The following is a 57671-nucleotide window of genomic DNA, read 5'->3' as shown; positions in this document are numbered from 1 at the left end:
CCGCGACGTCGCGCACCTCGAACAGTTGGCCACGCACAGTGCGATCGAGCGTGATCCGCGGGCCCGGGTGCTGGCGACGGGCTATCTGGGCCTTGTTCCGTCCGACGTCCAGCCGAAGCTTCCGTCCGACACGCAGTGGCACCCGGTCGACGAGCTGCCGCGGACCGCGTTCGATCATCACTACTTCATCGATGCCGCGGTCGCGCGGCTGCGCGCGAAACTGTCGTACACGAACATCGGTTTCGCGCTGGCTCCGCTGGAGTTCACCATCGCGGAGCTCCGGGACCTGTTCGGTGCCGCCCTCGGCTACGAGCTCGGCGCCACCAATCTCACCCGCGTCCTGACCCGCCGGCACGTGATCGACCCGACCGAACGGCGAGCCAGCCCCGGCCAGAGCGGCGGCCGCCCTGCGACCGTCTACAAGTTCGTGGCCCGCGAGCTGACCGTCACCGATCCGTTCGCAGTACTCCGCCCGCCCCGTTGACGCCGCCAGTGACATAACGTCACGTCAGTTTCGACACCGGTCAGGCGTCGGTCAGGGCCGTTGCCGAGTCGCGGACGACGAGCTCGGGCTCGGGGTCGGCGATGATGCCGCCGGTGCAGGGGCGTCCCGCCATCAGCTCGTACAGCCCGTGGACGCCGGCCCGGCCGAGCTCGTACATGGGCATCCGGACCGCGGTGACGGCTGGGCGCAGGTGTTCCATCAGCCCGACGTCGTGGATCCCGACGACGGACAGCTGGTCGGGTACGGCGATGCCGAGGTCCCGGGCGGCGGCCAGGACGCCGACGGCGCTCATGACGTTGTTCACCACGACCGCGGTCGGCGCGGCCGGCAGTTGCAGCGCCTGGCGCAACCCGTCGGCACCGGCCTGCTCACCGAACCCGGTGGCCAGGTGCGGCGCCGGTTCCAGCCCGGCCTGCTGCATCTCCTGCTGATATCCGAGGTAGCGCTGCCGGAACGCGTGCCCGGTCGCCCCACCGATGAAGACGATCCGGCGATGGCGCAGGTTGAGCAGGAATCGGGTCGCGATCTCGCCCGCGCGGCAGTCGTCGATGCCGACCCAAGGGTGGTCCTGGGCGTAGTCCAGGCTGAGGATCGGCTTGGGATGCGAGCGAAGCTCGGCCACCACGTCGTCGTCGAACAGTGAGTCGTCCCGGATCAGGATGCCGTCGACGGTGCCGTGGCTGAGCAGCCGGGTGACGAACTGGCTACCCGAGCGCATCGTCTCGGCGTCGCCGAGCAGGACTGTCCCGCCGCGCTCGGCCGCGGCCCCGTAGACGCCGCGCAGCAGGTGGGTGTAGACGGGATTGTCGAGCTTGTGGAGGATCAACGCGATCATGCCGGTGCGGTTGAGCCGCAGGGACCGGGCCGCTTGGTTGGGCTGATAGTCGAGGTTCTCCATGGCCTGGATGACCCGGGCACGGGTGGCCTCGCTCATCCGGGTGTGGGTCGTGCCGTTGAGCACGGCCGACACCACCGCGACCGATACCCCCGCCATGCGGGCGATGTCCCGTTGCGTTGTCACGCTTGCGCGCCCCCTCGAACCGTTGACGTAACGTCTCAACCAAGTCTACGGTGAATTAACGATACGTCACCTAGGAGCGCGCATGACGTCAGCACACCGCTCCGTGCTACCGCCGAACTTTCTCGACGACGACGTCAGGCACCGGCTCGACGGCGGCACGTTCGCGTTCGACCGCACCGGCATCGGCGCGGCCACCCGCCGGCTGGACAGTCCCGACCTGGTGTCGAAGGACGCAGCGAACACTCTCACCTGTCATGAGGAGATGGGATGCATCGAAGACTTCTTCGGCGGAGTACCCGCCGCCGTGCCCGTGCGTGGGCTGCGACGACCGTCGCGGTGGCTCTGATGGTGACGGGTCTGTCACCCGCCCGGGCCGCCACGAGCGACATGTCGGATCTCGGCGAGTTGCTCGACCTGACGCGTCCGGGGCTCGCCGGCGTGGCGGCGGAGCTTGCCGCCGGCGACGAGGCGGGGGCCGCGGCCGAGCTCAAGGCGTACTACGCGGGCCGCACGGGCATCGAGTACCCGGGTGTGGGCGGGGCAGGAGGCGGTGACGCGACCGCCGACGAACTGGCGGCGGGGATCTTCCGGTTCGGCACCGTGACCCGCGACTTCTACGACGATGCCGCGCAGCGGATCGACGTGGACTGGGCGGACCTCTGGGGCGGGACAGAGACCATCCCGGGGAGCGCACAGGTTCTGATGAGTGACTTCGCGTTCATGTCGACGCTGACGAGCGCCTACGTGAAGGAGAGCGACCCGCAGAAGCGCGCGGCGTACGCGTCGGCGTGGATGGACATCTCACTGGACTTCTTCGCCGACAATCCGAGCTGGCCGCAGAACCGCAACCTCTCGGGCGGCAAGCGGCTGGCCCAGCTCGTCAGCTCGTTCTCCGTGTTCCGGACGGAGCCGAGCCTCGACGCGAACGACCTGGTGGCGTACCTGTCCGGCGTGCACGCGACGACGGATCTCCTCACGACCGTGCTGCAGATCCACGTCGGGAACAACTGGTACGTCTCGATGGCTCGCTCGATCTACCTCTCGGCCGTCTATCTGCCCGAGTTCTCGTCGTCGTTCGTCTGGGAGCCGTTCGCGGTGCGCTCGGTCGAGCGGTTCCTGCGCGCCTGGGTGAAGGGCGACGGCGTGTACCGCGAGCCGACGTTCAACTATCAGGCCTACGTGGCGGATCTGATCAACACGATGACCCAAGTAGCGGATGCGAACGGGCGAACCCTTCCCGAGGGGATCGTTCAGTCGGCGGACTGGATCGCGGATGCGCTGTTCGCGACCCGTCAGCCGAATCTCGAGACCGCGCTCGTCGGTGATTCTCCGAACACGGACGCGGGCGAGAGCGCGATTCGGAAGACCGGTGAGCGGAACTCCTGGTCCGACTTCACCTGGGTCGCGTCCGGGCGCACCGAGGGGACCGTCCCGACGCTGTCGTCCACGGTGTTCCCGATCAGCTATGCGGTCCAGCGGTCCGGGTGGGACGCCGACGCCCAGTACATGCTGATCAACAACCAGAACTCCAGCTATACGGCCTCGCATCGGCATCCCGACGACCTCAGCCTGGTGATGGCGGCGTACGGGCGTCCGTTGATCGTCGACCCTGGTGCGGGCGACTACAGCGCCACCCCGACCAACGACTGGATGCGCCGCACGACCGAGGCGCACAACACCGTCGAGATCGACGGAAAGCCGCAGCCCGCCGGCCTGCCCCGCTCGACGTCGCTGTGGCGCTCGAACGGTGGCCTCGACATCTATCGCGGGAAGACAGAGGCCTACCGGCCGATCGCGCACGATCGGGTTGTCTACTTCGTCAAGCCCGGCTTCTGGATCGTTTCTGACGACCTCAAGGGTGACGCCGGCGCGCACGACTACCGGCAGCTCTGGCACTTCCCTGGTGATCCGGTCACCGTCGACCCGAAGACGAACGTCGCCACGGTCGGGTTCGACACCGTGCGCGGCGCCAAGCCGGTTGCCGGCGTGCAGCTCGTCCCCGTGGCCCAACCCGGCGCCGATCTCACCTCGAACGTCCACAAGAACGGCGCCGTCCGCGTGGGCGAGCAGGTTCTCACCGACGTCGACTACCTGTCGTACGACTGGTCCGCCACCGGCGCCACCGGCGTGGACACGGTCGTGGTTCCCGGCAAGGCCGGCAAGGCGCCCTCGGTCAAGGCGTCGCGTATCGATCTGCCCCAGGTGGATCACTCCGTGGCCAGCGCGATGGAGATCGACCTGCCGAAGGCGACCGGCCGCTTCTACCTGTCGCGCGAGGCGGTTCCCTCGTCGAGGCAGTTCGGGGTCGCCGCGACCAACGCCGAGACCGCCTACCTCGAGCGTGCCGACAAGGGCGGCGGGCTGACGCGGTACGCGCTGACCCAGGGATCGTCGCTGGTCGATGCCGGGAAGACCGTGGTCAAAGCCTCCGGGGTTGTGTCCGACATCAGTGTGGAACTGCAGGGCGCTACCGCCCAGATCTCGCTCGGGGACCCCTTCACCGGCACCCTCACGATCAACGCGCCGAAGGCACGCGCGGTGAAGATCAACGGCACCCCGATCGCGTTCACCCGCACCGGCGACCTCGTCACCGTCTCGGCCAAGGCGGCCTTCGCCCCGAAGCCGTTGCTCAACGAGAAGTTCACCGACGCGAGCCTGGACCGCACCGTCTACGACTTCAACGGCTCCCTTGACGGCTGGACGCCGGTGCAGGGCACCTGGACGCTCGGCGGCGCGCAGCCGGACACGCAGCTGGTGCAGAGCTCGAGTGCGGACACGCAGTCGTTGGCGGTGCAGCAGGACGTGCCGGATGACGTGGTCGTGACTGCCGACGTCGTGCCAGGGACACGAAACCAGACGACGGCCACGACCGGTCTCGCGTTCCGCTATCACGATTCCCGCAACTACTACCGGGCCGATGTCGTCAACACATCGGGCGTCGCGAAGCTGCAGCTCGTGAAGGTCTACAACGGGACGACTACGCTTCTCGCGGAGAAGGAGCTGCCCATCAACGCGGACAGCGCCCACACGCTGACCGTCTCCGCGGTCGGGAAGCATCTGACCGCCACAGTGGGCAACACGTCGATCTCCGCAGACGACTCGCAACTGCCGACGGGTGGTGCCGCCGCCTTCACGAACGGCCGGGCCGCGGCCTTCGACAACATCACGATCAAGGAAGGGCTCGACCAGGCCAACTGGCGGGGTATCGCAGGCAAGGCGTCGGTCGACGCGGGTAGGTTGAAGCTCACGCCTACCGATGGCAGGGCGCACGTACTGGCCGACTCGACGCTGCCGTCGCGCTTCTCCGATGCGTGCGACTACTCGACGAAGGCCACGGTCACGATCAACGGATCCGTCGGCACCGCGGGCATCTCGCTGCGGGACACCTCGGACACCTACGGGTACCGGATCCACCTCGGCAAGACGAGCAACAGAACGCAGTACGCGAGTATCGTCCGCGAAGCTCACGCGTCGGGTCCGGTCACAGTGGGCACGGTGTCCCTCAGCAATCCGTTGACAGGTCCCGTCGAACTTGGTGCGGCGATCAACGGCGATCGCATCACCGTGACGTTGAACGGCGTTCAGATCCTGGAGGCTCGTGACACCGTGGTCCGGAACGGCGGCGTCGGGCTCTACTCGTCCACGGAGAGCACGTTCGAGGACGTCACTGTCGCACGCTCCTGCGAGCCACAGCGGGTCCGTCCGAGTGTTCCCGGCGCGGGCCAGGGCCCAGGTCCGCAGTGAACATTTCCAGGTGATTCGGTGGTGACGATGTGATCAGGTGGGGCCTCGGGAGAGGGAGCTTGATCTCCGGCGGAGATCTGCCTCATCCCGGGGCCTCGCCCCTGTCCGGTACGGCCGCCGCCGCGGCTACGCTGGCGGCATGACCACGATCAAGGACGTTGCGAAGCGGGCCGGGGTGTCCACGGCCGTGGTTTCCGCGGTGATCTCCGGGGCTCGCGGCAACGTCCGGATGAGCGAGGCGACCCGGCTCCGCGTCGAGCAGGCGATCCAGGACACGGGCTATCGCGTCAACCACGCCGCGAAGTCGCTGAGGCTGTCCAGATCGGGAGTGATCGCGGCGGTCGTGCCGAAGATCGCGAACCCGGTCTTCGAGCTGGCGATTCGTGGCATGCATGCGGCCGCCGAGGAACACGGTGACGTGCTGTTGCTGGCCGACGCACTGTGGATCGAGCCGGGCAGCCACCTGATGAGCCGGATCGTCGGCACGGGCATGGTCGACGGGGTGTTGTTGCGGTCCACCCAATGGGGGACCGAGACCGCCGAGGAACTCACCAAGCGGTCGATCCCGTACGTGATCCTGCAGAACCCGCGACCGGACGACTCCGTGTCGGTGTGGATCGACGACGCGGCCGGCATCGGTCTGGCTACGACGCACCTGCTGGGTCTCGGACACCGGCGCATCGCCTTGGTCGGCGGCCCCCTCGTCCCGACCGCCAGTACCGCCCGGGTCGACGGCTACCGCTCGGCGTTGCGGGCAGCGGGTGTGCGCTTCGACCGGTCGCTGATCAAGCAGGTCGGCTACGAGCCGGCGGATCTGGCGACCGCGACGCGCGAGGTCCTCGGCTCCGCCCGGCCGCCGTCCGCGCTGATCATCGACAACATCATCGCCGCGCAGGGAGCGATCGCGGCGATCATCGATCTCGGACTGCGGATTCCCGCCGATCTGTCGATCGTCGTGTACCAGGACCTGCCCATCGCCGACGCCCTTCGGCCGGCACCGAGCACGGTCCGGATGCCTGTGCAGCAAGCCGGAATGCGGGCCTACACGACCCTGCGCCGGATGATCGACGGCCGCCGCGTCCAGTCGGCCCAGGTGACGCGGCCGGCGCCGAAACTGATCGATCGAGGATCGACGGCACCGTACGCCGGCTGAGCGTCCAGCTGCTGAGAAGTCACCGTCGACACCCTCGTCAGATCTTGATTAACCGATGAATCACCGGCATGATGCTCGCCGTAGCTCCATATCGAACGTAAGCCCACCGCTGCTCAGGATGGGCTGGACAGGGAATTCCTCATGGTTCACGTCGTTCTCGTCTCCGGCTGGCAAACCGTCAACATCGGGGACGTCGCCCATACGCCAGGCGCGCTCCGGGCCTTTCAGCGCTACGCACCGGACGTGAAGCTGACGCTGTGGGCTCGCAGCATCGACGAGAACGTACGGCAGATGCTCCGCCGCTACTTTCCGGACGTCGAGATCGTCGAGGACCGGGTCGTGGCCGGCGAGCCGCTCAGCCCGGCGCTGGAGCGGTTGTTTGCCGAGGGCGACCTTCTGGTCCACGGGTCGGGGCCGTCGCTCGTCGGCCAGGTGGAGGTCGCCGAATGGCACCGGCGGACCGGAAAGCCGCATGGCATCTTCGGGGTGACAGTGGATCCGCTCCGGCCGTACGTCTCGACGCTGGCCCGGGCGGCGAGCATGGTCAGCGCGATCGACGGTGACCTGCTCACCGAGCTCCAGCGCGAGGTGCTCGACACGGCCGCGTTCGTCTACTGCCGGGACTCGTTGACCGAGCGGTTCCTGGCCGGCCAGAACCTCGCGGCGCCCACGATCGCGTTCGGCCCGGACGCCACGGTGATGTTCGACGTGGTCGACGACGGCGACGGCCAGGCGGTCCTCGCCGAGTACGGTTTGCAGCCCGGACAGTTCCTCTGCGCCGTACCGCGGCTGCGGTTCACGCCGTACCACCAGATCCGGAACTACCCGCCCGCGGCCGAGGACGTTCGCCGGACGGCCTACAACGCGGGTTATGTGAAATCCGACCTGGACGTTCTCAGGCAGGCCGTGATCGGCTGGGTGCGAGCCACTGGCCAGCCGGCCCTCGTTGTGCCGGAGATGAGCTACGCGATGCAGGTCGCCGAGGCCGAGTTCGCGGGGACCTTCCCTGCCGACGTGGCCGACCTAGTCCACATCCTGCCGCGGTTCTGGGACCTGACCGAGGCGGCCGCGGTGTACCGGCGGGCCGGCGCGGTCGTGAGCATGGAGTGCCACTCACCGCTGATCGCGTTGGCGGAAGGCATCCCGTCGATCTACCTGCGTCAGCCGACCGACACGATCAAGGGCGAGATGTACAACGATCTGGGCCTGCCGTTCGTCGAGCTGGGACCTGGGGCCGACGCTGCGGCCGGGCAACTCCTGCAGAAGATCGTCGACGACCGGCCGGCGGCGGCCGAACGCGTCCAGGAGACGCGGGACGGCGCGCAGGAGCGCGTACGGGGGATGGTCGAGACCGCCATGGCAGCGGTCGGCAGCAGGATCCGCTGATGTCGTCGGGAATCAAGGTGCGGCCGAGGAGCGGCGCAGATCCTGGTGCCCCGGCCGCCCGCGAGACTCGCGTCCGCGGGCAGCTCGCGACCCGCTGGCACCGGGACCGGGTGTTGCTCCTGCTCGCGATACCGGGAGTCGTCGTCCTGGTGGTGTTCCACTACCTGCCGCTGCTGGGCAACGTGATCGCCTTCCAGGACTACCAGCCGTTCCTCGGCATCAGCGGATCGGATTTCGTTGGCCTGAGCAACTTCTCGGTCATCTTCAACGGTGACCCGGAATTTCTGAACGCGCTCGTCAACACGTTGATCATCACGATGGTCCAGGTGCTGTTCGTGTTCCCGTTGCCGATCGCGCTGGCCCTGGTCCTCAACACGATGCTGAACGAACGGGCCAAGCGGCTGACGCAGTCGATCCTCTACCTGCCGCACTTCCTGTCCTGGGTCATCGTCGTGGCGTTGTTCCAGCAGATGTTCGGCAACGGCGGAATGCTGAACGAGTGGCTGCGTTCCGCGGACCTGGGAACCTTCCAGATCATCGGCGTACCGGAGCTGTTCAAACTGCTGATCACGTCGCAGGTGATCTGGAAGGACACCGGCTGGTCGACCATCATCTTCCTGGCCGCGCTGTCCAAGGTCGACCTGAACCTGTACGAGGCGGCGGCGATCGACCGGGCCGGCCCGCTTCGGCAACTGTGGCACGTCACGCTGCCCGCGATCCGGCCCGTGATCGTCCTGCTGCTGATCCTGCGGCTGGGTGATTCGCTCACGGTCGGCTTCGAGCAGATCCTCCTGCAGCAGGGTCCGGTCGGCGCGCAGGCTTCCGAAGTGCTCGACACCTACGTGTACAACAACGGGATCATCGGCGGGAACTGGGGTGTCTCGGCCGCGGTCGGCTTGGTGAAGGGCGTCGTCGGCGTGGTTCTCGTCCTCGGGGCGAACCGGCTCGCCCACGCGATGGGGGAGCGGGGGGTGTACTCGAAATGACCGGACTACTGGAGACCACCGCCGAACGCCGGGCTCGGCGCAACCGTCAACCGGCGCCGAACGATCGGCCTGCCTGGATGGGACGGCAGCCGCGCTGGGCGACCGCGGCGCGCGGTGTCCTGCTGACCGCCGCCTGCCTCGCGGTGATCGTCCCGTTCGTCGCCGTCGTGATGACGAGTCTGGCGCCGCAACGCGACATCAGCGCGCGCGGTGGACTCGTCCTCTTCACCAGCGAGCCGTCGCTCGCGGCGTACCGGGCCGTCCTGTCGGGCGGAGTGGTGACACGGGCCCTCACCGTGTCGGTCGCGGTCACCGCCATCGGCACTCTCCTGTCGCTGGCCTGCACCATCATGCTCGCGTACGCCCTGTCGCGGCCGGGATCGCTGATGCACAAGCCGATCCTGCTGATGACACTGTTCACCCTCTTGTTCAATCCGGGCATGATCCCGATGTACCTGATCGTCAAACAGCTCGGCCTGATCGACAACCTGGCGGCGTTGATCCTGCCGGTGGTGGTCAACGCCTTCAACGTGATCGTGATGCGGTCCTTCTTCCTCGAGCTGCCCGATGAGCTGACCGAGTCGGCGAAGCTCGACGGGGCCGGCGAACTCCGGATCCTCACCTTCATCGTCCTGCCGCTCTCGAAGGCCGTCGTCGCGGTGGTCGGCCTGTTCTACGCGGTCGCCTACTGGAACGCGTTCTTCTCGGCCCTGCTCTACCTGCCGTCGCCGGAGAAGTGGCCGTTGCAGCTGGTGCTGCGAACGTTCGTCGTGAACCAGACGCCGCTCGGTACCGACGAGCTCTCGGCGTCGACCGAGTCACTGCCACCCCAGGCATCGATCCAGATGGCGATTCTGGTGATGTCCGTCATCCCGATCCTGATCATCTACCCGTTCATCCAGAAGCACTTCAGCAAGGGACTTCTGATCGGCGCCGTCAAAGGCTGATCGACCGGACGCCCACCATGAGGAGGGAACCGTAACCATGGACGCGTTTTCGCGCCGTACATTGCTCAAAGGGCTGTCCGCGGCAGCCGTCGCCGGAGCTGCCGGATCGGCTCTCGGCTGCTCCGCCAAGACGACGACGGGGACCTCCGGCCGCATCGGAGCGGAGATTCTCCCGACGTACGCCCAGGCCGGGAGCGTCGAACCCGCGCTGAAGAGCGCGAGCCCGCTCGGCATGAGCGGGTACTTCGAGTACCCGCCGAATCCAGTCGCGTCGGTCAGCAAGCCTCCGCTGTCGGGTGGCCAGATCTCCGCCCTCACCTACACCTTCGACCCGGTGGCGCCCGGCAAGTCCGACAATCCGCTGTGGCAGGAGGTCGACAAGCGACTCGGTGGAAAGCTCGACATCACCTACGCTCCGGCGGCCGACTACGCTCAACGGTTCGCGACGACCGTGGCCGGCGGAGACCTGCCCGACCTGGTGTCGATCTACGGCTCGGTGCAGCAGTTGCCCGCGTTGCTGAAGGCAAAGTTCACCGACTTGACCGAGTACTTGTCGGGCGATGCCGTCAAGGACTATCCGAACCTGGCGGGTCTGTCCACGGACTCGTGGCGCAAGACCGTGTACGGCAACGCCCTGTGGGGCGTACCGATCGCCCGGGTACCGATCCCGTCGGTCGCCTGGATCCGCGCCGACCTCATCGCCGGTACCGGACTGCCCGCGCAGCCCAAGAACATCGGCGAGTTCAAGGCACTGCTGAAGGGGCTGACCAACGAGCGCAAGTCCCGCTGGGCCTGCGGCGATCCGGGCAGCACCCTGACCATGATCGCAGCGTCCATGGGCATCCCCGGCAGCTGGCGCGAGGACGGCGGGAAGTTCACCTCCAACATCGAGCTCGAGGAGTACGAGAAGGCGCTGGCCGACACCCGCGAGCTGGCCGACGCCGGCGTCTTCCATCCGGACGGCCTGGTGGCGTCCAACAACCAGCGCAACGACTGGTTCACCAACGGAACCACGCCGATCGTCTTCGGCGGGTACGCCGGCTGGAGCAAGTACGAGATGTGGGGAGCCGAGGTGCCGGGCTTCAAGCTCGGGTCGCTGCCGATGTTCGGCTACGACGCGGCGAGCAAGCCCGTCCATCCTCGGGGGAGTGCGGCGCAGGCGTTCACCGCTGTCACCCAGGCCGAACCGGACCGGGTCCGCGAGGTGCTCCGGGTCCTCGATTGGCTCGCCGCGCCGTTCGGATCTTCCGAGTACCTCCTGCGCAACTTCGGGATCGAGGGCCAGACGTTCACCTTCGAGGGCAAGGACCCGATCCTGAACTCGCGTGGCCAGAATCTGCGGCTGGTGCCGTTCGGGTACGTCTCCGGACCGACCCTGGCCATCTACGACCCGGGCCGGCGCGATGTCGCCCAGGCGCGCTTCGACTACCAGGAGGCCGCGCTGCCGATTCTCGCCCCTGATCCGACCCAGGGCCTGTACTCCGAGACCGACGCGGCCAAGGGTCTGCAGCTGGGCAAGGACCTGACCGATACCCGGAACGGCATCCTGGCCGGCCGCGCACCCGTCTCGAGCTGGAAGGCGGCCGTGACCAAGTGGCGCAACGGCGGCGGCGACAAGATCCGGGCCGAGTTCGAGCAGGCCTTCTCGGAGGCGGGACCCAAGTGAGCCGGCAGCTGGTGAGCCGGGCCGACGAGTTCCTGGCCGAGCGGTCGTATTCCATCCTCGACCGGGAGCCGTCGGACTGGGCCGGAGGCGCCCACGACTACTACTCGGTCGGCAACTACTCCTGGCCGAATCCGGAGACGGCCGACGGTCTGCCGTACATCAGGGTCGACGGCCAACGGAACCCGGACGCGTGGAGCGACCGCTACGACAAACGGCGGTTCCGGCACACGGCCGCGGCCGTCACCACCCTGGTGCAGGCCCACGTCCTGACCGGCGAGGCCCGCTACGCCGACGCCGCGGAGGCACGTCTCGAACGCTGGTTCCTGGACCCGGCGACCGCGATGCGCCCCAACCTCGCTCACGCTGCCGCGCTGCCCGGTCAGCACGACGGTGCGGCGATCGGGCAGATCGAGACGACGTTCCTGACCGACCTCCTGGATCACGTCGACCTGCTGGTGAAGGCCGGACGATTCACCGAGGGCCTCCCGCTCCTGCAGAACTGGTTCGCCGAGTTGACCGACTGGATGCGGTCGAGCGAACTCGGTCGGCAGGAAGAACGGATGACCAACAACCACGGCGTCTGGTGGGACGCGCAGGTACTGCGCTATCTGCAGTTCGTGGGCGATCGGACCGCGCTCACCGAGATTCTCGATCGGTTCGGCATCCGGCTGCGCCACATCGCGGCCGGCGGCTCGCTCCCGAGGGAACTGGCTCGTCCCGACTCGTTGCTCTACACCATCTACTGTCTACGAGCCTTCGCCGTCTGCTGCCGAGTCGCAGCCGCTGAAGGCCGAGACCTCTGGAACGCGCCCGCCGAACCCGGCTTCGGCAGTCTCCGCGACGCGTTCCACTTCTGGGCCGGCCACGCCACCGACGACCGTCGTTGGATCTGGCCCCGGCAGCCCTCGGACCTCGACCGAACCGCTCTCTGGCTCGCCGACGAAGCCGCCGCCGTCTATCAGACCCCGAGCCTCAAAGCCTTGGCGGAAACCCTGCGAAGGCAAGACCTGCCCGCCCCCGAGATCCCGTCGACCGCAGCCATGGAACACATCCCGACCTGAGCGGTTCTCGTGGGCTCGACCATCGGAAGGAACCCCGCGATGTTCACGAGATGTCGCGGGCGAACGAAGCATTTCCCCTCAAAGCATGGGAGGACACAGATGCAGATCTCGGCCCCGAGTCGACGTGCTAGACAGACGATGGCTCTCACTGTGGCGGCGACCCTGAGCGCTTCGCTGGGTTTCGCCGCAGTGACGAACGCACGAACCGCTGACGCGGCAACAACCGCGGTGCCCAACTACTCGGTGGGTATCGCCGGTTCGAGCTGGACGATCGAGAACCCCATTGGCTGCAGTCCGGAGATCGGCCAGGGCGGCAACTACAGGGACAGCGACGACTTTCTTCAAGGCAAGTGTCAGGGAGCGGGGCAGGCACCCCAGACCACCGGGACCGACCCGCGGGCGTTGACGTTCCGCACGGACAAGGACTTCGAGTACGACGGCGCCATCGTCGAGGACCCCGCCAAGAACACCTGGAAGGACGCTGCTGGAAATACCCTCCGGGACCGCACGGAGCTGGCGACGGGGTGGAACCTGCCGTTCCACACCAACGTGTGGGTCGGGTTCGACGTTCGCATCCCCTTGGGCGTCGACGACGTGACGGGCAGCGGGGCGTACGTGCTGCAGCTGTGGCAATGCACCGCGAACCCGTTCGGCGGCGTGCGTATCCAGTCCGGTGCCGGCAACGGGCACAACCTCCAGTTCGTGCGCCGGGGCGAGGACCCCGACACGAACTACGACGTATCCATGGCGACCCAGCCACTCGTCCCCAACGAGTGGCACTCCTTCGTCATCAAGTACAACGTGGAGCCCTACCACCCCGGCGGGCCCAAGGGCCGTATCGCGGTCTGGCACAAGACGGCGACAGGCGTCGAGCAGAAGCTCTTCGAGCGGGAGGAGTACTTCGGCTACGCGACGCGTTCCATCTGCCAGAACGACTCCTTCAAGAACGAGTTCAAGGTCAAGTTCGGCATGTACAAGGACTACCAGCCGGGCGCGACGTTCCGTTCCGACTTCCGTAACCTGAGGGTCGCCGGCAGCAAGGAGGCGGCGCAGCCCTACAACCGCGGTTGATACCGCTTCGGTTCCTGAGCATCGGCTCCCTGGCGGGGGAGCCGATGCTCAGGTCGTCGCCTGAGTCAGGAGTTATCCGGCGTCGGCGCCGATGTTGGGTGGGTTGGGGATCGGGGAGCCGTAGTAGTCCACGCCGCTGTTGCCGGAGACCGGTGTGCCTGCTCCGATCGCGGGGGAGCCTGGCTTGAGGGTGTAGGCCTGCGGACAGGGCTGCGGCCCGGTACCGGACGGCGGCGACCAGGTGCAGGTGCCGCCACCACCTGGCGAGGTGAACAGCGGGTCGCCCCACACGGCGGCGGTCTCCACTCCGGCGGCCTGCCAGGCCGCGAAGGTGGCGTACGTCGTGCCGCCCCAGCGCCAGCCGCCGGTGTTCGTCCCGTAGTACAGGTTGTTCGCCAGTGTCATCCCGGTCTGGTTGTACGGGTTGTAGTACAGCTGGCCGGTCTTGCCGAAGCTGTTCCGGTTCGCCAAGTAGCAGATGTTGTCCTTGATCTGCGAGCCGGCCGCCCAGACCCCGGTGCTGTAGCCGAAGTTGAAGCAGGCACTGGCGCCCTGCTTCTTGTTCGCGCTCTGGTCCTTGTTGCTGAAGAACGTGTTGCCGTAGATCGACAGCGCGTTCTTCGGCGCGGCCGGTACGACGTCCATCAGGCCGCCCTGTGCGAGCGCCCAGTCGTCGTTCTGCGAGATGTTGTACCGGTAGGTGTTCGGTCCCCACACGCGCGATCCGACGGTCGACGTATAGGCGAGCAGCCCGCTGCCCGCGTTGTCGTGGGTGTAGTTGTACTCGACGAGCGAATTCGTCGTACCACCGTCGAGGTCGATGCCGTCCCAGTCGCAGGCGGCCGTGTACGCGGGCACCGGCTGGACCTTGTACACCTCGTTGTTCCGGATCGTGATGTTGTTGGACGTGTACGACATGATGCCGCTGGTGCCGCCGCAGGACGTCACGTTCGCGCCGATGTCGTGGACGATGTTGCGCTGGATCAGCGCGCCGTTCCAGCCGTTCGCGGTGATCGCGGCGCCGGTCGAGTTCGGCGCCATCCCGAGGTTGTACACGGTGTTGCCCTCGACCCGGACGTTGCTGATGTTCACGCCGGAGCCCCAGCCGTAGACGCCCGGTCCGGCGTTCGACGTCACGCCGGCGCCGTACAGCTTGTTGTTGACGATCTGTACGTCGTTCAACGGCCCGGAGTTCCCGTTGACCGCGTAGCCGAGCACCATGATCTGCCCGCCGAAGGTACTGCTGCTGCCGCTCGGTGTGGCGAAGCCCGAGATGTCCGCGTTGTTGATCTGCAGGCCGCTGGTCGCGGTCGACGATGTCTGATTCTGCAGCAGCACACCGGCGGCCGTCGTACCGCCGTTGACCAGTTTCACGTTGTTCAGCTGGAAACCGTTGACCGCGTCCGCGGTGACGGCCGCGGAGTAGTCACCGGTGCAGTTGGAGCTGATCGTGGCCTTTCCGGTGCCGTACGACGCGACCCGGAACGGTACCGACGGCGCCGACACCGGGACGTTCGTGGCATTGAAGACCAGGCAACCGGTGAACGTCGCGCCGCCTTCGAAGGAGATCAGGCTGCCTTGTGGGTACGTGGAGCTGTTGACCTTGGCGACCGTCTTCCAGGCCTCGGTGGGTGACAAGCCGCTGTTGCTGTCGCTGCCGGTGGGCGACACGTAGTACGTCGCGCCGGCAGCCTGCGCCGGAAGGGTGAGAGAACCCGCCAGGAGGGCTCCCACCGTTCCTGTCAGTGCTGCTGCGAACCATCTCGTTCTCATCTTTCTCCTCACTTCGTGGGCGTTGCGAAGATGTTCGAGAACCAGTCGAGCTGTGCTTCCTGCTGGTACGCCTGCCCGCCCTCGTGTCCGTTGTAGGGATAGACCTTGATGTCCTTCTGCTCGTTTCCGTAGTGGTTGTAGGCGGCGAACACTGTCGAGGGCGGACAGTTCGCGTCCATCAGCGCGACCGAGAACAATGCGGGGGCGGTGGCCAGCCGGCCGAGATTGACGCCGTCGAAATAGCTCAGGGTGTCCAGCACCGGGCCGGCCTGGTGCCGGAAACCCTTCAGGTACTGGGCGATCTCGTGGTAGCGACCGTGATCAGTGAGCTGCACGGCCCGCTGGAAATGGCACAGGAACGGTACGTCGGGAGCGCAGCCGCGCAGGTCGATCCCGGCCAGCGGGGCCAACCCGGCGGCGGCGATCGCGATACCGCCGCCTTGGCTGACACCCGCCACGACCAGCCGGTCCGGATCCACGAACGGGGACGTCCGCGCGGCCTCGAGCGCTCGGACCGCGTCGATGTACACGCGGCGGTAGTAGTACGTCTCCGGGTCCGTGATCCCCGCGGTCAGGAACCCCGGCACGTGGTTCAGGCCGGCGTCCGCGCTGTCGTCCGGAGTACCGCTTCCGCCCGACGTCCAGCCCTGACCGCGGGTATCGGTGACGAAGTGGGCGTAGCCGGCCTGGGCCCAGAAGTTGATCGCATGCGGCAGACCCCGGCCGCCGGAGTAGCCGTGGTACTGGACGATCGTCGGCAGCGGTCCGGTGGCACCGGCCGGGACGTGCAGCCAGCCCTTCACGGGCGAGCCGCCGAAGCCGGCGTAGGTGACGTCGTAGGTGTCGATCACCGCGAGCTTGTTGTCGATCTCGGTGAACGTGGCGGACAGGTCGTCGGTACGCGCCTTCTCGATCGAGCCGCGCCAGAACTCGACCAGGTCGGCGGGCGCGGCCACGTCAGGCCGGTACTCGCGGAGCTTGTCGAGCGGAAAGTCGAACATCGCCATCAGAAGCCCTTCAGCGGTCGGGACGGACGACGGGCAGCCCGGGCCCGTTCGGCGCGTTGGCGGTCAGGTGATCGGGCACCCGCTGGGCGACCAGCACGAACAACAGACCGGCTGTCAGTACGTCACTCGCGCGGCCGGCGAAGAACTCGGTCCAGGTCCCGCCGACCGCCGTACCGGTGTCGAGAGTGACGTCGGCCTGCCGCGCCAGCGGTGAGGCGACGACGCCGGTGATGGCGACCGTCAACGCTCCGGCAGCCTGCGACCGCTGGACGAAATCGAGCGCCGTCGTGTCGTGTCCCGACCGGATCACCGTCAGCGCGACGTCGCCCTCGCCGAGCAGCCCGGCGCCGATCTGCGAGGACTGTGGACCGTCGAAGAACCACACCGGGATCCCGATCCGCAGCAACCGGATGTACAGCTCGCGGGCCGGGATCGCGTCGCCCCACTCACCGTAGATGTGGGTCCGCCGGGCGCCCGCGATCGCGTCCGCGACCCGGGTCACCGCTGTCAGGTCGATCGCGGCCAACGCGTTCCGCAACGCGTTCGCCTGGGTGGACGCGAGCACGTTGAGGACCTGCTCGGGCGGATCCGCCGGGCCGATCGCCGACCCGATGTCGCTCGCCCAGCCGGCCTCCAGACCGCGGCCGACCTCCATCGCCAGGGCGGCCCGCAGCGCCGGGTACCCGGCGTACCCGAGCTGGGTCGACAGGCGGGTGACCGTGGCGGCCGAGGTGCGCGCGGTCTCGGCCAGCTTGGTGATCGAGCCGCGCGCGACCTCGTCCGGGTTCGCCAGGATGTGCTCGGCGACCCGCTGCATCGCACCGTTCAGTTCGGGCAGCGTGCGTTTGACCAGCTGCAACGGGCTCGGACTGCCGGCACGTTCCATCAGGACATCCCCTTCCGTGAGCTCAGCTCACTTGGCCAGTCCGAGGTCGGTGAGTTGCTGCTCCGCACCCTCGATGTACTTGCCGTAGCCGAACTTGTTGGTCAGGTCGCTGACGAAGGCGTCGTACTGCGAGAGCGGCTTCTTCCCGCTGATGAACTGGACCAGCTGCTCGTTCGAGTACCGGTCGGCGTCGACCTGGTTGTATCCGTCCGGACTGACCACCAGGCTCTGATAGGTGTCCAGCAGCGGCTGCTTCGCGGCGAAGTCGATCTCCTTCTTCTGGGCGGTGAACTTGATCCCGAGGTACTCGCCCTCGTCCCGCCCGGTGACCTGGTAGAGCCAGAACCAGCCACCGTCGGTCGCCAGCTTCGGCGTCGCCTTCACCTTGCCGTCGGCCACGGTGTAGTGGGTGCCCTCGATCCCGTACGACACCAGCCGGTTGCCGGTCTCACCCGAGACGTACTCGATGAACTTCATGATGTTCTTGAGCTTCGCCTCGTCCTTGGCGACCTTGGCCGGGATCGCGTAGATCGAGGCGAAGTTCTCGTCGTAGGCCATCTTCCCCGGACCGCCCGGCCCGGACAGCGGCGCGAGCTGGATCCACTGCGCGTCGGGCTGGGCCTTCTTCGCGGACGCGGTGAACTCCGGCTTGGTCATCTGCGGCCAGCTCTGACAGATGATGCCCGCTTTGCCCTGCATGGCACTCTCCTGCGCCTGGGCGAGGGTGCTGCTGAGGAAGTCGGGATCGACCACCTTCGCGCTGACGAGCTTGGCGATGTACTCCAGCGCGGTCTTGGTGTCCGGGTCCTGGTAGCCGTTGACGATCTTGCCGTCCTCGACGTACGCCGCGCCGGGCCCACCGGTCCCGAACCCGCCCCACAGCGGTGCCCACGGATCGCCGTCCTTGCCGCCGGTGATCCCGTACGTGTCCGGCTTGCCGTTCCCGTCCGGGTCCTTGCTGGTGAAGGCGCTGGCGACCGCGAACAGGTCGTCCGTCGTCTTCGGAACACTCAGGCCGAGCTTGTCCAGCCAGTCCTTGCGGATCCAGTACGTGCTGTAGGCGTACTGCGGCCGCTTCACGACGCCGTACGTCTTGCCGTCCAGGATCGCGGCCTTCATCTGGTCCTTGCCGACGAACGACGTGTACTGCTTCAGATCCGTGTCCAGGTACTTCGTCAGGTCGAGCACCAGGCCCTGCTTGACGAACTGCTGGAGCCTGGACCGGTCGACCTGGAACAGGTCGGGGGCGTCGCCGCCGGCCAGCGAGGCCGACAGCTGGGCGTAGTAGTCGTCGCTCGATCCGACGGCGTTGAGCTTGATGTCCAGGCCGAGGTCCTTCTTCAGCGCCTCGCCGATGACGTCGTCCTTCGGCGGCGTCGCGCCGAACGAAATCTCGCTGACCGACACTTCCGTGTCCGCGGCTCCGTCCCCGCTTCCTTCGCCCGACGAGCACGCCGTGAGCAGCAACGCACTCCCCAGGACAACCGCAACAGCACTTCTGTACATCGCTACTCCTAGTTGACTTAGCCCTTCACGGAACCGAGCAGAACGCCCTTCTGGAAGTGCTTCTGCACAAACGGGTAGACAGCGATCATCGGGATCGCCGCCACCACGACCGCGGCCATCTGCACGGTCACCAACGGCAGGACGGCATCCGCGTTCTCGGTCGCCTGCGAGCGCGCCAGCAGGTTGCGGACGACCACCTGCAGCGGCTGCAGATCGGGATCGCGGACGTAGAGGATGGCCTGGAAGAACTCGTTCCAGTGCGAGACCCCGTAGAACAGGCCGAGCGTGAGCATCACCGGCACGGAGAGCGGCAGGATCACCTGGACCAGGATGCGCAGTTCGCCGGCGCCGTCGATCCGGGCCGCGTCGACCAGTTCGTCGGGGATGCCTTCGAAGAACGTCTTCATGATCAGCACGTTGAACACCGACACCGCGCCCGGCACGATCATCGCCCACACCGTGTCCAGCAGGCCGGTGGCCTTGACGATCAGGTACGTCGGAATCATCCCGGCGCCGAACACGGTGGTGAACAGCGCGATCAGCAGGACGGCGCTCCGCCCCGGCAGGTCCCGGCGGGACAGGGGGTAGGCCATCAGCGTGGTGAGCAGCATGTTCAGCGCCGTGCCGACGACGGTGATGAACGCGGTGACCGACAACGCCCGCGGGATCGCGGGATCGGCGAGCAACTCCCGGTAGGCGTCGAACGTGATCGCCCGGGGGATCACGATGTACCCACCGTTGCGCAGCACTTCGCCGTACGGCGTGATGGACGCGGCGACCACGAACAGCAGCGGGAAGACGCAGACCACGGCCACCAGCGCGCAGGCGACGTACACGATCCCGTTGACGATGCGGTCCTCGCGACTACTGATGCGAGTGGTGCTCCGGCTGTTGGCGCGGGTCTTGATCCGGGTCCTGACGAGTGTCACCACAGTTGACCGTCCCAGCGCTTGGCGATCCGGTTGGCGGCCAGGATCAGCACCAGCCCGATGATCGACTTGAACAGACCTGCTGCCGCGGCCAGCGAGAAGTTGAGGTTCTCCAGACCGGTCCGGAACACCCAGGTGTCGAGGATGTCGGCGACCGGGTACACCTGCAGGTTGTAGAAGATGTAGACCTGCTCGAACCCGGCCTCCAGTACGTGGCCGAGGCGCAGGACCAGGAGCAGGATGATGACGTTGCGGATCCCGGGCAGGGTGATGTGCCAGATCTGCCGCAGCCGGCTCGCGCCGTCCACCCGCGCGACCTCGTACCGGGACGGATCGATGCCGACCATCGCGGCCAGGTAGATGATCGCGCCCCAGCCCATGTCCTTCCACACCTCGGTCCCGACCAGTACCGACCGGAACCAGTCCGTCGAGGTGAGGAACCCGACCGAGTGGCCGGTCAGTTGCTCGAGCCACCGGTTCACCAGGCCGCTGCTCTCGGACAGGAACGCGCCGGTGATGCCGAAGATGATCACCCAGGACAGGAAGTGCGGCATGTAGCTGAGCGTCTGGACCCAGCGGCGCATCCAGGTCAGCCGGCACTCGTTCAGGATCAACGCGAGCACCAGCGGCAGCGTCGTACCCCAGACGATCTTGTAGATCGACAGCAGGAACGTGTTGCGCAGCAGCTGACCGAAGTACGGTGACCCGAAGAGCTCGCTGAAGTGCCCGTACCACGGGTGGATCCACGGGCTGGCGACGATGCCCTCGCCGAGCGAGTAGTCCTTGAAGGCCACGATGATGCCGTACATCGGCGCGTACTTGTAGACCGCGAGATACGCCATGGCCGGCAGCAGCATCAGGTACAGGGCCCAGTACCGGCGGGCCCGGGTCACGGTCGGCACCACCGCTGGATCGAGGATGCCACGACCGCGGTCATCAGCAGCGGCGCGGCCGGGAAGACGAAGGTCAGTGCGGCGGTCAACGTCAACAGGGCAAGGGTTTTGGCCGTCGCCGCCGGGCTGCCGATGGCCAGCCGGACGGACGCCGCGAGGATGCGCGGCAGCGACATGTCGTAGCCGACCATCAGCGTGAAGGCGTACGACGCGATCACCGCGACCAGGATCGCCGCGACGACCGTGCCGGTCGGCAGGAAGAGTACGAGACCCATCAGTTGCAGCAAGAACGCCTGCCGGAAGTTCTCCCGGAAGTACCTCAGGAACGACCGGGCCAACGGCGGCTCCAGGCCGCGGTTCCAGTCCCGGACCACGCCGAAGACCGCCGCCGTGGCCGGGCCGACCGTGACCAGCGGCACGCACGCGACCAGCCAGAGCACGTTGAGCGCGACGACCCGCGTGAACCGGTCGGCGGCGGTATAGGCCCGGGACGCGAGCACATCACCAGGAGATCTCGACCTCACATCAAAGCCCCTCTCGCGGTTGTGCGGATGGGAAGGAACCCTCCAGCCACCCAGCAGATCGCGCAAAAGATTATCGATCGAGGACCGTCTTGCCTAGATCAGATGCAAATAATTTTCACCCAACTTCAGCCGACGGCCCCGCCGGACTCGACGTTGTGATCGCGACAGGCCCAGAGGTTGAGCGCGCGGAAGGTCAGTTCTTCCCGCGTCGCTGCCGTGAGCCGTATGCGGACCGCTTTCGGCTGATCGAAGATGTACAGCGCCATGCCAGCGACTCGATGTACGTAGCGGGCGCCGTCGCACGAGTTCAGGCGCGCGGGGGTTTCCGGATCAACCGCTCTCGTTCACGTTGGAGGCGGGATGGCCAGGGCGCGTGCTCGTGACCGTGCTGAGTGACTCGTTCGACTGCAAGGCGGTCGCCCCTGGGGGCGACCTGATCCATGGCGTCGTGTGCGGTGTGCGGTCCCGAAGGTGTCTGCGTTGGCGCCAGAGGCAACCGACCGGGACTACGCGAGGGCGACGGTCGTCTGCGGACTCAGGTGTAGGGGTCACCTGGACACACGTCGCGTGCCGTGAAGTTGTCGACATTGAGGTACCGGGGGCAATGCGTAACCTGTCGGCGCGTGTGCCTGCCTGCGATGTCAACAAGCACTCTGATGGTTTCCCGCCTGGCGCCCGAGGATGTGCTCGAGGGCGTCGGCCACCGCGCCCTGGTCCGCGTCGCCGACGACCAGATCGGCAGCGGTCCGTACTTCGAGTGGAGCGCCGGCGACGGCGATGGACAGTCCGACCGCGTCGAAGGCGTCGAGGTCGTTCATGCCGTCGCCGACCATGGCGACACTGTCTCGGGTCAGGTCCAGGTGCTTGATCAGCCAGGAGATGGCCGCGCCCTTGGACGTACCGGCTGCCCCCACGTTGACGAAGATCGAGTCCGGTGCCCAAGGGGTGGTGGCAGCGGAGACGGATGCGAGTGGAAGTCCGGCGCAGGCCGCTTCGAGGCTTGCCCATTGGTCACGAGGCACGGTGAAGCAGGCGGCAACGGGCTGATCCGTCAGGTCGGCCAGCGAGGCCAGCACCGTCGGCGTCACACCGAGGCTCTCGGCGTGGAGAACAGTAATCCGATCCAGCTGTTCGACAACCATCGCCTCACCGATATACAGCTCGAGCGGCACGCCGTGCGCTGCGGCGAGGTCCCGCAGGGCGCGCACGAGTGGAGGCGCGAGGCTGGTAGTCAGCATCGGTGGACGGCCGGGACTGCCAACGACGGCGCCGCTGAGGAGGATGTGCGGCTCATCGGGGCCGACCTCGGCGGCCAGCTCGAGCGTGGAGCCGATCCCGGGCCGGCCGGTGCACAGTCCAACTCTGATGCCTTCCCCGCGGGCCTTCGCGAGCGCCGGCCAGACCCTCGGATGGACGCCGTGATTGCCGATCAACGTGCCATCGACGTCAAGCAGGACCAGCCGGATCCCGTCGGTTCCGCGTCCGGCCGCGCTGTGCGATCCCGATTCCCGATGTCTCGTCATCGCTCGAGCTGCCAGCTGAAGCACATCGATCGTGAGGCCGGCTGGTGGCGATCGTAGAAGCGGTGGGCGTCGGTACGGGCGAGGGCGGAGTCCAGTTCGAGATGTATGCCGCCGTGCTCGCGCGCCCACCGCTGGGCCTGGCCGAGCAGCACCGCTCCGATGCCCACCGAACGGTGCGCGGGATGCACGGCCAGGTCCTCCACCCAGCAGCGCTGCCCGAAACGGACGGATTCGATGTCGAGGTAGATGGAACAGAACCCGAGCAGCTCTTGGTCGACCTCCGCCACGAGGACGTCACTCCGTTGGCTGGCGAAGACCTTGGCCAGGCGCTCCCCGGCAGTACGGGAATCCCAGTCTTCAGGCTTGCTGCCAGGGGCGGCGAACAGCCAGTCGTACGCCTCGATCAGCCGAGGAGCATCCTCGTCCAGAGCCGTGCGGGTCTTGACTTCGGCAGCGAGATTTCGATCGGTCATGCTGGCAACCTAGGGGGGCAGCGGTATGGGATACAGTCCAATCATGTGCCGTTCTGCCATACCAATCTCGTGACTGGGCTTCCCTTCGACTGGTCGCCTGAGGAGGCTGGGCCGCTGACGGAACGGCTGGTGGCAGCCCTCCGAACAGCTCTCCACTCCGGCCGTCTCGCCGTCGGAGACGAACTCCCGCCAACCCGTGTCGTCGCGGCCGAGTTGGGCATCTCGCGGTGGGTCATCACCCAGGCGTACGAGCGACTCACCGCTGAGGGCTGGTTCGACGCCAGAACAGGATCCGGGACCACGGTCGCTCGTACCGCCACCAGAAGGGAGCCCGCCGTCGCCGCTCCAAGCGCGACTGCGGCCACACCTGATTGGGACCTCACCCCCAATTTGCCCGACCTGTCGTCATTTCCACGCGCAGCCTGGCGGTCGGCCTCCGGACGGGTGCTGAACACCTTGGAAGACCACGCCTTCGGCTATCCAGCCCCGGGCGGTGACGCCTTTCTGCGTGAGCAATTGGCCGGCTATCTGCGTCGAGCCCGAGGTATCGAGGCTCAGCCGGACGAAGTGGTGATCACCCGCGGGACAACTCAGGGCTTGGCGTTGTTGTGCCGAGTGCTCAGGCAGTCGAACCATGGGGAAATCCTGCTGGAGGATCCGGGATGGCCGAGAGCAGCCCTGGTCGCAGAGAACGCGGGACTGCGCCGCGTCGCCGTGCCGGTCGACGAGCACGGCCTTCGAGCTGATCTGGCGTTCACCACCACAGCAACTGTCGCGTTCGTCGCTGCGACCCATCAGTACCCGACCGGTGTACCGCTCAGTGCGGCCCGCCGCGCGGACCTCCTGCGCTGGGCGCGTGCGGGCGACAAGTTGATCATTGAAGACGACTGCGACGCCGAGTTCCGCTATGACCGAAGTCCGGTGGGAGCACTCGCGGCGCTCGATCCGACGCAGGTTGCCTACTTGGGCAGTACGAGCAAGACCCTCGCACCAACCTTGCGGCTTGGTTGGCTCGTGGTGCAGGGCGCCCTGCGCCGGCAGGTCCAGGCGTTGCTGGAGGCAGAAGCAAGCACACCTCCGGGCCTCGACCAGCGAACTCTGGCCACGCTGCTCGCCGATGGTGCCTACGAGCGTCACCTTCGCAAGATGCGCCGTGTCTACAAGCGTCGGCGTACTGCGATGGTTGCGGCACTCCGCTCAGCGCTGCCCGACGTGGAGATCAGCGGGCTCGATGCCGGTCTGCATCTCCTCGTCATGCTCCCCGACGACGTCGATGAGAGGGCAGTACTGGCTCGGGCGCTCAAGCTCGGCGCCTCGGTCACCGGCCTCTCCACCTGCCGGCTGACGGCGCCCGGGCCTCATGGGCTGGTCATCGGCTACGGCAATATCAAAGAAGCCCAGGCTCCACTGATCGCTGAACTCCTCGCCGCTGCCCTCGATCGGCGTGTCGCCCTGTGACCATCGGGCCGGTCCGGCCCAGCACGCCCAGCTGGATTCCTGGGTCGGCACGCTCCGTAAGAGGGGACAACTCCTGCCGATCGGGGAGAGCTACCGTTCGGCCACCGCCCGTATCCGCGAATCGAAATCTGGAGATGGTGCACAACCTAGGCATGGCTGCCGCGTGGTTATGGTGGTGAGGATGTGGGGGGAGTCCCGGCCACCGAATGCTGTTGGCGAAGGGACCGCGACGTTCGAGCGAACTCGAGGATCGTCATGAGGGAGCCTCTCGACAACACCAGCGGTTCGGTGCCGGAGCCGACGCAGCCGGATCCGCGGCGGTGGTGGGCGCTCACTGTGCTGGCCGCAGCGCAGCTGATGATCGTGCTCGACGCGTCGATCGTGAACATAGCGCTGCCTTCGGCTCAAGAGGACCTGGGCATCAGCAATGCGGACAGGCAGTGGGTGGTCACCGCGTACACCCTTGCGTTCGGTGCGTTGCTGTTGCTGGGCGGTCGGATTGCGGACTACACCGGCCGCAAGCGCACCTTCGTGATCGGTCTACTGGGCTTCGCCGGTGCTTCTGCGATCGGTGGCTTGGCGCCGAACCAAGAACTCCTCTTCGCCGCCCGCGCTCTCCAAGGAGCCTTCGCGGCACTGATGGCACCTGCCGCGCTGTCCTTGGTAACAGTGACCTTCACCGAGTCGAAGGAGCGCGCCCGCGCTTTCGGCGTCTTCGGTGCACTTGCTGGTGGCGGTGCCGCGATCGGCTTGATCGCCGGTGGAGTGCTCACCGAGTACACCTCATGGCGCTGGTGTCTCGGTGTCAACGTGCCCGTCGCACTGATCGTCGCCGCGGCCGCCGTGCCGATTGTGCACGAGAGTAAGGCCGGCGGGGACACCAGGTATGACGTGCCAGGCGTAGTGCTCGCGACCCTTGGCCTGTTCTGCTTGGTCTACGGCTTCACCGAGGCCGCCAAGTCCAAGTCCCCCGAGGATCCGAACTCTACTGCCGTGCAAGGTTGGGGCGATCCTGCCACCGTGACGTTTCTCGCTGTAGCGGTCGTGCTGTTGGTCGCGTTCGTGCTCTGGGAGCGCCGAGCCCGCAATCCGATGCTGCCACTGCGGATTGTTCTCCATCGCAACCGCGGCGGGTCCTACCTGGTGTTCCTGCTCGTAGGCGCAGGACTGTTCGCGATGTTTCTGTTCCTGACCTACTACTTCCAGACCAACCTGGGCTACAGCCCGCTCAAGGCCGGCTTCGCATTCCTGCCGTTCAGCGTCGGGATCATCCTCACCGCCGGCCTTGTCTCACAGCTTCTTCCGCGGCTCGGTCCGAAGAAGCTGATGGTGCCTGGCCTCGTCTTCGCCGTCGTGGGCATGCTGCTGCTGACCAGGATCGGTCAGGAGACGTCGTTCTGGACCCACGTCTTCCCAGCTGAGGTGCTGCTGTCCGTCGGTCTGGCAGGCGTGTTCGTCCCGGCCTCGAGTACGGCGCTGATAGGCGTCGGTTACCACGATGCGGGCGTCGCTTCCGCCTTGCTGAACACCTCTCAACAGATTGGGGGCTCGCTCGGCACGGCCCTGCTCAACACGCTCTTCGCGGGCGCCGTCACGGCCTACTTCGTCGACCATCCTCCACGCAGCGCGGAGGAAGCTCAGCAACTGCTGCCGTTTGCCTTCATCCATGGCTACCACGTGGCGTTCTTCTGGGGCGCGGTTCTCCTGGCCGCAGCGCTGGTGGTCGCGGCTGTGTTCATCAACGCGAAGAAGGACGACCTTCCGACCGACGCCGCCGGCGGCGAGGCGTCGTCGGGCTGAGAGGCGCTCTGCACACCTCGCCGCCGGCAGCTTGCCCTGCACAAGTTCACCGCTGGTCGTCATGCTCATCGGTTTGACCACCGGGCAGTGGGTACCGAGGGCTTCCTGCGCGTCAGAAGGAACAGCCATCTCGTGCACACACGATGCCCGGCAAGTTGGGCGGTTGGGAGAATCATGACCGACAAGGATCCGGTGACGACCGTTGCGGAATTGGTTGATCGGGCAACGATCTGCATGCTCACCACGATGACAGCCGACGGGCGGCACGTCGCGCGGCCGATGGCTGTACAGGAGGTCGAGTTCGACGGTGACCTGTGGTTCTACGCGTACGCCGAATCGGCCAAGGTGGGCGAGATCGGGGCGAGCCCGCAGGTGAACGTGTCGTTCTCGAACGCCAAGCAAAGCGAGTGGACCTCCATTGCCGGCACTGCCGAGATCTTCATCGACAAGGACAAGGCTGAGGAACTCTGGTCAGCCCCGTTGAAGGCGTGGTTCCCGGACGGCCCTAAGACGCCTGGTCTGGTCCTGGTCAAGGTTCATGCCGACAGCGCCGAGTACTGGTCGGGCCCGAGCAGCAAGGTCGTACGACTCCTGGGCGCGGCCCGGGCAGCGGTAACTCGCGATCCGGACAAGTTCCCGGGTGAGAACGAGACCGTGGACCTGTCGGGTGACGCGCGATGAGCAAGCTCCGGAGGGGCGATTCGGTGGAGTGGGACAGCCATGGAGGCACGGCGTACGGGTCACCGCGACCGGAGTGGGCGCCACGATGGCGCTTCCGGACGCGGCCGACCCCTCGTTCAAGACCGTGCTGGTGGTGAAGTCCTGACGCGATGGCGCCGGAGCCTGCTGTGGAACAGGGCCGCGCGGGCGGCGTTCGTCCCCGGAGCGCCATGTACTCCACCGCCTGGGTGGGCCGACGCGGAAGCGAGATAGAGCGACTTGATCGGGGTTTCTGAGCGCCCTGAGCCTGGCATGGGGCGGAAGACGAGCTGCTGGTGAAGAGCCGCAGTGCCGCCGTTGACTGCGCCTCTCACAAGGTTCGCGTTGCGGCGCTCAAGTTCTGGCGGGGACAGCACACGACGGTTGAGGATCCGGCCCTCGAAGCCCGGTGCGTAGCGTTCCACCTGGTCCTGCATGCGATCGGCGAAGCGCTCTGCGTCGTCGGCGTCCCATCGACCGCTGAAGGCCGGATCGTCGCGGATCTCCTGCGGCACATGCGTGTACGCCCACACCGACTCCGTACCCTTCGGCGATCGCGTCGGATCCGCCGTCGTCATCTGCCCCATCAGCAGGAACGGATGAGTAGGTACGACGCCCGCCGCGATCTGCGCGGCCGCGATCGTCAACGCGTCCACCGAGTCGGCGATGTGCACGGTACCGGGTGCCTTGGCCGGGCGGTCGCGCCAGGGGATCGGGGAGTTGAGCGCCCAGTCCACCTTGACCGTGGCCGGGTCCCAGGTGAAGCCGCGCATCGCCCGCTCGACCCGCGCCGGCACGACGTCGGCCGACAGCAGGTCGCCGTACAGCGCCGGTGCCGACACGTCCGCCAGGATCGCGCGCCGTGCCTCGTAACGTCGCCCGGCCAGTACGCCGGTCGCGCGGCCGTCACGCACCTCGATGCTGGAGACGCGCTCATCACACACGATCGTGCCGCCCAACGAGCGGAAGCGATCAGCGAGTGCCCGGCTCAGCCGCCCCGCGCCACCCCGCGGCACCGGGTACCCGTACTGCTGAGCGATCATCACCAGCAGCCAGCCCATCAGCGCGGAGCCTGCGCCGTCGGGCGGGATGTCCGCGTGCTGTGCGTTCGTGGCGAACAACATCCGCGCGGCGTCGCCCCGGAAGTGCCGCTCGCCCAGTGCCCGCACCGAGGAGGCGAGCAATCTGATCCGGGCCAGGCCGTTCCGGCCGAGTAGCCGCAGTGCGAACGAGCTGCCTGAGCGTACCGGCGGGAACGGATCCAGCAGCAGTCCGATCATCGCCCGCTCGATCCGCCGCCAGTCCGCGTACAGCTCCAGCCAGGCGTCCCCGTCTCCCGGCGCCGCAGCGTCGAGCGCCGCCGCGGTCTCGTCCGGGTCGGCGTGCACCAAGGCCCAGCCGCCCTCGCGCAGCGGATTACCGACCGGCGCCGGCGCATGCGACCACTCCAGACCCCACTTGCCCAGGTCGAGCGCTCGGAGCGTCGGCGACACCGCGGCCAACGGGTAGAACGAGCTGAAGGTGTCATGGACGAAGCCGTCGGTGACATCCTCCGCGCTGCGGACCGCGCCACCGATCTCCGGGTTCGCCTCCAGGACCAGGACGTCCCAGCCCGCGTCGGCCAGGAGGTTGGCCGCCACCAATCCGTTCGGTCCGGCGCCGATCACTATCGCGTCCGTCATGCCGAACCCTGTGTCCACGAGAGCCTCCTGCTATGCGGCCGCACGCGAGCTCGGCGAATGAGCGAGCCGGTCCACACACGTCCGTTACCCGATCAGCCACGGCGGGTCGGTAACCACGGCCTGACAACGCATGCAGGTGGTGGTGTCTGTGGGTACCGGCGGCGGTGCAGCTTGACTGGCTAGAGGCTGGGCATCAGGCCCAGAGCCACCAGGAGGGCCGGGACTGCGAGGAGAAGTACGGCGAGGGCGAGGGGTGCGCCGAGGGCTCCCAGGAGGGTGGGGCGTGCGGTGAGGTCGAAGCGACGCGTGTGGGCGACGGCGAGGATGCCGAACGCTATGGCGAGCAACGCGACGAAGGCGACGTAGGCGACGCTCGCGAAGGTGATGTCGTCGCGGTCGCCGGTGAGACCAGTGGTGATGGCGGCCCCTTCGGCGACGCTGCCGAGAGCGTAGAGGGCGAGCAGGGAGAACGCGCCCCACAGGAGTACGCCGAGTCCCTCGGCATGCTTGGGGTTCGCCGTGAGCGAGTAGACGGCGACCGCGGCCCCGAGGAGCTTGAGCAGTACGACAAGCCAGTTCATCACCGTGAGACCGGCGGAGTAGTCGGCGAACGGTCCGTCCTCGAAGCGTCCGGTGCTCTCGAACACCACGTTCACCACCGCGAATCCGACGCAACAGACAGCGGCGAACCACGCCGAGAGCACGACGACGCGAGGCCGTCCTGATTCGATGACTCCGGCAACCATACGGACAGCCGAGCCGCTCCGTGCCGTTCGTTGTGACTTCAAGTCGCGTGGCCGCATCTGGTTGCGCACGATCAGCTGAAGGACTCGGGGCCGAAGCGCCCGATAGCCACGAAGACGGCGAGCGCGAAGTACGCGAGATTCAGTACCGCGTGCAAACGCTCGTGACGACGGGAGGTCACGAGTGCCGCGCCCACCATGATGGTCGCCAGTCCGACTGCGGCCAGTGGTGCGAGGACCGGAACGATGTCGAGGGCGGCCGGTACGACCAGGCCGATGGCACCCAGGATTTCGGCGGTTCCGAGCGCCTTGACGAAGCCGGGGCTGAACTGGTTGACCCAGCCTCCACCGGGAGCCTTGGCCAGCTTCTCGTACGGGATGAACAGCTTGTTGGCGCCCGCGAAGGCAAAGACGGCGGCCAGCAGGCCGGCGACGATCCACAAAGCGAGGTGCATGAGTTTCCCCTGATCGGTCACTCAGGCCCGTCCGGGCCTGTCATCACCCATGACGAAGGTTGTCGGTGGGAGGTAACAGCTGAGGAGGCACGCCAAGGCAACCGCGCAGCCGAGGCCGTCGTGGTCGGACAGGCCGAGAAGGCGGTCGCGGCGCTCGATCCCGCGTCGTCGACCGCGCATCTGCTCACGGCGCGACTGGCCTACAGCCGCCTGCTGTTCCAGCGCGATCCCCGCGCCGATGATCGGGTCGTGGCCGAGACCCTGAAGCGGCCGGTACCCCAACCTCAAGTACTTGATGCTCCCGCCTGGTCGAGGTTGAGTTGCTCGAGGTGTGGGTACTGTCTGCGCATCTGCAGGCTGGGTCCAGATCGTGGCTCGTCGGGCTTGCCGCATTCATGGTTGGAGCTCTTGATGAGCACCCCCTCTTCACTTCACTCCGGGCGTTTCGTCGCCCGATTCGCTCACCAGTTGTCCGTGCACGCCGGTGTTCCGGTCGCGGCCCGCCGCCTGCCTGGGAGCGACCGCAGTACGCCGATTTGGCAGCTCACCTGGCGGGACGGGCCGAGCGTCGCGCTGATGCGCTACCGGGTTGCCGGCCTGCGCAGCAGCGTCGCCGGTGTCGTGGTCGAGGACCTGCACTGGCAGCGGACCGTTTCGAGCACGGCCTTCGCGATGGAGCTGCTGCGAAACCTCCGATCCGGCACCGCAGCCCCCGGCGAGCACTTGACCACTGAGACCGTGATGAGGTCTCTCGACCGAGTCGACCACCCCGAGCGCGGCCCGCTTGCTGAGGTGGCGCTGGCCCAGCAGTTGGCCGCGGTCTGCGAGCACCGTCAGGACGCAATGGTTCGCTATCTCGAGCTGTACGGCACACCTGGCTTGGCGTCCGCGGGCGTTCGCGGCGCTTTGGCGATCGACGCGTCGGCGGTGGTCGTCGACCCGGGGGCCGGCCCGGAGACGACTGTGACGGTGGCAACGGGCTGAAAACCTTGCCTACTGGCACGTTCTTCGGAGGCCAAGATCAACCAGCAACTGGAGGAGTGACCGCTCGCGGTGTCGATCCGAGACCAGTGGGTACCCGAAGTCAAGGATTGTCGTGGCCCGAGATCCGCTGGGGAGGTCAGCCGGGCTGTTGAAGGGAAGCGGATCCATGGACCTGACTCAATCGTGGAACGACGCGGTGGGTGCGATTATCACCTTCCTGCCGAAATTCGCGGTCTTCCTGGTCATCTTGCTGGTGGGCTGGCTGATCGCGAAGGCATTGCGAAAGATCGTCGAGGTTGTTCTGACTCGGGTGGGCTTTGACCGGGCCGTCGAGCGTGGCGGTGTCAAACGCGCCCTCGAGCAATCGAAATACGACGCCAGCGGACTCATCGCGGCGCTCGTGTACTACGCGGTTCTCCTGATCGCCCTGCAGTTCGCGTTTGGCGTCTTCGGACCGAACCCGGTCAGCGACCTGCTGGCCGCGATCGTCGGGTGGCTACCGCGCGCGATCGTCGCTGTCGTGATCGTGGTCGTGGCGGCTGCCATCGCCAACGTGCTGCGTGATCTTGTGGGGAGCGCGCTGAGTGCGCTGAGCTACGGCCAACTGGTGGCGAAGGCGCTGCAGATCTTCGTGATCGCGCTCGGTGTGATCGCCGCCCTCAACCAGATCGGTGTTGCGACGGCGGTGACGACCCCGGTACTGATCGCTGTGCTCGCCACCGTCGGTGGTGTGGTCGTGGTCGGGATGGGCGGCGGAATGATCCGTCCGATGCAGCAACGCTGGGAGCGCTGGCTTGCTCGCGCTGAGGAAGACTTCCCCACGGTGCGGACTCGTGAGGAGGCCTACCGACGTGGTCGCGAGGACGCCGAGCGAAGCCAATGGGAGCGGCAGCCGGGTGAGCCGGCGAGCCGCGACCAGGGCTATGGAGGGTTGACCGGGCTGGGTGGCGACAGGCCATCCACCCCGCCTCCGGCGCCTGGTCACTAGCGATCCTCGATCGCACTGCTCGCAGGAGGTCCTCGAGCGCTCGCTCTCGCGGCGCTCGGGGACCTTTGTTCCGCGGGCCGCTTGCTTCAGGGGTTCGTCGGCAGGCCGGCAGCGATAGCTGTACTCGGCTGAGAGGCGAGGCTGCACGCCGCCAGCAGCCGGATGATGACCCAGTCCGGTTTGACCGCGCTCGTGGGGAATCGCCATCCCCAGTCTGCTGCGGCGTCCAGGACCCCGTTGGCGTAGCCGGCGATCTCGATCGGCCCCAGCACCCCTGAAGTCAAGGTGAGGATGTCCCGGATCGCCGCCGCGTGCTGATCGACAGCGGCTTGGAGCCACGGTGACGGGGCAGGCAGATCGAGGGCGGACCTGAGCCGGAGATTCAGCGCCGCGAGCTCTCGCCGCGCGCCGGACTCCTGCCAGGTCCTCAGCCAACTCATGGTCAACCAGCCTACGAGGACCACCCCTGGGAGTTCCAGGTACCCGATGAAGCGTTCCTCGCAAGGGATCTGCGCGATGGATCGCTACTGGGGAGTGCGGTGCTGCGGATGCTTGAGGCGGATGAGGTCGCTGCTGGAGCATCCGCCCGCCGTCTCCTTGCGCGAAGACCAGCTCAGCGACGGGGTCAATCGGTGGATCTCGGGACTGTTCGGTCCGCAGAATGTTGATGGAACCGTTGCACTTCTGGCCGGCGCTCAGGAGGGTCCGGGACCCGCTTGATGGGTCCATCGATAAGAAGTGTGTCCGAGGGGGGCACGCACCTTAACCACACGCCTTGACCTTGATGCCGATTACGACGCTGCCGACCGAACCCCGTAACGGCGGAATTCCAACTGAGGTTGGTCGGCGGTACTCAAGGGATGCTGGGAATCCCCTACCGGTAATAGATTCCGCGGGTCGAGATACCGGAAGAGCCGCTCGATCATACTGAACAAGTACAGCAGGCTCGATGCGACGATGATCAGCAGTCCGACGAGGGTGAAGAAGGCTTCGTCCCAGTCGAGGACGCGGTGCAGGACCCAGCCCGAGGCCGCCCAGTTCCGCAGACAGTGTGATCAGGCAGACGGCTAGGCCGGCCACTAAGGGTGTCGTGACAACCATCGCGGGTAACGGTCGCGGACCAGGTTGAAGCTCGCCTCGCCTGCGGCGGTCGCTACCCGGCCGCTGAGTTCGGCCGGCACGACGCTGACGATCCCGCTGATTAGGACCCGCAGCGTGCGTTAGCCGACGAGAGCGCCTGCCGGACTGTTGAAGACGAGTTCGCCGACGTCGACGAATCCGCCGAGCGCGGCGACGATGCGTGCAACGCTGACAAGCCGTTTCATGGCGTCATCGGGTCCGCATCAGCGGCGAGGCGGAGAGCAGGGGCGCGTGGGCGCTCTGGGCGGGGGACTGGACGTCGGGCCGGATCGCGATCGATCCGAGCGCGGCGCGGATCTGGTCGGCGAGTTGCTTCAGGTCGTCGTAGCGTGGGAGCTGCTGGGCGTAGACGTTCTTCTCGATCTGCTTCGTTCGTCCTGCAACTCTCGGGCGTGCGCGGCCGGACGTCGCCAGGCCCGGCCGCGATGATCTCGCCGGCCACAACGCCTCTTCGACGGTGTCGCTGAGCAGGCTCCGAGCGTCGAATTGCACCCGGTTGGCGGTCGACTCGCGAGCGGTCACAATCAGCAGAGGACCGATACACCACAGCAGGGACCTTCATGGCGACCAGGTTCCCGCCGACACCCACTTGCACCGGAATGAGAAGCCAACCGACGGGTAGTGTCGGCCCGCGACTCGCGGCCACCGGAATTTGTCGGTACCGTCGCATACGGTGATCGCATGGGGGATACAGACGATCAGCAGGAGTGGGACATAGCGGCCAGTACGGCGTTCGCACAGCGGGTCAAGGCGCTGGCGACGACTGCGCCGTTGCACGATTTGGACGCGCGCAAGGCTCAGGTTCAAGTGGCGGATTACACCGTCTACCAGATGGCGGAGCTCGCCCTGCAGGCGATCGATTTGGTCACGGTCGCGATGGACTTCGACACCGGCGCACGCCCGGACGTCGTGCTTCGAGAGCTGGCAGCCCACGTCGCGGCACAGGCGCCGGATCGCTCGTCGGCAGAGCATCAAAAGGTCGCCCGTTGGGTGCTGGAGAATCTGCTGAACGTCGGATCCGCTGACCGGGGCTTCCGCACCGTTTACGGCGTGCCGGGGCCAAGCGGCTACAACCGCTTCTTGTTCGACTTCAAGTTGCTGGAGGAGACGCTCGGTGCTGACGGCGAACCATACCTGCGGGCTTCGAACGAGGCGGTCAATGTGCTTGTGGGCGCCTTGGAGGTGGATCTCGAGGCGGCTCACATCGCCGCCGATGTGCGTCTGGACATCCTGATCAAACGCGGCCGTCTCGACGAGGCGCAGGCTGCCGCGCAGAACGCGCGGTATCGCACGATTCAGTACGGCGAGATGCTGCGTCAGCGACTCGAAGCGACCGGCCGGGATGTACGGAACGTCGACTGGGCGGTGACGATGCCGGCGTTTCTCGACGAGGCACTGAGTCACATCGAGACGCGCTATCGCGCGGAGAACGCGATCCTCGTGAACCTCACCGAGGTTCGGGACACGGCCGACACCGCCGTTCGCAAGGCGCAGGCCGCCCGGCTGGTCGACGTCGTACGGGACTGTCTGCGGCGGCACGATCAGTTGCAGGCGGCGCTACAGAGCGCTGGTCACCGCTTCCGTGTGGAACAGGACAGGCAGACTTTCACGTCGGTGCCGTCGGCTGCGGCGCTGGATCTACATACGCAACTGCTGGTACCGGTGCTCGCGTGCCCGATCGAACAGGCGGATCCGGCTCTGTTGAGCTTCTTCGGAGCAGCCGTGGGCCTGATGGTTCCGCCGGCGCTGCGTCTGGCGGACTTGTTCGACGGGCTGATCACGCCGGTGACCGAACGCGACATCCTCGGCGGACAGATCGACGATCCTGAGCTGGCGCAGGATGAGGAGCCGCCGAGGTTCCCGGACGAGAGCTACGAGCAGCTCGACGCGCTGCTGAACCTCGACCCCGATGCTCCGCAGCGGCTCTCGGGCATGCTTGCTGACGCGCGACGTCGCCAGGTCGACGAGCCTGCGGCTGTCGACCTCCCACTGCTCGTGGTCGTCCGCGTGCTGGCGCTGGCGGCGCAAGAGATCGGTACGGCGCGACGTCACCACGGCACCCACGTCCTGATGGCCGTTGACGACGGCGTTCCTCTCGACGATCCAGAGTTCGGTGGATCGGATCTGCTGGTGGCTCGGGCCAGCTTACGCCTGGCTCGTGACGCACGTGAAGACGACGGGAATCGACCACTCGGCAAGGAGGGGGCCGCATGAACCCATCGGGACACGTGCCGTCCAGCTCTACAGCGGCGGTGGCGGACGCGGCGCGCCTGATCGCTTTCTCCTTTCGCCCGAAACTCCTACCAGTGCGAGACGAGACGTATCGCGTACTGGTCCACCGTTTTCGCGACGACGACGCGTTCGCCGAGATTGTCCGAGCTGTCGCGATCGGTCTCGACCTGGTGATCCTCGACGCTGACGTGCGTCACGGACTGGTGGTCGCCAGTACGGACGAGAGCGTCTTCGCGATCAAGATGACCGACTACGCGAAGCGCACCGGCGGTGAAGGCAAGGCCGCCGAACGTGTCATCCATGCGTTGGCACATCTGGGTGCGGCAGCTTTGGCCTACCCGCGGCCGGCGGATCTCTCCAACCCAGCGTACGTCGGCCGCATCACAGTTCACGGTGTCGACGCCTTTGTTCGGGAGGCGGGCCGCCGGCTCGCTGAGTCGGCGGCTCAGCGGGGCGAGGAACAGGACCCGGGCCTAGGTACGCCGGACCTCGAGGCTGCGTGGCGTGTCTATGCGCGCCGTGCTTCGACGCCCGGCTCCGGCGACGGACGCCGCGTCTCGTCGTCGACCGTGGGCATCGTCGGCAAGGCGCTGGCGTTCCTTGCCGATCAGGGCCTGCTTTCGCGGCGCAGCTCGGATGACGGGGGCACGTACGTCACCACCAGTCGGTACCGGATGCAGGTGCGCGAGGCCGGACAGCGTATGTTCTCCGAACTGCTCGGCCTTGGCATCACCACGGTGACCGACGGGACCGGTGCCCTGACCCGGATCGAGTGGACCGAGGACGACCTGCGATGACGGGGCAGGAACGGCCGGGTCGGAGGTTCGTGCCATGTACGAACTGAATCGTGCTCGCCTCGTCGGGATCGGGCCGCGAGGCGCTCGATACGGCGATGTCACGCTGGATCTGTCGGGACTCGGCGAGGCAATCCCGGCGCGGAATTTGCTGGATGGCGAGAGTCGCCGGCCGTCACTGTACTCGCTGTTGCTACTCGAGAACGGCGGCGGCAAGTCCGTTCTGCTGAAGCTGATCTTCAGTGTCGTTCTGCCTGGCCGCCGGAGCACGGTCGGCGGTGCTGTGCTCGAGAAGTTCGTTCTCGACGCCGACACTGGGCATGTGGCGCTCGAATGGATGCACGTACTGACCGGCGAGCTTCTGGTCACCGGCAAGGTCTACCAGCGGCGGACCAAGACGGCGTCGAACAGCAACGCCCTGAGCGAGGCCTGGTACTCGTTCCGTCCCAGTGAGCTGCTCCAGTTGGGCACGTTGCCGGTCAGCCGTGACGGTAGACGCCGACGCCTGGAAGGCTTTCGAGAGACGATCGAGGAGGTCAACAGAGCGACGCCGGCAACGCAGCTGGCATGGATCGGCGACGAGCAGGGACGCTGGCGGAAGCACCTGCGGGATCAGGGGATCGAGCCGGACCTGTTCGACATCCAGCGGCGGATGAACGTCGACGAGGGCGAGGCAGCCAAGGCATTCAAGTACAACTCGTCCAAGGACTTCGTGAACTGGCTGCTCACGACCATCACCGATCCCGAGGACGCGAGTTCGGTCGCCGACACGTTCAGGCAGTGGGCGACCAATCTCGCCGACCGCCAGGACATGCTGCTGGAGCGCGATTTCCTCGAAGGGGCCATCGCCGGGCTCGATCCCGTCGCCGACGCACACCAGGCAGATCTGGACGCGGCCCGCGAGAGCGAACTGGCGGTTGCGGACGGGAGGCGTCTCGCTGCTGCGCTGGAGGCCCGTCTGCGGATCGAAGAATTGTCTGCCGCGAACGTTCGCGCCGAGCAAGACGAAGCTCGTGCGCTCGGAACGACTCGTGAGGGTGAGAGAGACGGCGCGCGTGAACTGCTCAACGAAGTGAAACGTCGGACCCTGCTGCTCGAACTCGCCGAAGAGCAAAACCAGAAGGCGGCGACGGAAGCTGAACTCCAGGAGGTAGCCCTGGAACTGTCCGGCTGGGAGACTCTGCCGCTCGTTGCCGAGCGAGAGTTGGCGATCTCCACTGCCAAGGAGCTGGCCGAGCAGGTCGCTGCTTCCGACAAGGATGCAGCGCCCGCGCTCGAGAGACGAGACCTGACCGCGGGGCGTCTGCTGACCAAGTACGACGAAGAAGCGCGGATCGCCGATGGAGCCGCCCAGGATCATGGCGAGCAGGCAGCAGAGGCAGGGGAGCAGGCTGACGCCGCCGAGGGGCAGAGGGGAGCCGCGCTCTCCCTTGCTGCAGGAGCCCAGGAACGGCATCGAGCTCAAAAGCAGCTGATCGGCGAGGCGATAGCGCGCGTCGAGAAAGCAGCAGACAGCGACCTGGTGCCACCTCATACCCGGCTTGCCGACGTGCCGGGCATTGTCCTCGAGGCAGCCGAGTCGCATCGTCAGGCGATGATCGGGGTCAGCACGGACAAGCGCCAGGCTGCCGATCTCAGTGTCCTGATTGACTCGCTTGAGCCCCGCGTGAGCGAGGCAGAGCAGCGGGCGCTACAAGCGTCCTCATTCGCGGACGCGAAGGTCCGCGACCTTGAGGCCATGTACAAGGCAGCGGCCCATGCCTACGCGCTTCCGGCGCTCGCCGCAGCCATTGGGACGGACGACATCCCTGTGGAGGCCGCATCCGACGCAATGATCGCCAAGCTCCTGGAGAGCGCTGCTGAGCACTTGATCGAGGTTTTGGGCAGCGACACCAGCGCTCACACCGGGGCGCTGGACGACCTACGTGCCGAGCAGCGTGAAGATGCACGCATTGTCGAAGCTCTTGGAGATGGCGGCCTACTGCCTGCCAGAGCTGATGTACAGCTTGTTCTCGCTGTCCTCGATGAGGCGGGTGTGGCGGCCCACGCCGGCTGGCGGTATTTGCGTGAAACTGCCTCCGCCGAGGAGCGCGCCGAGCTGATCGCCGCACATCCGGCGCTGGCCGACGGCGTGGTGGTCGTTGATCAGTCACAGATGTCGGTCGCGAGCGATGCGCTGGCCGCAGCAAAGCTCATGCCCGCTGCGGCGATCGAAGTGGGCACCGGCTCCGCTCTGCTCGCATTGCCGACCTCGGACGAGGACGAAAGCCCGGCCGGTTTCGTGGTCGAGCCAACTCCAGCGATGTACGACGAGGATGCCGCAGCCCATCGCCGCGATGAATTGCACGAAGCTCTGCTGCGGCGAGCGAGGGCCATGAGCGAACTCGAAAACCAACTGCAGGAAGCCACCGTGGCTCGCAATGCGGTCGTTCAATGGCGCCGCGACAACCCGGCCGGCAGGCTCGGGCACCTGCAGGACGAAGTCAGGATATCGGCCGAGTCCGCCGCCCAGGAACACACGGCGGCTGATGAACTCGCTGAGGAACTAACTTCCCTCCGTGGCCGGCACACGGCTGCTGTCAGCACATTCGAGCGCTCTCAAGAGACCGAGCGAAAACTGTCGGACCGGCTCCACGCACTGGAAGCGTTGGCTGAATACACCAATGCTGCTGTGCAGGCAGAAACAGAGCTTGCCGCGTTGGCCAGCGAGGTCGCACGCTACGAGCGTGAGGCCGATAAGGCGCGCCGGCGTGGAATTCAAAGCCGCTCCTTGGCTACGGCGCAATTGAAGCTTGCAGAGCAGTCGCGGGCACGGGCCGGAAGACATCGCTCGGCGGCCGAAGGCGTGATCTCGACGAGCGGTGAGCGATCCGTTGAGGTACCGACAGCGCCGTTGGCGACCCTGAAGGACGAAGCGACCGCGGCGCAACAGACCTATCTCGCGATTGCGACGGACCCCGACCTGCGTCGGCAGGCTGCCGATGCCGCGGCGAAGGTGAGTCAGCTCGACTCGGAGTTGGCGTTGCGCGATCAGCGATACATCGCCAAGGCTGCCGAGCTTCGGGAGACGCCGGCCGGAGCGGACCGGACATCCTGGGCAGTTGCCGCGGACAACGCACGCCATCGCCGGGACCGTCTGCAAGGGCAGCTCAGCGAGGCGACCCTCCGTACTGGACGACTCGAGGAGTCGGTCAAGAGCGCCTCGCCTACTGAGCCGGGCCGCCGGTCCTGGACGACCTTGTCGCCGGAGTGGGTGCCGACCACTGTCGCCACCGGAGAGGTTCTGCAGCTGAAGGCCCAGGAGAAATTGCGGATCGCTCAGGCGAGCGTCGAAGAGATCAACGGCAGAATGACCAGGCTGGCAGATCGGCTCCGGCATGCCGATCGTGCAACTCAGGCCATCAAGGAAGCCGTACTTCCTCTTGCGACCCTGCTGGGCGAGGTTGACGACTCGGCTCCCGCAGTAGATCCGTACGCCGAGTCGCCCGAGTCCGCTGCGGCAGCCGCCGGCGAGGCAGTCCTCAGATTGCGGTCTACCAGGCAAGAAGCCGAGGCCCGCCGCCGTGAGTTGGCGGATGCGGTGCAGGAGCTCATTTCGTTTGCAAGTCTCGCTCGCTACGAAACGCTCGCCAACCAGGCTCGGCGAAGCATCCTGGAATCGCCGTCCATCAGACTGGCCGCTCAGGCGTCGGACTGGTCCGCCTCGCTAATCGCGCGGTTGGCGACGCTGACCAGCGATCTGGAGAATGTGAACCGGCATCGCAAGGCGATCGTCGAACGTTTGGCGGCCCTGGTTGACCACGCGCTGCGTGCCCTCCGTCAGGCGGGCAGGTTGTCGAAGCTTCCTGCCGACTTGGCCGAGTGGAGCGGTCGGCCGTTCCTGCGGATCGCCTTCGCCGAGCCTGATCCCGCAGCAGTCAGCGTCCATGTCGGCGAAGTGGTCGATCGGGTCGCAGCCGAGTTCGCGGCGCGGGGAAGCGGAGCGCGTGCATCTTCGAAGCGGGACGGCACCAGCTTGTTGCTTGAGGCGGTGCATGCCGCGGTGCCCAAGGGATTCACCGTCGACGTACTCAAGCCGGACTCGGTGCTGCGGGACGAACGGGTGAGTATCGAGGACATGAACGACGTCTTCTCGGGCGGGCAGGAGTTGACCGCAGCCATCGTTCTGTACTGCACACTCGCCGCTTTGCGTGCCAACGAGCGCGGGCAGATGCGTTCACGGCATTCCGGGGTGCTGTTCCTGGACAACCCGATCGGGCGGGCTAACGCGTCCTATCTGCTGGACCTCCAGCAGTCGGTCGCGAAGGCTCTCGGCGTCCAGTTGATCTACACGACGGGTATCACCGACGACCGGGTTCTTGCCGACTTTCCGCTGTGGATCCGGCTGCGCAACGACGCCGATCTGAGGGCGGGCTTGAAGTACATCCAGGTTGCGGAGGTCGTGCGGCGGGTGCTGCCACCGCCGTACGACGAGGACGAACTGCCTTCTGATGACGAGTCGGCACCGGGTACGGTGACGGCCGGCCGCGTCTATCGTCGGCCTGGTGCTCCGACGAGCGGGCTGGCGGACCCACGATGACAGACGTCGATCCCGCTGAACCAATGGTTGGCCTGACACCGCGGGCAGCAAGGCTTGCCCTTGCGATCGAGGATTCGGGCCGGGGCGCGATACCGCTGAGAGAACTGTGGGGACTGTGGGATTCGGCGGACCCGAGCTCGGCCGGTCGGCCGGAGCGCCGCGCAGCTTTGGCTCGTGCTCTCGGCGAGCTGAACTCTGTCGGCCTGATCCGCGTCTCGAAGACATCCGACCGGATCGCACTTCCGCATCTGCCGACCCGGGTGACGGTGCCGCGGAACGCCTCGCGGGTAACCGCCGCGGCAGTGGCGCGGTCGGTGGCGTGGAGGCCTGAGCTGTCCTGGGTTCTCCAAGCACGCTTGACCCTCGGACAGGTAACCCGGTTGAAGTCCGTGAACACCTGGCTGCGCGACCACGGGAAGGAACCAGATGTCCTCCCCCTACGTGAGCGGTCGCTGGCGATCTTCAGCCACGAGAAGGAACTGGACAAGCTGATGCAGACCGGGGTCTTCGGTCCTGGCCGGCTGACCTTGGACCTTCTACGGACCTTTCGTACGCATCCGCCGTTGCCGAGCGTCCGTGTCGGCAGAGGTCCGGTGCTACTCGTCATCGAGAACGACAACACGTTCAGCAGTATCCGGGCAGCCCTTGGCGCCGATCCGGGTCCGGTAGGGCATCTTGCCTGGGGGGCGGGCGGCGCCTTCGAGGCGTCGATCCTCTCGTGCCGGGAACTCGACGGCATCTCGCGCATTCGATACTACGGAGACCTGGACGTCGACGGTCTGCGCATCCCACGGAACGCCGCCGCGACCGCGGTCGACGAGGGCATGCCCGAGGTTCTTCCCGCTGACAGCCTGTACCGTCGTCTCCTGGCCACGAAGGACGAGCAAGCTAACCAGCCGCGGGTGCCGACGGATCAGGCAGTGTCTCTGACGTGCTGGTTCCGCGACCCGGGGCTTGCCTTAGGCATCATCGACCTCCTCGGCCGCGGCGTACGCATCCCCCAAGAAGCACTCAACGCGACCCTCCTGCGGGCTGACCGATCCTGGATCCACGACCTCTGACGACGCCCCGATCGCCGGCTCTCAGCCGTCGGACTGAGGTGCCGAGGCGCGCTCGATGCCGCGGACCTCGATGTCGATCGGAACTCGCGCGGACTGCAGCACGCGGGCAGCCTGAACCAAGGCAACCTGCGCGAATGGGAAGAGCGTGCTGGAGGTCACGGCTTCTCCTTTCTTCAACAGGATTCCGAACACAACTTTCGTCGGTACGAAGTCTCCTGGTAGCTCGCGGCCCCGCCCTTGCTGCCGTACGAGCTCCCTGAAGCGCTGCCGCGCCTCGACCGACCCTTCGAGGCCTTGTACGGCGACACAGGCCTGGCTGAACAGATGGCTGAGCGGAGACGAGCTCGTTGCCTGCTTGACGTGGATCAGCTGGTTGTCCGGACCGAGCAGGTCGCAGGCCTCGAAGCCCCACTTGTGGTGGAACTCGTCCTTCACGCCGTGTCGGTCGAGACAGACAAGACCGAGGTCGGGGTCGAGGGCCGAGTTCTCGTTGTAATCCCTTTCGGTCTCTCCAGCTCGCCACGCTCGCAGCTTGAGATCCGACGCGACTTCGAGTAGCTCGTGTACCCGTTGGCGGAGTCGGACCCGGTAGTCGGCGTCGATCTCGTACCAGCGTCCGTCGACCATGGCGAAGTGACGGTCCTCCGGGAGCGCAGCCGTTGCCTCCAGCCACTGGATCGCCTTGCTGCTGCCGACCGGGTGAGTGCAGGCCTCGTCCTTGAAGGCGTATACCCGACCGTCTCGGAATGCCTGCAGCCTCGGGCCCTCGCGGAGGACCTTCGCCTGGTTCAGCAGTACGTCGAGGGTGATCTCGTCATAGGTGCGGTTGCTCTTCTCGAGCCTGACCTTGAAGGCGCGGACGTCCTCAATCCTTTCGGCGAGGTCCATCGGTACGACAGCGCTGAGGCGAAGGCTCACCTCGTCCGGCGTACCGCTGAGGAGCTGATCAATCTCGTCGTCCAGTCGATCGACGAGCTCGGTGTCGCGGATCGGTCTGATGCGGTCAATGAACTCAAGCTCCGGCCGGCGCTCCCGGCTGAGGATGCCGGCGATCGTGCGGATGTCTGAGACAAGCTCGACCGGGTCGGTTGCCAGGCGGATCTGCAGTCCGACACCGCCGTCGACCGATGTCGCTTGCGTCGGCCGAGAGCGACTCAGCTGGATCGCCTGTGACTTACCGCTTGCGCTTCCGACCAGATCCGCGTACGCGTCCGCGACGTCGAACGCCCAGATCGCGGACCCGTTGGGCATCAGCGTGACCTCGGTCCGGCCGCGGGCGCCCGGCCTCCGTCGCATCAGCTTGTGAACGTGGGTCGGGTCGAGGGCGCGGATCGCGAACTCGAGTCCGAATCGATGGTCCTTTGCCTCACCGGGGAGCAGGCGGTAGCCCTGTCCGTACGCGATCGCGTACGCGGCCTCGTCCACGATCAGCTGCAGCAAGCCGGCAGAGTGGGTGTCGGCGAAATGCACGGTGTAGCCCAACGTCCGAGAGGCGGCCGCGCACCACTCGGCGGATTCGCCGGCCTTGGTGCGAAACGATCCCTGGACCCACAGTCCTGAGCAGTCCGCCACCGTCACCGGACCGAAGTCGAGGTCTTCGAGCTCGTCGAGCTGTTCGTGGTCGAGTACGTCGAAAAACTCGTCAGCACTCTTCAGCCGGTGCCGCAGCCGGTGCAGCGTGACCTGCCTAGTTCGCACCACCTTCTCGGCCACCGCTACCCACCCCGCCCCGGTATCACTCTCCGTGCTGTTCCAGCACAGCACAGTGATCTCCGCGCCGCACATCGTCCCGGCGAGCCGGATACGAGAATGTCTCGTACTCGATTTCCGGCTGGCCGACCGCCGGTGTCGGTATCCGGATCGGGGGATGGGCACGCGGATCGTGGGGTACCAGACTTTGCTGGCTCTTCGCAGTTGAGGGTGTAGAGGCTGGCGTCGCGTCGGTGTCTGGGTAGGGGTCGAGATCTTCCGATGATGGGAGTTCTCACCGCCCATCGAGAGAACCTCAAGGTGCCTGACGCTACCTTCACCAGCCCTGATCTGACCACGTTCACACGCCTTGACGAGCTCAGGCTCAAAGTGATCTGGCAGCTGCACGAGCCGGACCGTGCCGTGCTGGCCTACCGGGTGGTCGAGCCCGATGATGGATCCGGACGACGGTGTCGGCGGTGCGCTGTGAAGGTGCCGCTCGTGACACGTGGTCCGGCGGCTGAGAAGCAGGTGGCCGAGAAGGCGCTGACTTCTTTGCCGGCTCAGGTCGTGATTACCAAGGCACCGATCGAGGCGTGGATCGATGAGTTGAGTGACATCGGAGCGGCCTTGAACCATGTGAACCCGGAGGAGCTGAATCGGCTTTGCGGCGCGCTCCAGCTCTCGCTGAGATATCACCACGCCGACCAGACCGATGACGTGGAGGTCGACCCGGTGGGTGACCCTGCGGATAAGGTCTGTCCGAGGCCGGACACGCACCTTAACCAGCCGACTCGACCTCGCCATTGCCGAAATGGCCGCCGACCTGATCCGAACTACCGCCTGAGCATCAGGTCTCCACCGAGGCGAGGTCCTCGGTTGAGACCTGATGGGCGCCGGGGAGTAAGTCCTGCATTGCCTTGGTGGCTGCGTCGACGTCGGCGGCGTACAGGACGATGGCCAACGCCCGGGTGGCGCGCGAGGCGCAGACGTAGAGGAGGCGACGGGTGCGGTCGACGCTCGTCTCTTCGTCGGCGCCCCTGGCCGCCTCCGCTTTCGACAGGTTCTCCAGGCCGAGGTACTTGTTGTAGGAGAACTGGAAGTGCCGGCCTTCGTCGTCGTCGAGGACGACGATCACGTCCTTGTACTCCGCGCCCTTGACTCCTTGCTGCGTCGAGTACGGCGAGTCGTTACCGATATAGCGGGCGTAACCCTCCAGTTCAGCCACATCACACCGCATCAGTGCCGTGAGCATCTGTTCTTCGTCATCCTCGGACTCCGGCGGATCCTCCGCCAAGACCTGGAGCAGGCGGTCGTCGAGCTCGACCAGACTGCGCTCGTGCGCCACCGAGAGCGCCTTGCGAACAGACCCGGGCCCGCCGTCCGCCACCGTCTTGACGAGTTCGTCCACACCTGCGGCGAGAGTCGCCAGAGTCGGTCGCACCGTGGTCTCGTCGACGTTCTCCGGCCGGAGCAGCGGGCTCGACTTTCGCAATCGCGGTAGCAGCTCAGCACGGTTGCTGTTCGCCGCCTGGACCAGAGGTAGCAGGGTGCTGAGAAACGGTGTAAGTGGCCAGGCACTTCCTTCGGTGAAGCCTTCCTGCAGCCGCGTGCCGTGGAACGCGTCGTATAAGGCCTGGAAGCCGAGCCGGCCGGCCGCCATCCGGTGCGTGATGACGAGCGTCTTGGTCTCGTCCTCGCGCTGCCAGGCGTTGATTTCGGAGTGCTGCTCGAGCCAGGTCTGCGCCTTCTTCAGCAATGCGTTGCGATCGGCGGCGAGGGGGAACACGAAGTACGTGACTTCGCCGTCGCGTTGCAGATCAGCCGGAAGACCAGAGATCTGTTCCAGGCCGTCGGCCTCGGCACGGATGGAATTGATGACCGCGAGTACTCGCAGTGGTGACCGGAAGTTCTCCGGCTTCTCCACTCTGCGCCAGCCGTCCTCGGGGACGATCGTCCCGATCCCGGTGCTGTAGATCTTCTGGACCGGATCGCCGAAGAAGCCCAGGCAGAAGTGCCCTTTCTGTGTCACCGCGACATGCCGGAGGCAGGCGACCACCGCCTTGAAGGTGTCCTGGCTCTCGTCGACGAACACGAGTGGGTACCTGCGGGCGATCAGCTTGCCGAACAACGGCTTGTTCAGGATCAGCTCGGGCACCATCTTCAGGACGTCGGCATAGCCGACGATCCCCTCGCCGTAGCTGGTGGCCACCCCGAACTTGAACTTCTCGACGTTGTCCAACCTCGCCAGTCCGTCACGCCGGCGCTCGATCCGCCGCTTGAGAGCCTCCAACGTCTTCGGTTGTGTCCGCGCGCCCGCATTCGCGTACCTGTCCTCGAGTTCGGCGAGAGCAGCTCGCCCGTTCTTGTCCAGCCAGCGCCGGATGTCGCCTTGGAAGGGCTCGACCAGGGTCCACAGGAAGCTGTGAATGGTCGAGACGTGCGCGATCGGGCTGTTCGCCAAATCGTCCTCGATCTCCTGCCGGGCGATCTCCGTGTAGGTGATACAGGCGATCTGTTGCCGGTTCGCAAGGAATTGTCGACCACGGGTGGAGATCACGTGGTGCAGTGCCTTGACCAGCGACGTCGTCTTGCCGGACCCGGCGCCGGCGATCATGGTGAAGCCGGGGATCTCCGGGTCAGCGAGGATCTGCTGCAGTTCCTCGTCGGCCGGAGTGCTGGGACTGTCAATCCGAGGACTCATCGGTCACCTCCTCGGCGGACACCACGGTCGGTGGCGCGTCCAGGTCGCAGATCTCGTCGGCCAGCCAGTCCAGTCCTTCGGAGATGTAGCTGGGGCAGGCCCAGTCGACCTCTCGCTCGATCAGGGTCAGCGCGAACTTCGTCTTGTCGAGCTTGCGGACCCGCTCGAAGACACCCTGGACGACAGCGTCGAGATCGGCCGGATCCTTCACCTTAAGTCTCAGCGACTTGTTGGCTTCGTCCTGGCTCCAGTCGAGGTTCTCGAAGGCCAGCGCTTCCTCGAAGGTCCGGCCCGCGATCGTCAGCTTCTCAAGGTGCCAGCTGATCTCGTGCGGCGTCTGGTAGGCGACCCGGACGGTCGCCTTCCCTGGGCCACCGCGGTACTCCTTCTTCTCCGGCTCGAGCTCCAGCAGCGTCTTGATGTTCTCCTCTCCGGGGAGCCACTGGATCAGTGTCTGGTTGGCCGTGATCGCACCGGGCTTGTCGGTGGTGCACGCTTCCCGGGGTTTCGGTGGTCCGGAGATGCTGTCGATGTCGGTGATCACCAGACAATGCAGGCCGAGGAATTCGACTAGCTTCCTGAACCGGTGGGCGAACGCGCCACCGAGTTCGAGGATCGTCAGGTGTGAGGTCGCCAGCCGCTCGCAGAACTCCGAGATGATCAGGGGCACTAGCAGTCGCTCGACATTGCCCTCGACCAGGATGGCGGCGTCGGCGAAGAACAGGTCGCAGTGGGTCAGCTTGAGGTACTGCAGCAGGAACTTCCGGGTGTCGGCCTCGACCTCGTCGGAGAAGACCGAGAGGTCGCGGACGTCGCTGTAGCGGAAGGTGTCCATGTCGCGGACCCTGGCGAAGTAGCGGATCGAGCTGAAGTCCTCGTACACGATGTGCGAGGAGTGGGTGGTCAGCACGAACTGTGTGCCCGGGTCCTCGACGTCGTCGATGATGCTCTTGAGCTGCCGGATGAATACCTGCTGGAGCTGGGCGTGCAGATGCGACTCCGGCTCCTCGACCATGATCAGGTGCACCGGCGGCTGACCCTCGGCCATCTGTTTCCTGGCCTCGTGGGCGGCGACGATCTCGACCACCATGTAGATCAGGTTCTTGAACCCGAGCCCGTTGTAGCGGTCAGGCAGCGTAATCGCCGGCTGACCGGCCGGGGCACCCGGCACCACGTAGTGCACCTGGGCGCTAGTGTTCATCAAGGTATCGCCGCGGAGCTCGGTCCGCACCATCAGATCGGGATTGTCGATGCCCGGATATCCGAGTTTGTTGAGGCGTTTCACGATCGGGCCGAAGACGGTGTTGAAATGGTTGTTGAGACCCACTTCGGTGTCGGCCAGCGCCTGCAGCGGTGCTTGGGCCGGATCCGGCTTTTCCAGATATCTTTCGTAGTATCGCCCGAGAGTGCGGGAAAGGTCTTCGTCGCGACCGCGCTGTTCGGTGTCGGCGAGGTGCCGCTGGGCGTGGAGGAGATCGACTTTGATGATCGAGCGGAGGATTTCCTTGCCTTTCTCAAGGACCTGGAGAGTCTGCTCGGATTTCAGCAGCAGGTGCTTGTCGAACTGCCGGCGGTCGAGCTTGTAGTGGACCACGTGGTACTCGACCCTGAGTCGTTTGCGCAGGTAGTCGTGCAGGTCGCTGGGCCAGCGCCCTGTCTCGGCCCGCATTGCCAGGTAGTTTGCGTGCAGTTGCGCCGGATCCTTGGCCTCGAAAGACAAACGGATGCCGACCGGCGCGGAGTCCTCCCATTCGAGGTCCGGCAGCAGGTCGATGACCCGGTGCAGGTTGGCCTCGTCGATGTTGAACCACAGGTCGAGGGTGATGTCCGGCAGCGCCGCGCCTTCGGTGGCTGGATCGTACTCGTTGAACTGCTGCCAGCAGGCAGCGCTGAAGTCGTGAATTCCGAACTTGACGCTATCGATCATAAAATACTGGAAGATGTGCATCGATGACGTTTTTCCGGAGTTGTTGGCGCCGACGAAGATCGTTGCCTCGTCGTCCAGATCCACCCTGATCTGCCGTAGTCGCCGAAAGTTTCTGACCGCGAAAGACTGCAAGTGCATAAGATTTCCCCCTACGGTATCGGTGCCGTATTTTTCCCCACACCGAACGAGCTAGAGATTATGCACTGATTACCCAGAGTTGCCAACCCTTCGGCGCTGCCCCAGTGGCTGGGCCAGCGCCGAAGCGCCTTAGCCGTTGTGGTGATCGTCGACGGCACCTGTACTCCACATCGAAGACTCCGCCGGCCCGCGAAGAGATGGTCTCAGTGGGCTCGGCGACCTTGCCGTCGATCAGCGTGACGGGGATCTCGATGCTGGTCTGCGGCTGTCGGACCGGTGTACACCGACCCCGGTGTCGGCGGACTTGTGTCGTCGTCCTGGGCAGGTCGATCGGGGGAGGGGGTCTGGGAGCTCGCTGCTCGGTGTCTCATAGTCCTGGCTGGCCACGGCAGTACCGTCCAGCACCCGACCATGGACCTGGACGAACTTGTCGCTCGGGGCGGACAGTCCGAGCCGGAAACGGATGTGAGCGGCGGCGGTGGGGCGGGGCGGTTGGCGTTCTATGGGCGGTGTTCGACGGAGGACAACCAGGATCCGGCGACGTCGAAAGCGTGGCAGTTGGGGGAGGCCGCTCGGTTTGTGCAGCCGTTGGGTGGCGAGATCGTTGCGGAGTTTTCGACAGCGGTCAGTCGCGGTCGTTGCCGTGGGAGCGGCGCGACGAGGCGAGCCGAGTGCTGCGGGCGTTGAAGGACCCAGGTCGCGAGTGGGACGGCCTCGTCGTGGGGGAGGCGACTCGGTGCTGGTTCAGTAATCAGTTCAGCCTCACCTGGCCGAAGTTCGATCTGTTCGGGGTGTCGTTGTGGATTCCGAGTCTTGGGGGTCGGTTCGATCCGGAGAACACGGTGCACGACATGGCGATGACGATCACGGGTGGGTTGTCGAAGTCTGAGCGTCAGCATGTGCAGAAGCGGGTGGCGATGGCTGCGCAGGTGTTGGTCGATGGGCAGTTTCAGGGTGGGGGGCGTCGTACGGGTATCGGGTGGTGGATGGCGGGCCCTACCCGCACCCTAAGAAGGCGGCGGAGGGGCAGCGGATGCGGGTCATGGTTGTCGATGAGGTCGCGGCGGCCGTCGTACGGCGGGTCTTCGCGATGTACCTCGAAGGGTGGGGGCGGAAGGCGATCGCGGAGCAGCTGAATCGGGAGAGTGTGCCGTGTCCGTCGGCGCATACACCGGAGCAGAACCGGCACCGGATCATGGATGGGTGGCAGCACAGCACGATTGCTGCGGTTCTCGAGAATCCGCGGTACACCGGGTACGCGATCTATGGGCGGTGGCAAAAGGTCGAGGAGCTGGTCGACCCGGATGACGTTGACGCTGGTTACGTGGTGAAGTTTCGCCGGTCGCCGCAGGCGAAGATCGTGCGGTCGCGGCGGCCGACGCATCCGGAGATCGGTTCGGTCGAGGTCTTCACGGCGGCGGAGCTTGAGAAGCGGCGGTGTCGGGTGGGTGGGGCGAAGGGGTGGTCGAGCGGGCCTCGGAGGCGCTCGCCGTCGCGGCGGGTCTATGTGCTTCGGGGGCGGATCAAGTGCTCGATGTGTAGTCGGAACATGGAGGGGGCCGCGCGGCATGCGGAGACGTTGTACCACCGGTGCAATGCTCGTAAGTTAGTGCCGGGGTCGGCGGCCGCGTTGGCGCATCCTCGGCAGATCTATCTGCGGGAGGACGTCGTCGTACCGGCGCTGAATCGGTGGGTCGGGACGCTGTTCGATCCGGCACACCGAGAAGCCACGATCGAGGCACTTCTGATCGATGCTGAGGGCGAGGATGGTCGTGCCGCGTATGTCGAGGAACTTTGTGGGCGTGTCCGTGCGGCAAAGGTCACCATGGATCGGGCCCGGAAGCGCTCGAAGCGGGGTGGGATCCGGCCGAACTGCGGGATCAGTACAACGCGGTAGCGGCCGAGAAGCAGGTTGCGGAGCGGGCTGGCAGCGCTGCCTGAGCAGCACGTCCTAAGTCGTGACCAACTATGGTCGGCGTAGAGATCGATCCCTTAGGGGATCGTGGGGCTAAGTATGGTGTCCGAGGGGGGACTTGAACCCCCACGCCCTAAAACGGGCACTAGCACCTCAAGCTAGCGCGTCTGCCTATTCCGCCACCCGGACGAGTGGTCTTTGTCGCTCTGGCTTGGCCCGAGTGACGCTGACCGGAGAACAGTAGCAAACCCCACGGGTGAAATTCACATCGGGCAGGGGAGGATGGGGGCATGACTTCTCCGACGACGCCTGAGGGACCCTCGTACGCCGCTGATGCCGAGGTGGTGGAGCTGTGCCGGGAGCTGATCCGGTTCGACACGACGAACTACGGCAACGGGAAGAGCAACGGGGAGCGGATGGCCGCGGAGTACGTCGCGGACAAGCTCGACGAGGTCGGGATCGAGTCGACGATCTACGAGTCGGAGCCGGGGCGGGCGACGTTGGTGGCGCACTGGGAGGGGGAGGACCAGAGCGCTGACCCGTTGCTCGTGCACGGGCACCTGGACGTGGTGCCGGCGGATCCGAAGGACTGGAAGGTGGACCCGTTCGCGGGCGAGGTCTTCGACGGGTGCGTGTGGGGCCGGGGTGCGGTCGACATGAAGGACTTCGACGCGATGGTGCTGTCCGTGGTCCGGGCACGGCAGCGGGCCGGGGTGAAGCCGCGGCGGCCCGTGCGGCTGGTGTTCACCGCGGATGAGGAGGCCGGCGGGCTGTACGGGGCGCAGTGGCTGATCAACAACCACCCGGAGACGGTCGCGGACTGTACCGAGGGGATCGGCGAGGTCGGCGGGTTCTCGCTGACCGTGAAGGACGACCTGCGGCTGTACCTGATCGAGACGGCCGAGAAGGGCATGAACTGGATGCGCCTGAAGGCCCGGGGGACGGCGGGCCACGGCTCGATGGTGAACGACGACAACGCGGTGACGAACCTGGTCGAGGCGGTCACCCGGATCGGCAACCACGAGTGGCCGTTGCGGGTGACGCCGACCGTGCGGGAGTTCCTCGCGACGCTGGAGGACCTGCTCGGCACCGAGCTGGACCCCGAGGACATGACCGCGACGCTGGCCAAGCTGGGCAGCTTCAGCCGGATGTTCGGGGCGACGATCCGCAACACCGCGAACCCGACGATGCTGAACGCCGGGTACAAGGTGAACGTGATCCCCGGGGACGCCGAGGCGCACGTGGACGGGCGGTTCCTGCCCGGGCACGAGGCGGAGTTCTTCGCCACCATCGACGAGCTGCTCGGGGACAAGGTGCAGCGCGAGACGGTGATCGAGGACATCGCCCTGGAGACCGAGTTCAGCGGCGACCTGGTCGAGGCGATGAAGGCGTGCCTGGCCGCCGAGGACCCGCAGAGCCGGACCGCGCCGCTGCTGATGTCGGGCGGCACGGACGCGAAGTCGTGGTCCCGGCTCGGAGTGCGCTGCTTCGGCTTCGTCCCGCTGCAGCTGCCGCCCGACCTGGACTTCATGGGCATGTTCCACGGCATCGACGAGCGGGTCCCGACGGCGTCGCTGGAGTTCGGCAGCCGGGTCCTGGACCGGTTCCTCGGCCAAGCCTGACGGGTTTTGGGGGAGGGGCCCTCTACGATCCTGCGGGTGACCTCCTACGGCGATCCCGACCTCGACTTCCTGGACACCTCGACCCTGCCGCCGAGGCAGCAGCGAATCCTGGCCGTGATCCGGGACTGGGTGGTCCAGCACGGGTACTCGCCGAGCACCCGGCAGATCGGTGACGCGGTCGGGCTGCGGTCCTCGTCGTCGGTGTCGAAGCACCTGGCGAGCCTGGAGGAGCGCGGGTTCCTCCGTCGGGGCGAGTCCGTGTCCCGGCCGATCGACGTCCGGCTGTTCCTCCGCGACACCGCGACCCGGGACTCCGGCAGCGACACCTCGGTCCCCGTCCCCGTCGTCGGTGACATCGCGGCCGGTACGCCGATCTCGGCCGTCGAGCACGTGGACGACGTGCTCGAGCTGCCCCGTGGCCTGACCGGCCGGGGTACCGTGTTCGGCCTGCGGGTGCGCGGTGAGTCGATGATCGACGCCGCTATCTGCGACGGGGACATCGTCGTGGTCCGGCAGCAGTCCGAGGCGCACTCGGGTCAGATCGTGGCCGCGATGATCGACGAGGAGGCCACCGTCAAGGTGTACCGGCGCCGTAACGGCCACGTGTACCTCGAGCCGCGCAACCCGGCGTACGAGGTGATCGACGGGGACCGGGCCACCGTGCTCGGAGTCGTCGTGTCGGTCCTGCGCAGCGTCTGATCAGCGGGTCAGGTTCAGCGCCGTCCGCAGCCGGGGGAGCACCGTGGTCAGCGGTCGCGGCGGCGTGGACCGGGTGACCATGGACAGCGTCAGCCGGTAGGTGAAGGGCGCGGGGACGAGGCGTTCGCCCGGCTGGAGTTCGGTGGCGAGCGCGCTCCGCGGGACCAGGGCCAGGTGGGACCGTCGGCGGGCCATCGCGACCGTGGTCCCGAGGGTGACGCCGCGGCGGGCCTGGGCACCGAGGGAGATGAGCCGGTCCCGGAGTTCGTCCGCGCCGCGGTCGTAGGTGGAGAACGGGATCTGCCGGTCCTTCAGCGGCTGCTTGCCCCGGCCGGGCGGGGTGACTCCGGCGGGGACGAAGAGGACGAGCTCGTCCCGGCCGACCCGGCGGGAGACCGTGCCGCGGGGGAGCGTCAGCTGGTCCGCGATCGCGATGAAGCAGGCGTCCATCGTGCCTTCGGCGACCCAGTCGACCAGGACGTGCCCGTGGTCGACCTGCTGGAGGATGTCCAGGTCGGGCAGCTCGGCGTCCAGGACCGGGAAGAAGTTCGCGGCCAGGCTCGCGAATGTCCCGACCACCAGGCGGTCCGTGGTCCCTGCCGCCCTGGTCGCCTCGTACACCTGCTCGAGGTGGCCGAGGATGTGTTCGGCCCGGCGGCTGAGCTCGCGGCCGGCCGGGGTCGGCCGGGCGCCGCGGGTGTCGCGTTCGAACAGCCGGGTCTCGCAGCTGCGCTCGATCCGGGCCAGCCGTTGTGACGCCGACGGCTGCGAGATCCGTAGGTCGCGCGCCGCGGTCCCCAGCGATCCGGACCGGCTGATCGCGAGCACGAGGCGCAGGTCCTCGACCGACGGCAGGGTGGTCATAGGCTCAGCTTATGAGTTGATCAGGGCAACGGCTACCTACCGGCGCGGGACCGGAATCCCAACAATCGAAGGCGTGAGAGCTCGGAGCGAGGCGCTGGCGTTGCTGGCCGGAAGTGGGACGGCGGACCTGGCGTACCGGATAACGCAGGTCGCGCTGCCGCTCGTCGTCCTGCAGGAGACCGGCTCGGTGGCCGCGACGGGCCTGGTGGGCGGAGCGGCCGGAGTACCGGTCCTGCTCTCGCCGTGGTGGGCGCGCAAGGCCAGGCAATGGGTCGACTCCGGACCGCGGCTCGCGGTGGTCGCGGCCTTCTCCGCGATGGCGCTGGCGACCGTACCGGCGACGGCCGCGCTCGGGGTACTCCAGCCGGCCCTGCTCGTGATGAGCGGCCTGCTCCTCGGCTTCGGCGACGCCCTGTCGAACCCGGGCCGCTCCGCCCTGCTCGCCGATACGGGCGACCGGTGGGGCCCGGACAAGGCGGTCGTCCTGCTCACCTGGCAGGACGGGCTCCGCCGGATCGGCATGCTCATCGGTCCACCGATCGGGGCGTTCGCGATCGCCGCCGGGTTCACGGACACGCTGCTCTGGATCGAGGCGGCCGCTGTCCTCGTCGCCGGTCTGCTCGCTTGTACGGTCAAGGCCGAGCGGGCGCCGCAGGAGGTGGTAGCTCCGTCGATCCGCGCGAGCTTGCAGGGTCGGCCCGATGTGCTGTACGGCTGGATCGCGCGCGGGACCGGATGCCTCACCTGGTTCGCGTTCACCCTCGGCCTGTCCGTGATCGGGGCCCAACGCGGTCAGCCGGGCGTGTACCTCGCGGCCGGGATGAGCGGGTACGGCGTCGGCGCGCTCGCTGGTACCGCGGTCACGCTGGCCGTGATTCGCCGGATCCCGCCGGTACCGCTCGCCGCGGTCGCGTGGTTCGTGATGGGGCTGTGCTGGATCGGGATGGGGGTGTGGACCACGCCGGCCGCGGTGACCGTCCTGGCCGCGTTGTCGGGGGTCACCGTGGTGCTCGGGATCGCGGCGATCTCGATGCTCATCACCAGGTCGTCGGAAGGGGCCGAGCGGCGGGCGTTGCTCTCCGGGCAGAGCGTGGTCGTGAGCGCGAGCAGCTCGGCCGGTCTGCTGGTCGGTGGACCGATCATCGCCGCGGTGGGCGCCGAGCCGACCCTGATAGGCGCCGGGGCCCTCACCTCGGTGGTCGCGCTCGGAATCCTGCTGAAGAAGCCCCACCAGCCCAGTCAGATTCCGGGGCAGGTCCGAAATCTGGACCACCACGCGGCCTGACGAGGCGGTGGACATCCAACCGAACGTCTGACGGTCAGAGGGTCCGCATCACCCGGATGATGCGGCGGCGGAGCCAGACCCTGCGGGTGCCGTCCGGGTAGCGACGGAGCCGGGCGAGCTCCCAGCCGCCGTACTCCGCGTGCTCGGTCAGCAGCTTGCGGACCGCACCGCGGGACTCCGTCCTGGACACCTCGAACTGCTGCAGTTCGTATTCGGCCATCCGCACCTCCACACCTTCCGGCCTACCTCACACACCTCACGACACATCCTCCAGCGCGGCCACGATGGCCGGCGGGAGGGTGAGCTCCTCCGTGCCCAGCACCGACTTGAGCTGCATCGTCGTCCGCGCCCCGACGATCGCCGCCGTCACGCCCGGCCGGTCCCGGACCCAGGTCAGGGCGACCTCGAGCGGGGTCCAGCCGAGCCCGTCGGCGGCCCGGGCCACGGCTTCCACGATGCCCGAACCGCGGCCGTCCAGGTAGGGGTCGACGAATCTGGACAGATGCTGAGACGCCGCCCGGGAGTCGGCCGGGATGCCGGTGCGGTACTTCCCGGTCAACACGCCGCGACCGAGTGGCGACCACGCGAGCACGCCGATCCCGAGACCGCCGGCCGCGCGCAGGGCGTCCGTCTCGGCCTCGCGGGCGAGCAGGGAGTACTCCACCTGGTTCGACACCGGGACGGCGCGGCCGGGCCAGGCCTGCTGCCAGGTGACCGCGCGGGCGGACTTCCAGCCGGCGTAGTTGGAGACCCCGACGTAGCGGACCTTGCCGGAGCTGACCGCGTGGTCGAGGGCGGAGAGGGTCTCCTCCAGCGGCACGTCGTCGGACCAGGTGTGCAGTTGCCACAGGTCGATGTGGTCGACGTTCAGCCGGCGGAGCGAGCCCTCCAGGTCGCGGAGCAGGGCACCACGGGACGTGTCGGTGATCCGCTCGCCGCGCCGGACGCTGAAGCCCGCCTTGGTCGCGATCACCAGGTCGTCCCGGTCGACCACGTCGCCGAGCAGGTTGCCGATCAGCCGCTCGCTGTCGCCGTCGCCGTACGCCGCCGCGGTGTCGACCAGGGTCCCGCCGGCGGACACGAACGCGGCGAGCTGCTCGCGCGCCTCGTGCTCGTCGGTGTCGCGGCCCCAGGACATGGTGCCCAGGCCGAGCCTGCTCACCGCGAGACCACTGTGACCGAGATAGCGCTGTTGCATGGTCCGAGCCTATTGCGGGGCACCGACAACGGCTCGTTAGGCTCGCCTGTCATGCGACTCGGACTCAACATCGGCTTCGTGCTCGGTGGCGACGACCATCTGGATCATCTGAGGCTGGTGAAGGAGGCCGAACGGCTCGGGTTCTCGGTCACCTGGGCCGCGGAGGCGTACGGCTCGGACGCCGCCACGCTGCTGACCTGGATCGCCGCCCAGACCTCGGCCATCGACGTCGGCGCGGCGGTGTTCCAGATCCCGGCCCGGACGCCGGCGATGACCGCGATGACCGCCGCCACCCTGGACAAGCTGTCCGGCGGCCGGTTCCGGCTCGGCCTCGGCGTGTCCGGGCCACAGGTGTCCGAGGGCTGGCACGGCGTCCGGTTCGGCAAGCCGCTGGAGCGGACCCGGGAGTACGTCGCGATCGTGGACGCCGCGCTCCGGCGCGAGACCGTGGCGTTCGAGGGCCGGCACTTCACCCTGCCGCTGCCCGACGGCCCGGGCAAGGCGCTCAAGCTGTCCATCCGGCCGGTCCGCGATCATGTCCCGGTCTACCTGGCCGCGGTCGGGCCGAAGAACCTCGAGCTGGCCGGCGAGATCGCCGACGGCTGGCTCGGCATCCTGAACGACCCCTCGTATCTTGGAGAGCAGTTGAACCACATCAGGGCGGGCCGCGAGACCCGTCAACCCGGCCTCGGCCTGACCGGCTTCGACACCGTGGTGTCCACCCCGGTCGTGGTCGGCGACGACCTCACCGCCGGCGCGGACCCGATCCGTGGGTACGCCGCGCTGTACGTCGGCGGGATGGGCAGCCGGGAGAAGAACTTCTACAACCAGCTGGCGGTCCGGATGGGGTACGCCGACGAGGCCAAGGAGATCCAGGACCTGTACCTGGCCCGCAAGCACCGGGAGGCGATGGCAGCCGTCCCGCAGGGCTTCGTCGACGCGATCTCGCTGCTCGGCGGCAAGGAGCGGATCGCCGACAAGCTCACCGCGTACGCCGAGGCCGGGGCGACCACGGTCGCGCTGACCCCGTTCGCGCCGACCGTGGACGAGCGGATCGCGCACCTGCGCACCGTCGCCGAGGCGCTCGAGCTCGCCGGGATCGGTGACTGACCGCCATGACCATCTGGGACGCCATCATCCTCGGCATCGTCGAGGGCCTGACCGAGTTCCTGCCGGTCTCCAGTACCGGCCACCTGACCATCGCGTCGAAGGCGCTCGGCCTGCCGATCGACGACCGGGCGGTCACCGCGTTCACCGCGGTGATCCAGTTCGGCGCGATCGCGGCCGTGGTGCTGTTCATGTGGAAGGACATCCGGACGTACGCCGTGGCCTGGTTCCGCGGCCTGCGGCACCCCGAGCACCGGGGTGAGTTCGACCACCGGATGGGCTGGTTCGTCATCGTCGGCTCGCTGCCGATCTGCATCGTCGGGTTCCTCGCCCGCGACATCATCTCCGGCCCGCTGCGCAGTATGTGGTGGGTGGCCGGGTCGCTGATCGTCTGGTCGTTCTTCATGGTCGCGGCCGAACGGTTCGGCAGCAAGGCGCGGCCGCTGACCCGGATCACGCTGATCGACGCGGTCGTGATGGGCCTGATGCAGTGCCTCGCCCTGATCCCCGGCGTGTCCCGCTCCGGCGCCACCATCACGGCCGGCCTGTTCCGCGGCCTGGACCGGGTCGCCGCGACCCGGATGGCCTTCCTGCTCGGGATCCCGGCCCTGGTCGGGGCCGCGATCTTCGAGCTCCCGTCCGCGCTGGACGGCAGCATCGGCGTCGCCCCGGTCGTCGTCGGCACGCTGGTCAGCTTCGTCGTCGGCTACGCGTCGGTCGCCTGGCTGATCCGCTTCGTCGCCAAGCACACGATGGGCGTCTTCGCGCTCTACCGGATCCTGCTCGGCATCGTCATCATCATCCTGCTCGCCACCAGCACGATCACGGCCACCTGACGTCCGTACCCCGGTCCG

47 protein-coding genes, 1 tRNA gene and 1 pseudogene (1 of these 49 only partly in view) are annotated in these 57671 nt (G+C 66.9%); 26 read left to right on the top strand and 23 right to left on the bottom strand.

All coding sequences use genetic code 11. The features are described 5' to 3' along the window. Positions 1-484: the 3' portion of an NUDIX hydrolase gene (locus tag FB561_RS28365; protein ID WP_145811953.1), read on the top strand. The gene continues 221 nt to the left of window position 1, outside the view; only the last 484 of its 705 coding nucleotides appear in the window; its start codon lies beyond the left edge, outside the window; its stop codon occupies positions 482-484. 40 nt (positions 485-524) lie between these two features. Here FB561_RS28365 and FB561_RS28360 read toward each other — a convergent pair whose 3' ends face one another. After that, the gene (locus tag FB561_RS28360; protein WP_145811950.1) at positions 525-1526 is read right to left on the bottom strand and encodes a LacI family DNA-binding transcriptional regulator; all 1002 of its coding nucleotides are present in this window, start codon (positions 1524-1526) and stop codon (positions 525-527) included. Between the two features lie 82 nt (positions 1527-1608). Between FB561_RS28360 and FB561_RS38035 the strand changes: the two genes are divergently transcribed. The 9 genes from FB561_RS38035 (at position 1609) to FB561_RS28320 (ending at position 13540) form a co-directional block, all read left to right on the top strand. Continuing rightward, positions 1609-1872, top strand: a complete 264-nt coding sequence (locus FB561_RS38035; protein ID WP_170284791.1) for a hypothetical protein — start codon at positions 1609-1611, stop codon at positions 1870-1872. Next, a complete protein-coding gene (locus FB561_RS28355; RefSeq protein ID WP_170284790.1) occupies positions 1872-5270 on the top strand; it encodes an alginate lyase family protein in 3399 nt (1132 codons plus the stop codon). Before FB561_RS38035 ends, FB561_RS28355 begins: the two co-directional genes overlap by 1 nt. Before the next feature lie 139 nt (positions 5271-5409). Further along, the gene (locus FB561_RS28350) at positions 5410-6423 is read left to right on the top strand and encodes a LacI family DNA-binding transcriptional regulator (protein WP_145811946.1); all 1014 of its coding nucleotides are present in this window, start codon (positions 5410-5412) and stop codon (positions 6421-6423) included. Between the two features lie 141 nt (positions 6424-6564). Beyond that, complete coding sequence (locus FB561_RS28345; protein WP_145811944.1) at positions 6565-7809, top strand: polysaccharide pyruvyl transferase family protein; 1245 nt, start codon at positions 6565-6567, stop codon at positions 7807-7809. Next, positions 7809-8795, top strand: coding sequence for an ABC transporter permease (locus FB561_RS28340; protein WP_145811942.1), 987 nt, complete (start codon positions 7809-7811; stop codon positions 8793-8795). Before FB561_RS28345 ends, FB561_RS28340 begins: the two co-directional genes overlap by 1 nt. Beyond that, complete coding sequence (locus FB561_RS28335) at positions 8792-9742, top strand: carbohydrate ABC transporter permease (RefSeq protein WP_145811940.1); 951 nt, start codon at positions 8792-8794, stop codon at positions 9740-9742. The genes FB561_RS28340 and FB561_RS28335 overlap by 4 nt, the downstream gene beginning before the upstream one ends. Before the next feature lie 37 nt (positions 9743-9779). Further along, complete coding sequence (locus FB561_RS28330) at positions 9780-11408, top strand: extracellular solute-binding protein (RefSeq protein WP_145811938.1); 1629 nt, start codon at positions 9780-9782, stop codon at positions 11406-11408. Then, positions 11405-12469, top strand: coding sequence for an alginate lyase family protein (locus FB561_RS28325; protein WP_170284789.1), 1065 nt, complete (start codon positions 11405-11407; stop codon positions 12467-12469). The genes FB561_RS28330 and FB561_RS28325 overlap by 4 nt, the downstream gene beginning before the upstream one ends. 99 nt (positions 12470-12568) lie before the next feature. Next, positions 12569-13540, top strand: a complete 972-nt coding sequence (locus FB561_RS28320) for a heparin lyase I family protein (protein WP_170284788.1) — start codon at positions 12569-12571, stop codon at positions 13538-13540. Between the two features lie 72 nt (positions 13541-13612). Here the strand turns inward: FB561_RS28320 and FB561_RS28315 are convergent, their stop codons facing one another. The 10 genes from FB561_RS28315 to FB561_RS28275 all read right to left on the bottom strand — a co-directional run bounded on the left by FB561_RS28315 (position 13613) and on the right by FB561_RS28275 (position 23054). Next, positions 13613-15313 (bottom strand): right-handed parallel beta-helix repeat-containing protein, encoded by a 1701-nt coding sequence (locus FB561_RS28315; RefSeq protein ID WP_145811932.1) that lies wholly within the window; start codon positions 15311-15313, stop codon positions 13613-13615. Between the two features lie 8 nt (positions 15314-15321). Continuing rightward, positions 15322-16320 (bottom strand): acetylxylan esterase, encoded by a 999-nt coding sequence (locus tag FB561_RS28310; protein ID WP_145811930.1) that lies wholly within the window; start codon positions 16318-16320, stop codon positions 15322-15324. A gap of 10 nt (positions 16321-16330) precedes the next feature. Further along, positions 16331-17206 carry a MurR/RpiR family transcriptional regulator gene (locus tag FB561_RS28305; RefSeq protein WP_145811928.1) on the bottom strand — a complete coding sequence of 292 codons (876 nt, stop codon included), beginning with the start codon at positions 17204-17206 and terminating at the stop codon, positions 16331-16333. A 27-nt stretch (positions 17207-17233) separates the two neighbouring features. Then, the gene (locus tag FB561_RS28300) at positions 17234-18712 is read right to left on the bottom strand and encodes an extracellular solute-binding protein (RefSeq protein ID WP_145811926.1); all 1479 of its coding nucleotides are present in this window, start codon (positions 18710-18712) and stop codon (positions 17234-17236) included. Positions 18713-18729: 17 nt separating this feature from the next. Continuing rightward, positions 18730-19641 (bottom strand): carbohydrate ABC transporter permease, encoded by a 912-nt coding sequence (locus tag FB561_RS28295; RefSeq protein WP_202880758.1) that lies wholly within the window; start codon positions 19639-19641, stop codon positions 18730-18732. Then, positions 19638-20546: an ABC transporter permease gene (locus FB561_RS28290; protein WP_202880757.1), complete on the bottom strand. Its 909-nt coding sequence runs from the start codon at positions 20544-20546 to the stop codon at positions 19638-19640. Before FB561_RS28290 ends, FB561_RS28295 begins: the two co-directional genes overlap by 4 nt. Beyond that, entirely contained in the window at positions 20531-21034 is a 504-nt protein-coding gene (locus FB561_RS28285) for a DUF624 domain-containing protein (protein ID WP_170284787.1), read from the bottom strand. The genes FB561_RS28290 and FB561_RS28285 overlap by 16 nt, the downstream gene beginning before the upstream one ends. 149 nt (positions 21035-21183) lie before the next feature. Next, on the bottom strand, positions 21184-21324 hold the full coding sequence (locus FB561_RS38030) for a hypothetical protein (RefSeq protein WP_170284786.1): 141 nt from the start codon (positions 21322-21324) through the stop codon (positions 21184-21186). 375 nt (positions 21325-21699) lie between these two features. Continuing rightward, positions 21700-22581, bottom strand: a complete 882-nt coding sequence (locus tag FB561_RS28280; RefSeq protein ID WP_145811922.1) for an HAD family hydrolase — start codon at positions 22579-22581, stop codon at positions 21700-21702. Continuing rightward, entirely contained in the window at positions 22578-23054 is a 477-nt protein-coding gene (locus FB561_RS28275) for a GNAT family N-acetyltransferase (protein WP_145811920.1), read from the bottom strand. Before FB561_RS28275 ends, FB561_RS28280 begins: the two co-directional genes overlap by 4 nt. A 45-nt stretch (positions 23055-23099) precedes the next feature. On the opposite strand from FB561_RS28275, the gene pdxR reads away from it, so the two are divergent. The 3 genes from pdxR (at position 23100) to FB561_RS28260 (ending at position 26993) form a co-directional block, all read left to right on the top strand. Beyond that, positions 23100-24512 carry a MocR-like pyridoxine biosynthesis transcription factor PdxR gene (gene pdxR / locus FB561_RS28270; RefSeq protein WP_170284785.1) on the top strand — a complete coding sequence of 471 codons (1413 nt, stop codon included), beginning with the start codon at positions 23100-23102 and terminating at the stop codon, positions 24510-24512. Between the two features lie 255 nt (positions 24513-24767). Beyond that, positions 24768-26312 (top strand): MFS transporter, encoded by a 1545-nt coding sequence (locus FB561_RS28265; RefSeq protein ID WP_145811915.1) that lies wholly within the window; start codon positions 24768-24770, stop codon positions 26310-26312. Between the two features lie 174 nt (positions 26313-26486). Then, a complete protein-coding gene (locus tag FB561_RS28260) occupies positions 26487-26993 on the top strand; it encodes a pyridoxamine 5'-phosphate oxidase family protein (protein ID WP_145811914.1) in 507 nt (168 codons plus the stop codon). A 116-nt stretch (positions 26994-27109) separates the two neighbouring features. Here FB561_RS28260 and FB561_RS28255 read toward each other — a convergent pair whose 3' ends face one another. The 3 genes from FB561_RS28255 to FB561_RS28250 form a co-directional block, all read right to left on the bottom strand. Continuing rightward, positions 27110-28693, bottom strand: a complete 1584-nt coding sequence (locus tag FB561_RS28255; protein ID WP_145811912.1) for a phytoene desaturase family protein — start codon at positions 28691-28693, stop codon at positions 27110-27112. A 179-nt stretch (positions 28694-28872) separates the two neighbouring features. Further along, on the bottom strand, positions 28873-29439 hold the full coding sequence (locus tag FB561_RS38025; RefSeq protein ID WP_170284784.1) for a hypothetical protein: 567 nt from the start codon (positions 29437-29439) through the stop codon (positions 28873-28875). A 71-nt stretch (positions 29440-29510) separates the two neighbouring features. Then, on the bottom strand, positions 29511-29912 hold the full coding sequence (locus tag FB561_RS28250) for a DoxX family protein (protein ID WP_238335104.1): 402 nt from the start codon (positions 29910-29912) through the stop codon (positions 29511-29513). A 99-nt stretch (positions 29913-30011) separates the two neighbouring features. Between FB561_RS28250 and FB561_RS28245 the strand changes: the two genes are divergently transcribed. Next, positions 30012-30875 (top strand): hypothetical protein, encoded by an 864-nt coding sequence (locus FB561_RS28245; protein WP_145811910.1) that lies wholly within the window; start codon positions 30012-30014, stop codon positions 30873-30875. Positions 30876-31041: 166 nt separating this feature from the next. Continuing rightward, positions 31042-31863, top strand: a complete 822-nt coding sequence (locus FB561_RS28240) for a mechanosensitive ion channel family protein (protein ID WP_145811907.1) — start codon at positions 31042-31044, stop codon at positions 31861-31863. Between the two features lie 86 nt (positions 31864-31949). On the opposite strand, the gene FB561_RS28235 is transcribed toward FB561_RS28240, so the two are convergent. Then, positions 31950-32303, bottom strand: coding sequence for a DUF6401 family natural product biosynthesis protein (locus tag FB561_RS28235; protein WP_145811905.1), 354 nt, complete (start codon positions 32301-32303; stop codon positions 31950-31952). 889 nt (positions 32304-33192) lie between these two features. Further along, positions 33193-33525, bottom strand: a complete 333-nt coding sequence (locus FB561_RS28230; RefSeq protein ID WP_145811903.1) for a hypothetical protein — start codon at positions 33523-33525, stop codon at positions 33193-33195. A gap of 159 nt (positions 33526-33684) precedes the next feature. On the opposite strand from FB561_RS28230, the gene FB561_RS28225 reads away from it, so the two are divergent. Genes FB561_RS28225 through FB561_RS28210 form a run of 4 tightly spaced genes read left to right on the top strand, consistent with a single transcriptional unit; the run spans position 33685 to position 41669 of the window. Beyond that, positions 33685-35217, top strand: a complete 1533-nt coding sequence (locus FB561_RS28225; RefSeq protein WP_202880756.1) for a hypothetical protein — start codon at positions 33685-33687, stop codon at positions 35215-35217. After that, positions 35214-36032 (top strand): hypothetical protein, encoded by an 819-nt coding sequence (locus FB561_RS28220; RefSeq protein WP_145811901.1) that lies wholly within the window; start codon positions 35214-35216, stop codon positions 36030-36032. The genes FB561_RS28225 and FB561_RS28220 overlap by 4 nt, the downstream gene beginning before the upstream one ends. 34 nt (positions 36033-36066) lie before the next feature. Continuing rightward, positions 36067-40608 (top strand): coiled-coil domain-containing protein, encoded by a 4542-nt coding sequence (locus FB561_RS28215; protein ID WP_145811899.1) that lies wholly within the window; start codon positions 36067-36069, stop codon positions 40606-40608. Further along, on the top strand, positions 40605-41669 hold the full coding sequence (locus FB561_RS28210) for a hypothetical protein (RefSeq protein WP_145811897.1): 1065 nt from the start codon (positions 40605-40607) through the stop codon (positions 41667-41669). The genes FB561_RS28215 and FB561_RS28210 overlap by 4 nt, the downstream gene beginning before the upstream one ends. A gap of 21 nt (positions 41670-41690) precedes the next feature. On the opposite strand, the gene FB561_RS28205 is transcribed toward FB561_RS28210, so the two are convergent. Further along, the gene (locus FB561_RS28205) at positions 41691-43382 is read right to left on the bottom strand and encodes a TIGR04141 family sporadically distributed protein (protein ID WP_170284783.1); all 1692 of its coding nucleotides are present in this window, start codon (positions 43380-43382) and stop codon (positions 41691-41693) included. A gap of 261 nt (positions 43383-43643) precedes the next feature. On the opposite strand from FB561_RS28205, the pseudogene FB561_RS39285 reads away from it, so the two are divergent. Next, a pseudogene (locus FB561_RS39285) lies at positions 43644-43867 on the top strand (hypothetical protein); the annotation flags it as partial. 341 nt (positions 43868-44208) lie between these two features. Here FB561_RS39285 and FB561_RS28200 read toward each other — a convergent pair. Further along, positions 44209-46062 carry a UvrD-helicase domain-containing protein gene (locus tag FB561_RS28200; RefSeq protein WP_145811892.1) on the bottom strand — a complete coding sequence of 618 codons (1854 nt, stop codon included), beginning with the start codon at positions 46060-46062 and terminating at the stop codon, positions 44209-44211. After that, the gene (locus FB561_RS28195; protein ID WP_145811886.1) at positions 46046-48127 is read right to left on the bottom strand and encodes an ATP-dependent endonuclease; all 2082 of its coding nucleotides are present in this window, start codon (positions 48125-48127) and stop codon (positions 46046-46048) included. The genes FB561_RS28200 and FB561_RS28195 overlap by 17 nt, the downstream gene beginning before the upstream one ends. Positions 48128-49169: 1042 nt before the next feature. On the opposite strand from FB561_RS28195, the gene FB561_RS28190 reads away from it, so the two are divergent. Beyond that, complete coding sequence (locus FB561_RS28190; protein ID WP_170284781.1) at positions 49170-50024, top strand: recombinase family protein; 855 nt, start codon at positions 49170-49172, stop codon at positions 50022-50024. A gap of 118 nt (positions 50025-50142) precedes the next feature. Here the strand turns inward: FB561_RS28190 and FB561_RS28185 are convergent. After that, positions 50143-50231: transfer RNA gene (locus FB561_RS28185), tRNA-Leu, on the bottom strand. A 101-nt stretch (positions 50232-50332) separates the two neighbouring features. Between FB561_RS28185 and FB561_RS28180 the strand changes: the two genes are divergently transcribed. Together FB561_RS28180 and lexA are read left to right on the top strand one after the other, a co-directional pair. After that, on the top strand, positions 50333-51664 hold the full coding sequence (locus FB561_RS28180; RefSeq protein ID WP_145811871.1) for a M20/M25/M40 family metallo-hydrolase: 1332 nt from the start codon (positions 50333-50335) through the stop codon (positions 51662-51664). 36 nt (positions 51665-51700) lie between these two features. Then, complete coding sequence (gene lexA / locus FB561_RS28175; RefSeq protein WP_145811863.1) at positions 51701-52363, top strand: transcriptional repressor LexA; 663 nt, start codon at positions 51701-51703, stop codon at positions 52361-52363. Here lexA and FB561_RS28170 read toward each other — a convergent pair whose 3' ends face one another. Next, entirely contained in the window at positions 52364-53227 is an 864-nt protein-coding gene (locus FB561_RS28170) for a LysR family transcriptional regulator (RefSeq protein WP_145811856.1), read from the bottom strand. 73 nt (positions 53228-53300) lie between these two features. Between FB561_RS28170 and FB561_RS28165 the strand changes: the two genes are divergently transcribed. Beyond that, positions 53301-54512, top strand: a complete 1212-nt coding sequence (locus tag FB561_RS28165) for an MFS transporter (protein WP_145811855.1) — start codon at positions 53301-53303, stop codon at positions 54510-54512. Between the two features lie 34 nt (positions 54513-54546). Here the strand turns inward: FB561_RS28165 and FB561_RS28160 are convergent, their stop codons facing one another. Beyond that, the gene (locus tag FB561_RS28160) at positions 54547-54732 is read right to left on the bottom strand and encodes a DUF5703 family protein (RefSeq protein WP_145811853.1); all 186 of its coding nucleotides are present in this window, start codon (positions 54730-54732) and stop codon (positions 54547-54549) included. Between the two features lie 36 nt (positions 54733-54768). Further along, a complete protein-coding gene (locus FB561_RS28155) occupies positions 54769-55710 on the bottom strand; it encodes an aldo/keto reductase (protein WP_145811850.1) in 942 nt (313 codons plus the stop codon). Positions 55711-55761: 51 nt separating this feature from the next. On the opposite strand from FB561_RS28155, the gene FB561_RS28150 reads away from it, so the two are divergent. Both FB561_RS28150 and FB561_RS28145 read left to right on the top strand, forming a co-directional pair. Further along, positions 55762-56820, top strand: a complete 1059-nt coding sequence (locus FB561_RS28150; protein ID WP_145811848.1) for an LLM class F420-dependent oxidoreductase — start codon at positions 55762-55764, stop codon at positions 56818-56820. A 5-nt stretch (positions 56821-56825) separates the two neighbouring features. Next, on the top strand, positions 56826-57653 hold the full coding sequence (locus FB561_RS28145; RefSeq protein WP_145811845.1) for an undecaprenyl-diphosphate phosphatase: 828 nt from the start codon (positions 56826-56828) through the stop codon (positions 57651-57653). Positions 57654-57671: the final 18 nt, after the last annotated feature.

Origin of the sequence: Kribbella amoyensis (genome assembly GCF_007828865.1) — a bacterium.
Taxonomy (GTDB): Bacteria; Actinomycetota; Actinomycetes; order Propionibacteriales; family Kribbellaceae; genus Kribbella; species Kribbella amoyensis.
Note: the sequence above shows the minus strand (reverse complement) of the source record. Positions and strands in the feature narration are given on the sequence as shown.

Excerpts from the sequence above, each read along its gene's own strand:
- FB561_RS38035 (WP_170284791.1), top strand. The coding sequence starts at position 1,609 with ATGACGTCAGCACACCGCTCCGTGCTACCGCCGAACTTTCTCGACGAC.
- FB561_RS28355 (WP_170284790.1), top strand. The coding sequence starts at position 1,872 with ATGGTGACGGGTCTGTCACCCGCCCGGGCCGCCACGAGCGACATGTCG.
- FB561_RS28350 (WP_145811946.1), top strand. The coding sequence starts at position 5,410 with ATGACCACGATCAAGGACGTTGCGAAGCGGGCCGGGGTGTCCACGGCC.
- FB561_RS28345 (WP_145811944.1), top strand. The coding sequence starts at position 6,565 with ATGGTTCACGTCGTTCTCGTCTCCGGCTGGCAAACCGTCAACATCGGG.
- FB561_RS28340 (WP_145811942.1), top strand. The coding sequence starts at position 7,809 with ATGTCGTCGGGAATCAAGGTGCGGCCGAGGAGCGGCGCAGATCCTGGT.
- FB561_RS28335 (WP_145811940.1), top strand. The coding sequence starts at position 8,792 with ATGACCGGACTACTGGAGACCACCGCCGAACGCCGGGCTCGGCGCAAC.
- FB561_RS28330 (WP_145811938.1), top strand. The coding sequence starts at position 9,780 with ATGGACGCGTTTTCGCGCCGTACATTGCTCAAAGGGCTGTCCGCGGCA.
- FB561_RS28320 (WP_170284788.1), top strand. The coding sequence starts at position 12,569 with ATGCAGATCTCGGCCCCGAGTCGACGTGCTAGACAGACGATGGCTCTC.
- FB561_RS28315 (WP_145811932.1), bottom strand. The coding sequence starts at position 15,313 with ATGAGAACGAGATGGTTCGCAGCAGCACTGACAGGAACGGTGGGAGCC.
- FB561_RS28310 (WP_145811930.1), bottom strand. The coding sequence starts at position 16,320 with ATGGCGATGTTCGACTTTCCGCTCGACAAGCTCCGCGAGTACCGGCCT.
- FB561_RS28305 (WP_145811928.1), bottom strand. The coding sequence starts at position 17,206 with ATGGAACGTGCCGGCAGTCCGAGCCCGTTGCAGCTGGTCAAACGCACG.
- FB561_RS28300 (WP_145811926.1), bottom strand. The coding sequence starts at position 18,712 with ATGTACAGAAGTGCTGTTGCGGTTGTCCTGGGGAGTGCGTTGCTGCTC.
- FB561_RS38030 (WP_170284786.1), bottom strand. The coding sequence starts at position 21,324 with ATGGCGCTGTACATCTTCGATCAGCCGAAAGCGGTCCGCATACGGCTC.
- FB561_RS28280 (WP_145811922.1), bottom strand. The coding sequence starts at position 22,581 with ATGACGAGACATCGGGAATCGGGATCGCACAGCGCGGCCGGACGCGGA.
- FB561_RS28275 (WP_145811920.1), bottom strand. The coding sequence starts at position 23,054 with ATGACCGATCGAAATCTCGCTGCCGAAGTCAAGACCCGCACGGCTCTG.
- FB561_RS28265 (WP_145811915.1), top strand. The coding sequence starts at position 24,768 with ATGAGGGAGCCTCTCGACAACACCAGCGGTTCGGTGCCGGAGCCGACG.
- FB561_RS28260 (WP_145811914.1), top strand. The coding sequence starts at position 26,487 with ATGACCGACAAGGATCCGGTGACGACCGTTGCGGAATTGGTTGATCGG.
- FB561_RS28255 (WP_145811912.1), bottom strand. The coding sequence starts at position 28,693 with ATGACGGACGCGATAGTGATCGGCGCCGGACCGAACGGATTGGTGGCG.
- FB561_RS38025 (WP_170284784.1), bottom strand. The coding sequence starts at position 29,439 with ATGGTTGCCGGAGTCATCGAATCAGGACGGCCTCGCGTCGTCGTGCTC.
- FB561_RS28240 (WP_145811907.1), top strand. The coding sequence starts at position 31,042 with ATGGACCTGACTCAATCGTGGAACGACGCGGTGGGTGCGATTATCACC.
- FB561_RS28235 (WP_145811905.1), bottom strand. The coding sequence starts at position 32,303 with ATGAGTTGGCTGAGGACCTGGCAGGAGTCCGGCGCGCGGCGAGAGCTC.
- FB561_RS28225 (WP_202880756.1), top strand. The coding sequence starts at position 33,685 with ATGGGGGATACAGACGATCAGCAGGAGTGGGACATAGCGGCCAGTACG.
- FB561_RS28220 (WP_145811901.1), top strand. The coding sequence starts at position 35,214 with ATGAACCCATCGGGACACGTGCCGTCCAGCTCTACAGCGGCGGTGGCG.
- FB561_RS28215 (WP_145811899.1), top strand. The coding sequence starts at position 36,067 with ATGTACGAACTGAATCGTGCTCGCCTCGTCGGGATCGGGCCGCGAGGC.
- FB561_RS28210 (WP_145811897.1), top strand. The coding sequence starts at position 40,605 with ATGACAGACGTCGATCCCGCTGAACCAATGGTTGGCCTGACACCGCGG.
- FB561_RS28200 (WP_145811892.1), bottom strand. The coding sequence starts at position 46,062 with ATGAGTCCTCGGATTGACAGTCCCAGCACTCCGGCCGACGAGGAACTG.
- FB561_RS28195 (WP_145811886.1), bottom strand. The coding sequence starts at position 48,127 with ATGCACTTGCAGTCTTTCGCGGTCAGAAACTTTCGGCGACTACGGCAG.
- FB561_RS28190 (WP_170284781.1), top strand. The coding sequence starts at position 49,170 with ATGGTTGTCGATGAGGTCGCGGCGGCCGTCGTACGGCGGGTCTTCGCG.
- FB561_RS28180 (WP_145811871.1), top strand. The coding sequence starts at position 50,333 with ATGACTTCTCCGACGACGCCTGAGGGACCCTCGTACGCCGCTGATGCC.
- FB561_RS28170 (WP_145811856.1), bottom strand. The coding sequence starts at position 53,227 with ATGACCACCCTGCCGTCGGTCGAGGACCTGCGCCTCGTGCTCGCGATC.
- FB561_RS28160 (WP_145811853.1), bottom strand. The coding sequence starts at position 54,732 with ATGGCCGAATACGAACTGCAGCAGTTCGAGGTGTCCAGGACGGAGTCC.
- FB561_RS28155 (WP_145811850.1), bottom strand. The coding sequence starts at position 55,710 with ATGCAACAGCGCTATCTCGGTCACAGTGGTCTCGCGGTGAGCAGGCTC.
- FB561_RS28150 (WP_145811848.1), top strand. The coding sequence starts at position 55,762 with ATGCGACTCGGACTCAACATCGGCTTCGTGCTCGGTGGCGACGACCAT.
- FB561_RS28145 (WP_145811845.1), top strand. The coding sequence starts at position 56,826 with ATGACCATCTGGGACGCCATCATCCTCGGCATCGTCGAGGGCCTGACC.